The sequence below is a fragment of the Sphingobacterium tenebrionis genome, from assembly GCF_037126265.1.
Taxonomy (GTDB): domain Bacteria; phylum Bacteroidota; class Bacteroidia; order Sphingobacteriales; family Sphingobacteriaceae; genus Sphingobacterium; species Sphingobacterium tenebrionis.
The window spans coordinates 1-57671 of sequence record NZ_JAYLLN010000024.1 but is presented as its reverse complement, the minus strand read 5'-3'; the positions used below and the strand labels follow the sequence as shown (position 1 = coordinate 57671).

Sequence of the window (57671 nt, the reverse complement as noted above, 5' to 3'; positions counted from 1 at the left end):
ATCCGATATGTAAAGGAAATCCGTGGAGAAAATGAATTGAGTCCTGATAACGAAATCCTTATGCAGCAGATCCTGTGGGTCGCATCTTCTCATTATGAGATATCCTATTCCTTGGATACTTCCATTTCTGAAAGAGTCATCTTTCCCATCAGTGATACCGAAAAGAATGGGATTGAAGATGCCCGTTTTGTTCGATTTGTGAATGATCAAGGAAAAGTGACCTACTATGCGACCTATACGGCATATGATGGACATTCCATTTTACCGAAATTACTTTCCACCAAGGATTTTGTGAATTTTAAAATTCAACCGGTCAATGGAAAAATAGCTAATAAAGGTGCGGCATTGTTCCCCAGGAAAATAAAGGGTAAGTATGCGATGTTGTGTAGGGTCGATGGCGAAAACAGTTATATCGCCTATTCTGATTCGATCAATAATTGGCATGAAGATGTCATCCTTATTGCAGAACCCGAATATCCATGGGAATTTATCCAAGTGGGTAATTGCGGGTCTCCATTAGAAACGGATAAAGGATGGCTGGTTATTACACATGCCGTAGGTCCTATGCGAGAGTATGTGTTGAGTGCTTTATTGCTGGATCTGGAAAACCCAACAAAGGTTATCGGAAAGTTGAAAGAACCTTTACTTTTTGCTACAGAAGAGGAACGAAATGGTTATGTGCCAAATGTATTATATTCTTGCGGACAGATCATCCATAATAATCAATTGATTTTACCTTATGCTTACTCCGATCATGAATCGACTTATGCAACAATTTGTTTAGATGAATTGTTGAATGCACTTTTAGCTTCACCGGATTAATACTTGCAGGCGGGATAAGTACTTGTTTATGATTTAAGGACAACCATCTGGGCTGTGAGGTTTTCCATTTAAAGAAAGGGGCGAGATTCACTCGCCCTTAGAAATAAAAATCTACAGCGATGGAAAATCCAATGAACAATCCAAATTTAAACGAAGGCGAGACAACCAAAGCCATTGAAAATGTTACGGCACAATTGCCTTCCAAATTTTATTTATGCCTGGCAGTTGGAGCTATGGTCGGATCTGCTGTATTGAAATGTACAGGTCATAAACATGGGGCATTGTTTGTAGGGCAATGGGTAGCTCCATTCTTGCTATTTGGGATCTATAATAAGATCGTTAAAACAGAAGGACATGATTAATTAACACAGACATGGCAACAAAGAACGAAAACAAGAAAGTAGGGATTGTCCAAGAAGACAGACCGAAACGTAAAAAGAGTTTAACATCCGTATTGGAAAAGCAGAAGAAAAACCAGGATGCAGACGGCGAGGCAGGTGTTGATCCCCAGATGGAACAACTGAACGATATGCCAGATGCACATGAACATCCTAAAGAACCCAAAAAGATTAAGCCATAACTATCCACAAATTTCCTTGTAACTTACTGATGGAGTTCCGAAAAATCCCTTTTCCTGGTAATTTAAATAAACTGTCGTAATGCTTTTATTTTAATCTCTGGGAAAGTGATTCTTCGATCTTGCTCTAATATGAAATGGATCAGTTTAGCTAGGTCTTCCGCTTTGAGCATTTCTCGATTTTCTTCTTTTTCTGCTTGCTCCTCCGCACTGATTTTTTGCATATCCGTACCAACTGCTGCAGGTTCGATTAAACTGACCCTGATGTTATCAGGATTAACTTCCTTTCTTAGTGATTCGGTAAACCCTTGTATGCCTGCTTTTGTAGCGACATATCCTGTGCTACTGCCACCTCTATCATCTGCACTCATCGACCCTATATTTATGATGTCGCCTTCGATATCTTCTTCCTTCATTTTTTTGGCAAAAAATCCAGCCAATAGGAGGTAGGCATCCAAATTTGTTTTGGTCATGTAGACCAAGCTTTCGGCATCTGCATCAGAGATGCCTGCAAAGCCAATACCCGCGTTATTTATCAAGATGTGAAATGGACCATGCACGTCCCACAGATTAGGCAAGATTTTTTTCCAGGCTTCATAATCCGCGAGATCCTGCAAAAGGAATTTGATTCGGTCTTCAACGCCGGCAGATCGAGCTTCCTCCATCAGCTGCTCTAATTTTTCAGAATTTCTGCCAACAATAAAAACCTTATAACCTTTTTCTGCTAAAAACAAGGTTGTAGCTTTCCCAATACCTGCGGTGCCTCCAGTAAGAAAAATATTTTTATCCCTTAAAACTTCCATGTACTAATTATTAATTGATTAACGATGTATGACTTTGAGCAATGAACACACCCTCGCAATGTTTAGTTCATTGCGGTTTATACTTATTTTTGGATCATTTGCTAACGGAATGATAATCAAAGTGTTCAAAAAGAAAAGTGAAGATGAATTTCTAAACGATATAAAGATGAAAAAGTATTTAGTAGGTATTGTTATGGTTCTGGGAATCCTAACAATCATGGCCTTTAAACAGATTGACGCGACCTTGGATTTCGTCAATAAAGCAAGTATGGCAAACAGGTTTGAGATTGCTGCAGCCAACCAGGCGTTGACATTATCAAGCAATGAAGGCATTAAAAAATTCGCACAGCAAATGATCGATGAACATCAGACCATTCTGGATGAATTGGCTGCCTATGCAAAATCCAAGGATTTGATGGTAATAGATAACTTGGATGATAAACATCAAGAAAAATTGGATTCATTGAAAAATGAAACCGACAATTACGACCAACGATTTAAACAGGCGATGGTCAAATCACATGAAAAAGCCATCAAATTATTTACGGATGCGAGCAATGATAAAGCGATTACAGATTCTACTTTTAGGGAATGGGCCGGAAGCAAAATTGGGCTATTGAATGATCATTTGGAAAAGCGAAAGCGCTTTCCAATGGTGGTTCATTGAAAGATGGTCCAAAACCGGTAATTAATGATACCCTAAAACCTAAATTGAAAAAAACAAAAGAATCAAATGATTAATCCTGATGAGTGGGCATGCATAGTTTGCTAAAAAAAGCCTCCGTTTTTAAAACGGAGGCTTTCTGTTTATATGATAGATAATGTGTGTTTATCTTTTGTCTAGGCGATTGAACCAGTCTTGGATTTCCTGTCTAGATTTTCCAAACCGTTGTTGAAACCGGCCATAAACATCTTCTTCTTTTCCTTCTTGGTAGTTGAAGTCTTCTTCAGGAATATCTGGAAATTCTTCCCTGATTCTTTCCTTAACAACATCCCATTTGCCTTTAAAATTAAAATCTTGTGATTCCATATTGATTTCCTTTCCTTGTTTTTTATAGAACAGGAGAGTTAAAAAATCGTTCATAAAATTTTTAAATATTTTTGTGTTTTTTTTCGGTAAAGCTATTGGATGTAATGCGATTTCTTTGTAAATTGTTGATAGTTAATTTCTTGTGATCAGATTCAGAATCACCGACCATAGCTTCATGGTCCCATTTTCAACAATATTGAGCTATCTATTTACTTATACACAACATAGGAGGAAAATATTATGGACAATTTAAAATTTGAAATCAGTACCATTAGCCAGAACCAATTAAGTAAGGTTAAAGAAGTATTGAACGATCTGGTAGATATCAAAGATTGGCAAATCGCTCCCTATATCGATGGCTATTTGGTATCTGTTCGGGGGATCAATCTGCGTTGCTATGCCATTCTTCAATCGCTTTTATCCATTGGGGTGAATGCCGAAAAACTCTATGAAGAATAAGGTTTATGTATAACATGTTAAAAACCTTTACTACTTAGGTAAAATCGTGTAATCTTTTTTAGATGTAATGGCTTAGTTTTACGTTAGTTTACCATCTGGGAACTAATTTAGGACAATAAAAGATTGAGCATAGCAACCTAAACCTGTTTTATTCGCTATGCTTTTTCTTTTTATGCTTTCCCTTTGGTTGATCATCAATAACCTATACATCTATGAAGAAACATTTTGCTGTAATTGCCTTATTAGGCTTATGGAGCCAAGCCTCTTATGCACAGAACCTATTAAAAGGAAACTCTTTACCTATTAAAAACACCTACCAAATTTTAGCTTCCGATAGCCCCGAAGAATTGATCCGTAAGGCTGCCCATGTGGTTCCCACCAAGAATCAATATGATGCTTTAAAAGATGAATTCATCTCCTTTATCCATTTTGGTCCAAATACATTCACACGAATGGAATGGGGGAATGGTAAGGAAGATCCACGGATTTTCGACCTGAAGAATTTGGATACGGATCAATGGTGTGCAAGTATGAAGGCAGCTGGAATGACCAAAGTGATATTTACTGCAAAACATCATGATGGATTTGTATTATGGCAAAGTCGTTATACCGATCATGGCATTATGTCCACAGGTTTTATGGAAGGAAAAGGGGATATTATGAAGGAACTTGCGACATCATGCAGAAAATATGGATTAAAATTAGGGGTATATTTATCCCCAGCTGATCTATACCAAATCGAAAATGAGAAAGGCTTGTATGGTAATTTAAGTAGCTATACAACGCGAACCATCCCCCGAAAAGTGGAAGGCAGACCATTTGCCAATAAAACCAGTTTTCAGTTTGAGGTGGATGATTATAACGAATATTTTTTAAATCAATTATTTGAGCTATTAACGGAATATGGTCCAATCCATGAGGTTTGGTTTGATGGCGCACATCCGAAGACAAAAGGAGGGCAGAAATATAATTATCCAGCTTGGCGAGAGTTGATCCATAAACTCGCTCCTGAAGCAATCGTATTCGGAAAAGAAGATTTGAGATGGTGCGGAAATGAAGCAGGTGCTACCCGTTCAACGGAATGGAACATTATTCCTTTTGATTCGGATCCACATCAATTGGCAAACCATAAAGATCTGACAGGAAAAGATCTGGGGAGTAGGGAGAAATTGCAAGGGGCAAAATTCTTACATTATCAACCGGCTGAAACAAATACTTCCATTCGAGAAGGATGGTTCTATCGGGACGATACCTATCAGAAAGTGCGAAGCACCGATGATGTTTTTGATATTTATGAACGATCAGTAGGAGGGAACTCGATTTTTCTTTTGAATATTCCGCCTAACAGTGAAGGTAGATTTTCACCGGAGGACGTTCGGGTATTAAAGGAAATCGGTGATAGAATTTCAAAGACCTATGGGAAAAACCTCTTGTCTTTGAGTAAGGGTCCAAAGGAGCTCTTCGATGATGATCCGAAAAGTAGTTTTGTATTCAGCAGTCAAACTGGCGAAGTGGAGTTCACAGCCAAAAAACCGATAACCATTAATCGATTCATGTTGCAAGAGGCCATTCAGACCAATGGCGAACGGATTGAAAAACATGCTATTGATGTTTGGTTAGATGGGAAATGGGAGGAGATTGCAGTATCAACGAATGTGGGGTACAAAAGGATTCTGCGTTTTCCAGAAGTTACAGCACAAAAGTTTAGATTACGGATTTTGGAAAGCAGGAGTTTGCCGGTGATCAGTAGTTTAGGCGCTTATTATGCGGTAAATCGACCACCTCAGTTGCAGATCAATCGGGGAACGGATGGGAAAATCAGTATAACAGCTAAAAAACACGAATTTGGGTGGAAACCCCATGGACAGGATGCTTCAAAAAATTTGAAGGCAGATTATCAGATTTTTTATACGGTGGATGGTACAGAACCTACCTCCAAATCATTGGTTTATGAGGGTGGTTTTTCCTCAACTCCTAAAATAGTGAAAGCTATTGCTATTGCTAAGGATGGTTTGAAAGGGGCGGTAGTGGAAAAGGAAATCGGTTTTTCAAAAGCTGATTGGAGTGTGGTGGAATTAAGTTCTTTTGAGGAGAAGCATCCAGGGAATTTGATGTTTGATGAAGATGAGAAGAGTTTTTGGCGATCGAGAGGTGGAAAAGAGGGGCATTTTGTGGTATTGGATTTAGGAAAAATGATGGATATAAAAGCATTTTCTTATATGCCACAGACACAGAATGGAAAGGGGATGATGGCGAAAGGAAATATTTTGGTTAGTGAAGATGGGAAGAATTGGGTTAAAGGTGGAAGTTTTGAATTTGGGAACTTGATCAATGATCCGAGTAGAAGGATGTATAGGTTGGAAAACGTGGTTAGGGGAAGGTTTGTGAAGCTGGAAGCCACGGAAATAGCCGGCGGGGATGATAGTTTGAGCATAGCTGAGTTGGATATTTTTTAGGCTGGCATTGCGAGGTACATAGTAATTTTCACCCCGTCATTGCGAAGGTTAGTCCCGTCATTGCGAGGTACGAAGCAATCTTTAGCCATGTCATGGTGAGCGAAGTCGAACCATCTGTTCGTGTACCAACTTACAGATCCTTCGACTTCGCTCAGGATGACAAAGAGGGCCCTCACAAATGAACAATGAGAAAACAAGGAGAAAACAAGGAGAAAGATTGCTTCGTCGAGCCTCCTCGCAATGACGGGACAGCCCCTCTCAATGAAGGGTCAAACCCTCTCAATGACAGTTCCCCTCTCTCCCCAAAAAAAAATCCTTTAAACAAAAAAGCCCCCTTGGATAAATCCAAGGAGGCCACAGCTAATATATGAAATTTATAATTTCATCAAAGGAATTAATCTTTCAAGAACTCAATTTCAAAGTTCTCCAGATATGGGTTTCCATCCATTCCGAAATCGGCAAGGATCTCAATATTCATCCAGTAAAGCGTCAATGCTGCAATATCCGTAGCATTCGTTGGGATGGATAACGAAGAAGTAACCGGCATAACAGCAGAGGCCGAAGGGTAGCTATCTCCCATATTCAACCAAACATAACTTCCGGATAAGGACATATTAGGCGTGCCTGGATACCCTCCAAAATACATACCCCCAGTTCCTTCATCCATTGGCCAATAACCAATGATATCCGCATAGTTAGGGTGCTTGGTCAAATCCTTCAGGCCATAATTATTCGTAATAGTACTTGCGCTCAATGCCGTGTTATAATAAACCAAGTTCGCTGGCGAAAAAGAACCTGCAACATCATTATCCCCAGCACGGTGTCCGACCCTTAAATCCTCACCAATATTCAAGCTCTTACGCGCAGAGATATTGATGGATTTCTGAAATTTCCCATCCATGTACATACTTAATGTCCTTGTAGATGAGTTTACATATTCCACGGTCATGATCAGGTTTCTCCATACACCGGTTCCAGGTGCTTCTTCCGAAGAAACTTCTTGCTTTCCACTTCCGCCGTTCAACGTTCCGCCGACAGTTACCACCCATTTTCCACCTGGATAATGTGCCCATTGCCAACCCGTAATATTCTGTCCACTCAAGTTTGTACTTTTTCCGAAGAAACTGGAATATCCACCTGGTACATTATTGAATTTCACATCCATCTGCACGGTGAAACTTTTATTTTCCCCGACATCAAACCTTCCAGTCTCATCATGAAAAGTTGCTCTACCTGTCTTATTATCAAATCTAACCGGATTAAATCCTGATTTTTGCAATTTGAATTCCTGGAAAGCAGGATTGTAAGCCATGGTAAATCCGAAATCGGTTTCATCTGCTCCACCACCATGGTTGGTGGTAATAATGATCAACCAGTCTTCTTTTTCATAATTCTCACGTCCTTTTATGGCGTTTACAATATTCCCAACATATTCATCTGTTTTTAGGACCGCATTCTTGAAATTTGCATTCCCCTCATTAAATCCGCCATTTTCACCCGCTTTCTCCACATCCTTAAAATTCACAATGATGGTTCCCAAAGCGCGGGATTGATTAAGAATATTCAACGTACTATCCTTTACCTGTACGTCATTGCTTACCACAGGGGCAAAATCTGCAATTTTCACAAAATTTCTCAAGTCTTCCCAAGGCGTAACGATCGCCGTTTTCACGGATCGATATTGCGTTACATAATCAAGCACATTACGATAGGAAGTGATGTTTTCATGTTGATGGTTATCATCGTTTTGGTCAGCTTCAAAATCATCATTAGAAATCTTATGCTTTGCATAACCCGTACCTGTCAACATGGATGCCCAGCCCGCTGCTCCGGTTTCTGTTTTCAGGGTGTTATAGGCAAACTTTGAGTTTTTCTGTAAGGCCATAATCTGCGGCGGAGCAATTTTCTCTAAGGAGGTTCCGCCCAAACCATCAATACTGATGACCATCACTTTCCTTTGGTTGGTAGTAAGGTCTTTTAGCTCCTCAAACACAGGAGGAGGGTTGTCGTATTTTGTACAGCTTGCAACTGTCATTGCTGACAGTATGCAAAGCATGGAAAGTATTTTGTTATATAATTTCATCGTCTAATTAAGGTTTAAGTAAATTCAATTCTCCGAATACTACATAAGGCACACCAGAACCGCCATAGCCATTCTTGATAATGATTTTGAAGTATTTCGCATTCACAGGACCATTAGGGAAGATGTATTCAAATCTACTGTTGTTGTTTGGCATTGTTCCAGTTCCTGCTAATTCATAATCTACATTGTTTCGGCTATAATAAACTTCGAAATCCTTACCATCTCCAACACGGTTTCCTCCAGGTCTAGCATAGGAATAAATTCCTTTAATCGGAATATTCGCTCCGGCGTTCAAGATAATAGTATGTGGATAGGATTCTGCTGCGGTAGGTGAGGAGTACTTCGCATGGTAAAAAGTGTTTGGATCGCCATCCACCAAATTCGCCAAGGAACCTTCCTGAGCAGGAGAACTAGCCGATACCACAGAAGTGCGGTAAACGATATCATTATCACCACCAGTCTTTGTCAATGGGTTATATTCCCAGATCGCTTTTTTCAAAAGTGGATATTTCTTGGATACCGTTACGGAAACTGCATCGCTATAAGTGATACCCCAAGCATCGAAGAAAGGAGAAAGATCTGTTTTTGTAAAATCAGATAATTTCTCATACACCCAGTTATGTTTGGTGATATCACTAGGATTTGTTCTGATGGCATGTCTTGCCTCCGTATACAAATGCGTCATGGCATCATAACCAAATTTCTCAAAGATCTGAACAAATGGGGTCATTCGTTTGAACGGATCATTCATAGCCGCATCGGTATCAAAATTCTTGGCAGCACCCGTTTGTTTCGCATACGCAATCGCCTGTGGAAATCCTGAGTTTACAGCAGGATGCATGACCGAATAATCTGCACCAATTCGGTTAGCTACTTTGAAATTGAACAGGTTATTGGTGGTTTCGCCCAAAGTACTCCAAGACCAAATACTAGGTTGCTGACAGTTATGGCCAAATTCGTGGTATGATCCCCACATACCATTACTGGTAGTAATGGAATTCAAACTGGTCATTGCTCCAAACCATTCCGAGTCATTCAATCCGACGAATGGGAATCCACTATGGCCATATCCAACGGACAATTGGATATCCAAAACGCCACGCCATTGTCCTTGTGGGCTGCGGTCTTTTTCATTTTCGGCATCATCCGATAAACCCATCCAACCATTATAATCATATTCGAATACCTCGTTCCATTTGGTCAACACGGCCGTAGGATTGGTGAATGGTTCATTCGAGGAGAATGTCTTGATCACGCGGTCTCTAGGAATCAAGAATACCACCCGTTTGGTCCTTAGTTCCAACCAAGGTACTTTGGAAGCTTTCACTTCGGCTACCCAAGCCGCATCATTGCTCACACCCAATACAAAATCTGGTGATTTTACGGCATTGGTTATCGTAAATTCTACTGGATTCTCATAGGCGCGATCCGCACGGATATAAATTGTTCCACCGTACAGGTTCCTTACATAGTTGACCCCAGCATAGATACGCTGGCGATTATAGATCAATGGATCACGTAATAGGGGATACTTCCCATTAAGATTATCCGTATGGCCACCGATCTGTACGGTTAGCCCCTCGATTCCTTCAGGAACAACAATCCTAACCAATTCCCCTGGAGCAGCATAGTAGCCTGTACTAAACTGAGGTTCTGGAGCAACATTGATACGCAGGTTTTGCGCAGTTTGTTTGGTAAAGTTGAGATCCAACGTGAATTTAGCATTCTGAACACGGGGTTCCGATTGGTCCACCAAACCAGGGAATACCCTAGCTTTGGCATACATGGATTTGTCAATCTGTTTAAGGTTGGTATCTAAATCCCCACCTGGACGATCCGTATAGTCCGGATAGCCATCAGGTACATTATATCCATATTTTTCACAAGAGCTGGCACCCAACAAACCTGCGAATAATAAAAGGCTGTAAAATAATTTTTGCTTCTTCATGTTCAATTAGTCTCTTGGTAAATTAATACTAGGTACATAATATTTGCCCATTAAACCCCATTGCTGAGGAACGGTGATATTCATCCAAGAATAGATCATAGTTGGAATATCTACTGTATTCGGTACTGCACGGAATGCGGCAGGAGAAATGGCAGGTGAAATATTCGGAGAGATATCTGCGAATGATGTCCAGTTGATCGATCCTTTTAAAGAGAATGGTGCAGATTTGCCCGTAATATCATACAGTTTATTATCTGTAGTCACTTCATTTGCTGGCCAATAACCAACTAAATTATCATGATAGGGATCATTTTCTGCTGTTAATGGCGTTACGCGGCTTTTTGCTATCACTTCAGCATCTGGAAGGGCTACATTATAGATCGCCAAATCATTGATCATACAATTCACATTTGCATCCCCTATAGAGCCTAATCTTAATGGACTGGTCGTATTGATGTTACCAACATTGGTAATGTTCAATGGTCCAGCTGGGGCAGGAATCCCATCACAGAAAACTTTCACATATCTTGTATTCCCTTCTTTATAGAATACAGCGGTGATATTATGCCATTTTCCATCCGCAATAGCTCTGGTATGTAATCGTTGTGTATTTCCTTGTCCAGTCTGACTGAAATTCAATCCAAAGGTCGGTCCTTCATTGAAAAATGTCCAACCAACCACACCAGGGTTGAATGCTGCCCTTTTAGTTAAGAAACTTGGGTAATAAGTACCACCATAATCCCAACGGATATTGAATCGTATCGTAGCATTTTGGTCAGATCCAAAATTTCCAACATTTGGATCATCCATGGTGGCATTGTTGTTTGCTCCTACGTATTTTGGCGTTGTACCAACATATGGAAGAGCAGATACATCCGGTTTACTGAATTCTTGAGGGTTGAATTTTGGGTTATAGAAAGCGATGTAGGCATTTCTGGATGGATCGTCAAAAATGTTTGATCCTGAAGCACCGCCGGAAACACCGCCACCTTTACTGGAAGAAACCACCACTAACCAGTTTTCTTTGGCAAAAGTTGAGCGGTTTACCAATGCATTCATGATTTCTTTGATCTGTTGATCAATGGTGTGAATAGCACTTACATACGCTTCGTTTTCTACCGTGTAATCATTATTCGCCGCTAATTCGGCAGCATGCAGGTGGGCAACCACTAAGGATGAAGTTCCCGAAGAAAGTTCCTGAATAGTCGCATTCTTTACCTCCACATCATTTGCAAAAGTTTGTTTCTTTGTTGCATCAATTGCTAAATGATCAGTAAAAGCTGCCGAAGTACTAAATGAGGCAGTTTGTACATTTTTCTTCTCTGATTTTACCCGCGTAAAAATGGAAGGTGATGTTTCGTTGTTAAATCCTGAAAAGTCACTACCAGTAACGCCACTTACCGTATAATCCAAACCGGTCATCATATTGGTCCACGCGGTAGGAAGCGAGATTTGGTTCCTATGGTCATCAGCTAATCCATCATATGTAAAGATGGATCTATCGGTCAATAGGGTTAGGGTCTCAGGTGCAATGGATTCCACCACATTTCCTTTTACACCATCCAAAATGATGTAAAGTACACGTTTGGAACCATCGTTTATATTCAAGGTATCATTCTCATAAGGCTCCGGAAGCTTATTCGCAAATTCTTTATTACAACTGGATATACCTACCGAACCGAGCAGGATGGTTAATGCACTAAACACTTTAACCCTTCTCCAGATATTTCTATTCTTTTTCATGTCTAAATAATTAAATGTGGTTAGTTTGCAATAGTAATTCTAACTAAGCCTTTTGGAATGGTTGCATTGAAGCGAAGGATATTACCCACCAAAATCACTTTTGTTCCACCGGCAAAAGGAGTTTCAATCATATCATATACCCGGCCTTGGAAACCCCCAGAGTTATTGTATTCCGGTTTAAGGGTACCATCGGCTTCCAGAATCATAAATCCTTGACGAACATATTCGCCATATTTCGTGAAATTTCCGGTAACTAGAATCTTTCCATTGTTCAGTTGACCGGAATAAGTAACCGACCCACCTGTTATTTGTTGAGGGTTGAACGAATCCACCAACGATCCATCTGCGTTTAATAAGGCTACACCCGGTAAAGCTTTTCCATTGTAGTGTGTAAATGTTCCACTAACCACATATTGTTGTGTGGTGGCGTTGTACCTGATCGCATAAATATCACCATCTGCGCCAGAACCCGTATGGAAACTGTTATCTACGGATCCATCAAGGTTTAAGCGGGCAATGCGTTTAGCAGGGGTGCCGTTAAAGGTCTGAAAACCACCAACGATTACCAGTTTGCCATCGGCCTGCATCGTCGCATCCATAATGGCTCCATCACCGCCTAAGCCACTCTGATTGGTCGCTTTGATATAATGGAAGGTGGAATCTAATGAACCATCTGCATTTACTCTAACCATTTGGCGCATACGCGTAGCATCATAGACCTTCTCGTCCCAAGTAGAATTAGGATAGTAAGCACGGCGAAAGATTTGGAAATTTCCAATAATGTACACCTTCTCTCCAAAGGCAAATGTTTTTCTAACCGCACCATCTACACTCGCATTAAAGGAAGGAACGGTGTCCTGGTCTTTCCATTTTACCTCCGGTTTTGGATTTACGATAGGAACCAACGAGTTACCTGCGGCATCGCGTTGAGATGACATCATGGTATCCAATGTACCATTCGCATTTAAGCGGGTTACATTTCCAATGGTCTGTCTATTATTACGCTTGGAATTATAGGCATTGAAACTACCACCAATAATGAATTTTCCACTCTGCGGTCCTGCACTGATACGACTGATGGAATATATAGTTCCACCACTTCCCCAAGCCCCAAATCCAAAGTTGATATCGTTGGTGATATACCCACCATCTGGGTCCAATTGCGCGATACCTCCATTTGGAACGGCTTCCGTTCCTTTTAATTCGAAGGTATTGAAGGAACCACCAACCCAGAAGCGTCCGGAAGATAACTGTTCGATATCAAAAATAGTTCCTACACCACCAGAAAGATAACCTGCACCATTGACCACCTTAAAGGTGTTATCCACAGAGACCTTGCCACCCACTCGGATCACTGGACCAAAGAATGTCTGTTCATTGGCTGTGATCCAAACGCTACCTGTACTCGCGGTAACAGGGATTTCGAAACGAATGGATGTATCTGTGAAGTCTATAACATTGGCTTCTATCTCATTGACGTATAATTTAAAATTATCCTTGTACTTCATCAAGCCATTTACCTGCAGCTCCATGACCGATCCTGCGGCAACTATACCTAATTCTGATGATTTGGATACGAAATTGATATCTAGTACTTGTTTACCTCCTGCATAGGGATCTTCTGCAAGTTCCGTCTTCTTGGTGCATGCTTGGAAACTCCCCAACATGAAAACCATGGAGACCGCAAAGAGGCCAGTTTTTAAGTTTTTTCTAGTTAACATTGATTTTTTCATTTATGTTAATACTCGATTAGGGTGTTAAGGGATCAATCCCTGCCGAAATGGCTTGATCAATAAACGTGTTGGAAAAGAAACCAAATGTATGTTTTGTTCTATTCAACACATGGATCACACCGTTATTGGTTTGAATATCTGAGGTAGCTATGGGAATATTTCGCAAGGATACCATTGGGTTTGATAGATCCGGTATATAAGCCAGGAATAATTGACGATATCCGGCATACTGTACACCACCCGCATCGTTATAGATGACACCGATATTCATGATGCGACCACCATAACTGGTATAGTTTTGTCCAGGATAAGCTAAGTAGGATACCGTATCGCGCTGAGGATAATCCTTCAACAAATTCTTGCCTTTGAAGATGTAGTTTGATAACATATTCTTCCACACCTGAGGTTTGATTTGGCTCAATTCCTTAACCGTATCTTTTCCATTGAACTGTAATTGTCTATTCAATCCCAATACGGCTCTGGTAATACAACCACTCGGAGGAGCAAAGAAAGTTACCTCTTCATTTTCGATGACATTTTTCATCCCAGCCAGGTCGATCACCATTAAGGTGGAATCGAAGAAATCCAACTTGGATTCTAAATACTTAATGGATGAACCATTGAATTTAGGATCATGGATTCCGGAATCAAAGTAATATTTTTTACAGCCGGTAAAACATATGAGCATCACCACTGCTAATTTCCAAACGATATGTTTCTGATTTTTCATAAGATTAGTTCCAAAAGATATTACCGATTAAACTTGGGTTTGCCACTTTTTCTGCATCCGAGATGATCAATGGCCATGTCCAAGCACCTGCATTAAAGTTTCCAACACTCATTACCGCATTGGAATATTCTGTATTTACCACTCGTTTCGTACGAACTAGATCAAAATAGAAATGACCTTCACCGATCAGCTCCCGCTTTCTCTCCTTGTAAATATCATCTTTCAGCGCGTTTCCAGTGGTGGTAAATGCCTGAGCACCAGCCGCTGCTCTAACTTGATTAACATAGCCTTGAGCTATTGCATCATTTCCCAATTCCGCCGCGGCTTCTGCTGCTAATAATAGCGCATCAGGAAGTCTGAAAATAATGGCGCTATCGTCATTCTTAACGGTTAGGTTAGAACCACTTCCTGTGGAATATACGTTAATGAATTTCTTCAACTGGAAATTTCCATTATCACTGCTCATGTTCTCAAACCAAACTGTTCTACGCTCATCCGACTCCGTAGCCGGAAAGAGTTTCTCTATGTATTCCTTTTCGTAGGTCATGTGACTGGTTGTTTTGGTTGTCGATCCTCTAAAAGGATAATGAGAGAAGAAGAAGGAAGGGTTTGCAAAATCAACAAAGCTCTCGCCGTAATTGTATTCCTGCAATATCCCAAACAGATTCTCTGCCGTCTTCCCTTTGAAAATACTTTTCGTATTATCGATGGTAATAGGCAAAAGGTGATACTGGGTATGGGAAGAAATTTCTTCTCCTAATGTTACAATTGCCTCATAATAAGGAACCTTATTGTTCTCTTCCCAAGCCGCTGCCCACATATTCAGATGCATGAGAAGTGCAATTGCAGCTCCACGGTTAGGTCTAAATCCTGCTTTGGAGTTGTCTGCATAAGTTACAGGCAAGTCATTTTTTACCGACTCCATGTCTGCAATAGCCAGTTTTAACACTTCTAATTGCGGTCTTCTAGGTAAGGATAAACTATGATAAGCTTCGGTGTAATAGATCGCATCGCCAAAAAGCTTACAAATAAATAAATAACTTAGGTTTCTCGTAAAAGTAGCTTCTGCGATATATTGCTTGCGATCGGTCTCCGACAGCTGATTGGCAGGAACTTTATCAATCTCGTAAATCAAGATATTACTTGCAGCGATCACATCATACCATCCTTTCCAGTTCATGATGTCCTTCAAACGGTTATCATAAGTGGTTGTACCAGACATAACTGGTTTTAAATTGTTGGATATGAGGTTATTTATTGGTCCATTTCCATTATTATCCAAATTGTTGACAATCTTTACAAAATTACCACGAAGATCCAAGGCTGGAATCAGCATGCTATTACCAAGCTTTGATTTTAAACGTGTGTAAATTCCTCCCATATAACCTTCTACATCTGCTTTGGTTTTCCAGAAGTTATTTCCGGAAAGAGCATCGATAGGTGTCACATTTAAGAAGTTATCACAACTTTGAAAACCTGTCATCAATGCGCCCAATACGAGGATATATTTTAATTTTTTCATTTTCATCTTCATTCAAATTAGAATTCAACATTTAATCCAAGGGTAAACTGTTTTGGAAGTGGGTAACCTCCAGACATATCTCTACCCAAAGCCGATACACTTTCCGGGTTAGGACCAGAGTACCGCGTGATGTACCCTAGGTTCGCAGCCGTGAAATTGATACTTAATCTGTTCATACCGTAGCGTTGTGACAACGTCTGTGGAACGTTATAATAAACTTTTACGGAGTTCAATTTGAAGTAAGATCCATCTTCCTGGAATAAGGTCTGGTTCGTACGGAAAGGGTTCAAAATTGCCGAACGTACGAAATCAAAAGGATTTGGATAAACAGCATCATCACCCACGTTTTGCCAGAAATTATATTGCGATATCGGAACTAAACCGCCCATTTCGGTAGGTTTTCCAAACAACCCAAATTGAGCAGCTAAACTGTTGTTTAGGATATCACGTTTTAAAGTAAAGGATGTATTTACTTCTAAACTCCATTGCTTATACTGCAATAGGGACATCAAACCACCAGTAATCTGTGGTTGCGAGTTACCTGCAATAACCTGATCATAATTATCAATGATATAGTTACCATCCAAATCCGTATAAATCGGATCCCCAGGTTTGAAGTAATTCAAAAGACCATTTCCGCCTACGCGAACTGGCAAACCAGTTACTGGATCAACAGGGATCTGATCCAAGGAAGTATAAACTCCTTTGGTATTGAATAAATAGTTGGATAGGGAGTTCGTTCCTAAACGGTAATATAGAGACTGCCCCAAGGAATTATCAATTTGAATAAATTCCCTCAAACCATCAGGAAGTTTTGCCAAGATCTCTCTATTGATGGCAAAGTTTCCAGAAAGGTTCCATTTGAAAGGACTGGATGGTGATAATGGTCTTGCTGTGGCTTGGAATTCCCAACCGTAGTTGACATTACTGATTTCCGTAGAACCGATGACATTGAAGGAGTTCGACGATGATAATTGCTTCTCCTTAAAGATATGGTCGTTTTGTTTGTAGTAACTATCAAACATCACGGATAATCTGTTCTGGAAAATGGAGAAGTCCATACCAAAGTTGTATGTTGTTGCCTTTGTTGGTTCTAAGGAAAGGTTTGGAAGTGTTCCTAAATCTGAAATAACCGTGTTTTGGTTATTGTAACGACCTCCAGCATATAACTTACCGTAAGCTTGGTAGATATTTCCATTTGGAGAAATGTTCGAACCATAAGATACACGGAAGTCACCATAGTCTAACCAGGTCCAAGCGTCAAGGAATGATTCCCGGTCAAAGTTCCATTTTAAGGAGATGGATGGGTTTTTCTTGTAACCAGCATTTGGTCCGTTAGTGGAAAGTCCATCTACACGGTAATTGAAATCCAATACATATTTTGATTTGTAGTTATAAGAGAAGTTTCCCGCGAAAGCTACAGTTCTCAGATCGGTATAGCCAATGGTACCACCTTTCGAGCTCAGGTAACTGGTCATTAGCGTTAATGGACCTCTCAATTGGTCATTCACCACCTTGTCATTCAACATCGCGTCGGATTTGAAAAAGGATGCCCTTAATTCAGAGAAGGCAAATAAATTGAAGTTATGTGCTAATTCCTCATCACCAGGTTTTTCCCGGAAACCGAACACGTAGGATAATTGCGCACGGTTGTACAAGGTAGTTGCCCTGTCATTATAGGTATAATATTTCGCTTGGTTTGAATTCAAAGCAGCAGGAGAGAAGTTGTCCTTGGTGCTTGAAACGGTCGTATAACTATTGTAAACACCTGCTTTAAAATTCCTGAACAGGTCATAGAAAATGTTCACTGTTGCGTTGGTGTTCAATACCTTATTATCATCATCTGTGGTTAAAGCACCTAATACCGAGTTTACCGATGAATATAAGGATGGTGCTGGTAATAGGGAAGAAGATGCTCCTCCTGTGGCTACCCCATTATTCAGCAGACCATTACCACTTCCCATCCGTTGCTTCTGAATGGAATTATTGAGCAAGGCTTCGATCTTGAATTTTTGAACCGGATTATAGATCATGTTCATATTCAGATTGTAACGAGAGTAGCCCGTGTTTTCCTGAATACCTTTTTCATCATAAGCTCCTAAAACCACTTTGTAGTTGAACTGTACATCACCACCCGATACATTCAGGTTATGGTTGTGGTTGTACGTTGGTTTATAGAAGTAAGATTGCCAGTCGGTAGAGTTGTTATAATACGCATTCAAACTATCCGAAAGGAAAGGGGTGTTATTCACTAAATCTAAGGCGTGGATAGCTGAAGTATCGTTCATCAATATTTGACGGATACGCATTAAACGTTCTTCTTTACCTCCGATTACTGATCTTAATTGGGGAACAGCAGACATAAAAGCAGAACCATTATAGCGGACTACTGGGACTTTAGAATTACCACGTTTGGTCGTTATCAAGATAACACCGTAAGCACCTCTGGAACCATAAAGGGAAGTTGCTGCCGCATCTTTCAATACGGTGATATCTTCGATATCCTCGGGTGGAATTTGGGATGCAGGAGAAACACCTGGCCCAGCTTGTTGGAAACCATAGGAATAATCGGCATTATCATCTACAGGAACCCCATCGATCACATATAAAGGCGAAGTAGGTGTTAAGAAGGCATTATTACCATTACCTGTCACATTGATGTTAGAGATACCACGGATGGTCACACTACCACGGAAACCTGGGGCTCCTGTATTGTTTTGGATATTAAGACCCGCCACTTTACCTTGTAATAAGCTCATCACGTCGCCAGCTGGCTGGCCTTGGATGTCTTTTCCGGAGATGGTAACTGCAGAACCAGTATTTAAGGTTCTCGATTTGGTTTGGTAACCCGATGTTACGGTTACTTCGGCAATTTTTTCACTACTAGAGGTCAGACCAACCGTTAAGGAAGTTTTATTGTCCACCTTTACCGATTTACTGTCATAACCAATGGTTCTGAAAACCAAGGTCGCATTGTTCGGTACATTGATACTGAATTTACCATTATTATCTGTTGATCCGATCGACAGGCCATTACTTAGAATGGTTACACTGGAAAGCGGATCTCTTTTTCCGGAGGATGCGTCATATACTGTTCCAGTCACCGTGATGCGCTGTTGAGCCCAGGCTACATCCTGCATGGTGAAAAGCAGTAATACGATGATGTATTTTATATATTTCATTGAAATAATCATTTAAAATGAATGTAAAGGACCACTAATCATTATCGAATTTTGGCTTGTCCCGTTTAAACCAGAAAGTCAATTCCCAATCGGCTTTTTCGAAGATTTTAAAGTTGAAGGTCAGGTAGTTCTTTTGAAGGACATTCCCAAAAGCCATTCTACTATATCTAAAAACCATATGTGCCTGATCTCCTGATACCGTTGTGTATCTGGTCGGGTAGGAGCTCAAAGGAATTGGATAAGCCACATCGTATTTCACTTGTTTATCATCTTTTTTCATGTTGAACCCATGCACGAGGTTTTCCCAATCTGTTTCGTCGAAATTGTTCGGATCGATAGGATTGGAAAGGGAATCGATGAACTTAATGGTTAAGCTGTTTCCATTTCCAGTTTTCTTGAACAATACTTGTACATCATCACGGGTATTGAAATATTGACCTCGTTGACCGGCCATAAATACCGAAGTGGGATTTACCGAAACGCTTGTTCCTTGACCGGTGATTGGGTCTAAATTGGAAGGTTCATACGGACGTTCTCGCAGTGGCATTAAGCGCATATTCTGAAAATATTTTCGGCCACCTGAGTTCGACATTTCCACATCAAACACGTATCCAGAATCTGGTTGAGCTTTAATCATGTTTGAATTGGCGGATGCCCACATGATAAAATCGCCAGAATGTGGTCTGATATCAAATAAGGGATGGTTCTCTATGGTCCTTTTCGCTTCAATTTCTTCAATGGACTTTTCAGTACCATTGTAGATCCCTTTCCAAACCAGGACAGGATAATGTTCGGTTAGTTCGGGAGCTGGTTCACCATCGAAAGTTCGCATGTTGACAATCTTGAAATCAAGCGGTCTACTGGAATTTCCGTATTGGAAAATATTGTTGAAAAGGGTACTTCTTCCGAGCACCGGTTGAAATACAGTTACATTGTATTTGGAGTCATTTGCAATCGACAAACGCTCTTCTGGAAGGTTCTTTTTACATGATGAAAAAGTAAGCACTCCCAAGCATAGCGCGATGCCAATCTTGAATATTGATTTACTAGTTTTCATCTTCATCATCTTCTATAGGGTTCATACGGTCTGTAAATTCACCAAATCCAAAACTGTGGATAGCAGATAGGATATTGATGGTTCCATTGGTTGTTTTAATGTTCACCGTTGTAGCACGAGTAGTGATCCAATCTTTGTTGATGTTCGATCCGAAAGGATTGCTGAAATCAACGGCACTAGCGCCTCCACTCTCGAATCCTGAAGCACTTAGTTTGACGTAACGGACATGCATTGGATAATCGTAAGCAATCGAGGTCAATAAAAGCCCATCCAACTCAGGGATATAATCGTCTGTGGTTTTTACACCACGGATAATATATCGGGCAACTAAGGTGTCCAACTGTAGCGGATCAACCGTGCTTAAAGAAAGTTCAGGTTCACCTAATTGGCGACGTTCAAGGTTTAAATATTTCATCGCAGCAGCAAAGTTCAGATTCACTGGGGCGAATAAGGTTACTTGGTTATTGTTCAAAGAATCCTTCAGGCCAGGAAGACGGTCAAGCACCAATAACAGGGAATCAAATGTTCCTGCCGGTTGGGCTTGCAGGTATTCCAAGGTCGTACCATTGAAAGATTGTACGTCATTTTTATAATCGTAATATGGTGAGTCACTCTTTGAACAAGAGCTGAACCATAAGCATAATATTCCTAGGAATACCGCTATTGGAGTTTTTACTAATAATGTTTTCATACTCATCAATCTAGATTTATAACCAATAAGGGTTTTGTGTAATCGAAGAATTGGCATTGATAACAGCTTGTGAAACCGGCCAATAGATACCTCCGGCATCTTCAAATTCTTTGAATGTTAATTGCTTGCCATCTTTTTCTGCAAAAGGGGCGTTCGATCTTTTCAATCGTTGGTACCGGATGATATCATACCATCTCCAGCCTTCACCCATTAGCTCTTTTCTTCTTTCATCAAAAATCGCTTTGATGACATCTGGTGAGTTTTGGGTTGAATAAACGATTCCGCGCAGGTTACATGCTTTATTCAAAGCAGTATAGGCGCCGTCGATATCACCCAAAGCAGCTAATGCTTCTGCACGTAAAAGGGTAATCTCTTCCATGCGGCTGAACACCATGGATGAACTGAACAGGGTAACATTTCCTGAAGTCTGCGATGGGTATAATACTTTGATCTTATTGAAGATTGGAAGTTCTGAATCGAAACCATAGAAATAGTTTGTTCGGTAGTAGCCGGATACCAAATCCTTACTAAATCTTAAATCCTTATGGTCGGTAAAAATATTGATAATGCTATCCTTGCTGACGAACATTTCCGGTTTTGATTTCGGAATGAAAGGGGATGCCAAGGTCAATTGCTCGATATGCCCATTCGCAGTAGATAAACCATTTCCTGCTTCAAATGGGAAACCAACCATTACCGTAGCACGTTTGTAGGCAAATGGGCTATAGTTGTTCTGGTTTTCTGTTAAAGCATCCATATTGATGTAATCCAATGGGTTGGCACCATCAACATAATATTGTGTGGATTGGTTGTCCAAAACGAATTTTGAATAAGTAGCTGCATCGATATAGTTTCCTTGCCAAGCAGCAATATGAGCTAAGATGATGTAGGCTGATAAACGCGTCCAAATGTTTCCATTCCAAGAAGACCATCCGCCACCGTAATACAAGCCAGGATAGATCGGGTCAGTTCCGCCATAACGGAAAGGAACCACCTGCGCTGCGTCCAATAGTTCTGAAGTCGCAAAACCTAAAACACGATCTTGGGAGGTGCGCTCTGTTTTGATAAAATCACCATCGTGGGAGGAAGTGATCAATGGCACATCTCCCCATATTCTACTCATATAGAAGTAAGCATATGCTCGTAGCATTCTTGCTTGGGCGATATCCACCTTATTGTTCAATTCCGTATAACGGGGATCAAGCTCTAAAATTTCACTAGAACGTTCAATGAATAAACTTGCAGCATTGATACCTGCATAGAAACGTCTCCAGTTACTTACTCGTTCAATAACAGGGTAGGAGGCATTTAGTTGATTGTTGACGACTGCCTTTAGGTCAGATCGATTGGTGATGGTGAAATCACCCTCCCGAAGATCGCCCATTAACCAGTGACCATTATCTGCTACCGTTGCCGAACGCATTAATCCATAGATGGACATTAAGTTGGCTTTTGCATCTTCCAAGGTTTTCCAGTTGGTTTCCTCGGATGCTAAGCGGGTAGAAGGAACATCGTCGATCTTGCTGCACGATGCACCAGTTCCCAGTAGGGCGGCCGTCATGGTAAGACCAAAAAATGCTCTTTTAATTTTTATATTTCTTATCGATAAATTCATGATATACACGTTTTAATCCTATAAATCCAATTTAAGGCCCAATACAAATGTTCTTGGGATGGTTAAGTTTGCTCCATCGTATAAACCGTTGTAATTGCTCAATTCAGGATCAACACCAGTGAATTTGGTGAAAGTCAATACGTTCAATGCCGTAGCATAGAGGTATACTCTTCTGAATTTGCCGGATGAGCTGTTCAAGAAAGAAGCGTTTTTGAAATCATAACCTAGTGTAACAGATCTTAATTTCAAGTAGGAAGCATCTTCCAGGAATAGATCCTGATCAACACGGTAAGCATTTACATCCGACCAAGGATTGTAGATTGGGTATGTTTTTTCTTTTTCAAAAGATTGCCATGAGGATACTTCTTTTACAGAAGTGATATCGTTACTGGCTTCACGTTTGATGAAATCATACTTGGTTGCCTGGTATTGGTTAAGGATTTTATGGCCTGTCGCGAAGAAGAAATGGAAATTCAAGTCGAAGTTCTTGTAGGCAAAGGTATTGCTCCAGCCTCCGATCAACGAAGGTAATCGATTACCTTCCATTACTTTATCGCGTGTATCGATGCGGTTATCGTTATTCAGGTCAGCCCATTGTGGATCACCCGCAAATAATGGGATTCCATTGAAGGTATGGCCTGCAGGTACATCTGCATCGGTATTGTAGATCCCTTGGTTTTTATAGATCCAATAAGAGGTAACAGGTTTTCCAACTTCTAATCTGTTGTCACCATTGATGATTTCCTTATAACCATCCGGAAGTGCCGTGACTTCGTTCTTGTTATAATTCAAATTGATGGATGAACGCCAGTTGAAGCTTTCAGGATTTTGAATGATCTGTCCGTTCAATAGGAATTCAATTCCTTTGTTGTTAACTTCCAGACCTGATTTATAATTTACGGAATAACCGGATTCCAACGGCACTGGTACACCAACCAATTGGTTTTTATCATTTCTGTTATAAACGGAAATAGCGGCATTCATGCGGTTGTTCAAGAAAGTTCCATCTAAGGAAATATTGGTCCTATCGGCATAAGGAAGTTTGATTCCATAGCCAATAAATCCACTCTCATAAGGACGGTTGATCCCTAATACACCTCCATATCCTGGAATGGTAGGTTCTTCATACCATCCACTCTCAGAACGATATTGAGGTCCTGCTGCATAGCGATCATCTAAGAAGATACGTACATTTCTTCCCCAACCTGCTGATAGCTCCAATTGATTGAAGAAACTGCTTCCAGCGAACAATTGATCTTTGAGGTTATAGGTCATGCTGACAGCTGGCGTAGTCATCCAACGGCTATCTGGTTGCCCATTCGATGAACCATCACGACGTACCATAGCGTTTAACTTAAAGATGTCCTTATAGCTGTATTTTGCCGAACCATAGAAGGAAAGCAAATTGTTAAGCTCCTTGTCGATGTAACGGAAAACGTAAAAATTTCCTGCATTCAAGGCATTCAAATAACTATCTCCTTGAGCTCCCGGATCTACAAAAACCAATTTTACGTAATCGTTAGGTCCATTATAGGCTCTAGCATAGTTATACTTATAGGTGTCACCTTGGTAAACATGGCCAACTTCTAGATCTAAGGAATGGTCATCACCCAGGTCAAAATCATAACCGATCGTATTGTTCCAGATCATCCGTTGGTTATAACCAAAATAGGTGGAAATATAACTTACCCCGTCCATTAGGGTAGACGGCGTAAAGTAATCGCGGATACCTTCGTTATAATCGAAGAATAAACTCGATTGAAGCGAGAATCTGTTCAATTTGGAACTAAGGGTCAAATTACCATTGATGGAAGTAGTTCTGTTATTATCCACATTTTTCTTGTTCTCGTCTAAATAAAGACCAAAGTTGTCTTTGTTTGGAGAAAGGGGAGTTGATAGATCGGGAATATAGCGGGTCTCTGCAAAACGGTCGCGAAGACTTTTATTGCGGTTTCTATCCAAACGAACAGCATTCACGTTACTGGATACGGTTAACCATTTGAATGGTGCCATATTAATTCCGAAGAACACGTTGTAACGATTGATGTTTGTCTCATCGGCATTTCCGGCATTTTTGGTTCCAGAACCGAAGAAACGGAAATTCGCTCTTTCATTTCCTCCGGTAATACCTAGATCGGCTGAATAGGTTGGGGTGTTTTTATAATATAGGTCGTTCCAATTGGAAGGGCCAAAGTAGGCGGTGTTCGTCGAATCCCTTAAATACAAGGCGTAATCATCATAACGTTGCTGATTACCATATTTCTCGTAGAAAGGTCTTCTGAAGTTATTTTCATAAACCCCATTGACGGTATTTACTTTCGGTGCGGTTGCATAGCCAAAATAAGTGTTCAAGCTGATATCACGGATTCCGGCTTTGGCATTTTTTGTAGTGATGTATAAAGCCCCATTCGCAGCATTTGGTCCTAATTTGGCCAATTCGAAGGGATCTTTCACCAATACCACTGATTCGATGTTACTGATGTTGATCTGTGCTAAGAGGTTATTCGCCGGTCCCACCCGATTGTAATCGTATTTCTGAACATCAAATGCGAAAGGGTTGTCGGCCACTAAAGGAACGCCATTTAGATAAACGGCAGGTTGAAGGGCATACACATCTTTTTTGGAGAACAAGATTCCTGAAGGACCTTGAACGATCATGCTCTGTTCTGTTCCTGGTTCACCATTAGGTTCTTGTACATAAAGACCAGCAAGATGCCCTTTAGCAATTTGTTGAAGGGATAGGTTTGGAACAGCAGATGCTTCGCGGATGTTGATTGTATCCTTAGCATTTTTGAACTTTTGTAAGGCCTTTACCATTTGGCCTATGGTGTCTGTTTTTGCATTATACTCCGAAGTGTCAACTTGGGATTTGACAAATGGAATACGATATCCTTTTAAGGAAGATTCTCCAAATGTTTTCGCGTGCGCAGAATTCAATTGGAGGCCACCAAAGGATAAACATAAAGCAATAGAAAGACTTATGGAAGTTTTTACCATTATTTCCAGTTTAAATTTTGTTAATAAAAATGAATGTTATTGACCAGGTTATTTTAGGCCAATGCTAGGATGTGTTTCGTTTATTCGACGAAGTTTTGATGTAGATGTTTGTTCATAATTTTAATATAAAAAGTGTTTCGGTTAAATTATTTCTTATTGATTTTTTTGGTTCTTTTATTAATGGTATTTGGTTATAAATTCCTAATAATCTGGTTTAAAATAAATCAAGGAATAAACCAAAATTGGTCACCTTGACTTAAGGCTACTAACAATAATAATATTCTTTTTTATAATAACATAAAGGTTAAACAACGCAAACGTTTGTCCAAATTCACGCAAACGTTTGACTAAAATATGTATTACATAATCTGTAACAATTTCCTAAAATATTAAATTATATAAATGCATTTTATCACTAAAGTTGCTTAGTATTAAGTTTAGAGCAATATATTTGATTATTTAATTTGGGTAATTTAGTTTTTTACAAAATTAAAAACGGATAGAATAGTTGAGATTGTTTTAATGATTAATCAATTATGAATGGCATGTATTCGATTCGGGGTGTAAGGGATTTGTAAGTGACATGTAAGTGAGGTGTAAGTACCTTTTAGCACTTACACCTCACTTACATGTCAATTAAACTATACTTTTACCTTGAAGCAAACTATCTGTTATTTGTAGGTACGAAGCAATCATCCCGTCATTGCGAGGAACGAAGCAATCTTTCGATTAGTGTAAAGATTGCTTCGTCGTACCTCCTCGCAATGACGGGAAAACCGTCGTAATGACGGGAAAACTTTCGCAATAACGTATAATATGAGAGATTTAAGTCTACTTACATCTTCGCATCCATCAATTTATCAGATTTTATTTTAGGTTGTCCGAGTTTAATTTTTATAACAAAGGCGCGATCTGTTTGGAAATCCTTCGGTAGCACAATATCAAAGTAGGTGTTCTTATCCAAATCCAAACCGATATCAGCATGTTTGATTGTTAATTCTTTATTATTCAATAATAACTTAGCACTAATCGGTAATGCAGTAGATTTTTTAGGGAATGCTAACCTAGCCAAATTATTTACCGGCCTATTAAATACTGTTAGATAAAGGGTTGAATCCTTCTGGGTCAAATATCCCATCTTAGTTTTTGGAAGATCCGCGTGCCTTACGCCTTGAACTGCCTCGCCATTCACTTTCATCCAATCGCCAAGTTCCTTTGCGATTTTATCTTCTCCAGGGTGCATCAATCCTTTTCCATCGGGACCAAAATTGAGCACAAAATTTCCATTCAACGAAACGGTATGCATTAGCATATCCAAAATATCATCCGTTGTTTTGGTATAGATTCCAGACCAATCTTTCATGTATCCCCATCCATTAGGTGGTATGGTCATTACGGCATCCCAATCATTACCATCCAACCATTCGTATTCTTGAGGTAATTTTCTTTCCCAACCTTGTTCGTAATCTCCGAGGATATCTCCATTGCTATCAAAATGGCGCTTTCCGTGTTCATCATTTCTGAACCTTGATCCAATGATCAGACCTGGATGTTTTTCACGCAATTCTTTTTCCAGGTTGTACGTGAATTCATAGGCCTGAACCCATGATTTATCCCAAGTACCATCAAACCAAAATCCTTTGATGGTCGGATAATTCTGGAGAAGTTCCAATAATTGGTTCTTAGTATATTGAAGAAACCTATTATATCTTTTTTTCTCCTCTTCTGTTTCAGGAGCCTTGGATAGGTAATCCGGATTGTTCCATTCCAAAATAGAGAAATATAGGTATACATCAATGCCTTCAGCGTTATAGGAATCCACCACTTCTTTTACGATATCTTTTTTATAAGGAGAGTTGCTGATGTTGTAGGATGAATATTTCGTTGGCCATAGGGCATAACCATCATGATGTTTTGTCGTAAAAATCATGTATTTGGCACCCATATCCTTGGCCTGTTTAGCCCATTTCTTCGCACTGAAAGCGGTAGGATTAAACTGTTTGTAAAGATTGTCGTAGATTTCCTTCCAGTTTTTTGGCGCATTGGGTCCCGACCAGGTACGGATCCATTCCGAAGCGGCTGCACCGCCTCTTGCGGATACACCTTCCCATTCATTGCCTGGGATGGCATAAAGTCCCCAATGGATAAATTGTCCCAAACCATAATTACGGAAAGCTTCCATGGCTTCATCTGTCCGATGCTTAGGCGTGATGGGTCCATATTTAACTTCGATACGTTCTTTTGGTTTTGTCTTTGGACCGGTCCATTGCGCATTTGCGGTCGAGTTCATCAATAGTCCTGTTAATCCTAAAAGGATTAATTTTGATGTTCTTCTCATTGGTATCTTGATTTTTAGAAATATAATCGTGTTTTTCAAAATGATAAAGATACGATTCAGCAGGCTGATTTTGGAAAAAGAGGTGGCTTTTATCATGGAATTCTACGGAAACGATTGCGGATTAGGCGAAACTCTTGGGATTTGGTAAAATGTATTAACTTCGTTATGCTTAAGGAGGAACAAACAGTGGAACAAGAAAACAAATCAAAGCCTGACCTTTATTATAAGGTGGACATCGTGGTTATCGGTGCGGGCCAAGCTGGCCTTTCTGCGGCCTATCATTTGCAGCGTGAAGGATTGGAGCCAGGAAAGGGATTCGTCGTGCTCGACGATGAGTTTGGTGCTGGAGGTGCCTGGCAACATCGATGGGATTCCTTGACATTGAGCAATGTGAATGGGATCAATGACCTTCCTGGTTTAGGATTTGACGAGGTGATCGATAAGGACGATAAGGCAATGCAGGCCAATGTTGCCCTTCCAAAGTATTATGAACAGTATGAAAAGACCTTTAAATTGCCGGTAATACGGCCTGTAAGGGTTACTGAGGTTATAGAACGCAATGGTCGTTTTTTGATCAAGACGAATGCTGTGCAATTCAATGCACGGGGTATTATCAATGCGACAGGCACCTGGAAAACACCACATTGCCCCAAATATCCGGGCTGGGATAAATTCAAAGGTATACAATTGCATACCGGGCAATATAAAAGTGCAGAGGAATTTAAAGGAAAACATGTGATCGTGGTGGGGGGAGGTATTTCCGCCGTCCAACTGCTGGGAGAGATCTCCAAAGTGACGAGCACAACTTGGGTCACCCGTAGACCGCCTGATTTTCGGAATTATGAATTTACACAGCTGGAGGGTAGGGATGCGGTAGCTTTGGTAGAAGCCCGCGTGCGGGAAGGTCTTCCCGTGGAATCTGTGGTTTCTGTTACGGGATTACCTTATACACCTGCTATAGCAGACCTTTTGGAAAGTGGCGTTTTGGATCGGAAAGAGATGTTTCAGGAAATTACAGAAACTGGGGTGAAATGGGCGGATGGAACAAGCATGGAAGCCGATGTCATTTTTTGGAATACCGGGTTCCGTCATTCCATTGATCATTTAGCGGGATTAAATTTGGTAAATAAGTTAGGGGGCATAGAAATGACCGGAAAATTAACAACGCAGGTAGCCAAAGATCCTAGAATCCACCTGACGGGTTATGGGCCATCAGCTTCTACCATCGGCGCAAACCGCGCAGGTCGTGCCGCAGCAAAAGAATTGATAGATTTTCTCCATCTAAAACAGCAATAACTTGTTGTAAGGATAATGCACTAATTATTTTAGACATGAATTTTTCAAAATATGAAGCGCTTTTGGTGGCTTTATTGGCCGTAGTGCAATTTACCGTAGTTTTGGATTTTGCCGTTATGGCTCCATTGGGTGCGGAACTGATCAAGGCATTAGGAATCTCTACCCATCAATTTGGTATCTTGGTCTCGGCCTATGCCTTGAGTGCGGGCGCTTCGGGATTTCTCTTGGCAGGTTTTATTGATCGTTTTGATAGGAAACAGATTTTGCTATTCATGTATGTGGGTTTCCTTTTGGGTACTTTGTTCTTCGCCTTGGCACCCAATTATTACCTTTTGATGGGGGCTAGAATTGTTGCTGGGATATTTGGTGGAGTGATGTCGGGAATTACCTTCGCAATCGTTACGGATTATTTTAGGTATGAAATCCGAGGACGCGTCATGGGGTTTATCCAGATGGCATTTTCGGTTAGCCAGATCTTAGGAATTCCTTTGGGACTATACTTGGCCCATATTTGGAGTTGGCATATCCCTTTCTATTTTATTGTATTTATAGGGCTGATCAATTTTTTGTTATTGATCCGGTATATGAAACCGATTCCCTCGAAACGAATCCCTGGGGTTGATAGTAGGTATTTTCAGGTAATAAAACGAGTCTTCAGTAATAAAAATTACCTGGTCGCTTTTTCCACCACATTTTTCTTGGCGACCGGCGGATTTATCCTTCAACCTTATATTACGCCACATTTGGTTTTTGACCTCCATTATGCTGAGGATCAATTGCCATTGGTGTTCTTTAGTGCGGGGATTGCCACCTTGATCGGTTCACCAATTTTTGGTCGTATCAGTGATTCTTGGGGAAAGTATAAGCTATTTGTGTTGGGAAGTCTGTTGGCAGGTGTTGCCATTCTTTGGTTTGTAAATATTCCAGCGGGAAATATTTTCATGTTGGCATTAAGTTTCAGTTTGATGATGCTCTTTGTTTCTTCTAGGATCATTAGTGCAACGGCGATGATGACTGCCATTCCAGAGGCTGCTGAAAGAGGCGCTTTCATGAACATCAATTCTGCCATCCAGCAATCCAGTGGGGGTATTGCTTCAATCTTAGGTGGTGTTATTTTGATTGAGGATGCAGATGGAAAGGGTTTTGAGAATTTTAATGTGTTGGTGATAATAACATTTGTAAGTATTATAATCTGTGTTTTGCTGATGTATAGGGTAAATAGGATCGTGGAAAAGAAACGAATTACTTAAAATCGATACTGATTTTAAAGGAATTGGTCGTGTTTTTTTTGTAGTTTTAAGGACTAACTATTTAATTATTAATGGTATGACGCATTCAAGATTGTTGTTTTTGACCTTCCTTTCTATCGCACTTTTAACGGCTTGTGAAGTTGGGAAAAAAGTTGATCGTACAAATTATGATCATTTAACTATTAAAGAATTGGCAAAGGGTGATCAATTGATCGATTTTTCTGATAGTATGTTGATGGGTCCGATCGATATTAATAAGCTTTCTAATGATGATGCAAAGATAGCGAAAGCAGCTATTTATAGGGTTTATTCTAATCTGGAACTGAAGGATAATCAATATCTATTTAGAGTTAAAGATGCTGAAGAACTGCATTTGTCAGAAAGGGTTTTTGATAGGTATGTGAAAGATATTGAAGAAATGAATGCACATGTTCGTAAAGAGGATGAAATGAAGAAGCTGGAACCTATAAGCAGTGAATATTTGAACTCTTTGTTGAAATAAAAATTTTAGTTATAATGTCATATTAGTTCTATTGATTCCTCATTAGGGCTTGTTTATTTAATTATTCTTATAAGCTAATAACCCATTTATTAGCCTAGGATTTTCTTTTAACTTTCTTTTTCCTTTTGGTTTTTGATTGAAAAACCAAATCCTTTTAAAATTATTTTTTATCGGAATAGTACTCGGTTTTCGATTTGGTGTTATTACTACTATAAACCAAATTATAAACCAATTCTATAAGCATGAGTCAGCGAATTGATAATGCATTTATCGGAAGATTTTTTTCAAGGAACTGTTCTAAAGCGGAGGTGATCTTGCTGAATGAATATTTTCAAACCGAAAAGGGAAGAGCACATTTAGAGAAGTTTTTAAAGAATGCTTGGAAAAGTAAAAATTCAGGATTGAGCGAGGAAGAGCTTAATCGTCATAAGGAAGAATTTTTGGAGAGATGGAATTTAGTGAACAATAAAAAAATCATGCCATTTTCCCCTTGGAAAAAGATCCTAATTACGGTATCGGCGCTATAAAAACCAATTAAAAAGAAATCTCCGTAAAGATCTTTACCAGTTCCATAGATGATAATCCAAGTATTCATGGCTTATGTGATGACTCACTGACAGACGCTGCGATGGACCTCAAAGAATTGGAAGCAAAAATATCTTATGTTGTAAACAAGCGTAGGTGGTTCAGCACTGCGTTTTTTGTTGCTCGGAAAAGATAAGGTTTCAGGTTCTGCCCTTCTTCTAAGGAGATGCTATTGTTCTTTTCGAAAAGTTTAAGCATCACGTCCATGCTTATTTCTTTTGCGATTTCTGAGTTTTTAAGGAGGTAATTTGAAAAGGAGAAGATTTTATTATAATACCGGTTAAATAGAGTTTTAGAGACGGCCTGGTCATCCATGATGTTCAATGATAATAGTTCTCGGTCAGAGAGGTGTTGCATGGTTTGAAGTGCTAATTTGTCCAAAAATATTATGTTATTTAAAAATAATAAATTTTAGGCTAATATTTTAATTTAAATTTACTTATTACTTCAAAAATAGATAATTATTATAATATTTGGGTATAATAATTATCTATTTAAATTGTTTTATTTTATATTATTTCTCAATAGGAAATTGAATTTTACACGTCAAAATTCTTCACTTTATGCATTTTTACTAAATAAAGTATGATAATCAATCTTTATTTAGTAAAAAAATAAGCCCTGAGTTACACTCAAGGCTTATAGAAAATAAGATTTTCTTACTATGAAGACCATAGTTTTTGTTAACTAGGTAGGAATTTTAAGTAATAGAAATGCGGAAATCAATGAAATTGCTCATTTCGCTTTGCATAGTAAAAAATCTCATATAGGCAGAAGAATTTATTCCCGAACTGAAACATTCACCGCCCCTACACATCACAAATTTTAATTGCCTTTATTCACCGGATCAAATTCTGGAGTCTGCTCTGTATTGGCTGAATACATTGATTTGACTTGTAATTGTTCTAGCACTTTTTTTAAAATAAATTCGGTTTTCCAAGATCTATTAGGAATGCTCCATTCCAAAACCTTTAAGAAGAAATATGTTAATATTTCCACTTTATTTCAACTTTTAGAATCTGAAGATTTTCAAAGTTTTTTAATCTCTTGATTTGAATTTTAGATACCAAAGTGTTTCATGGTAAAAAATCAGATTACATTACATATTCTCTTTTTGTTTTTTCTCGGAAAAAGTAAAAGGTAAAAAAAATGAAAATTTCATGTGTTTGCCTCTTTTATATATTACGGGCATTTTTTTAAATAACCGAGCAACCCGTATCGCTTCTTGAATAAAAATCTCGTTGTTTCCGCGAATTGATAATATAGAATCCACGTGTCCCAATTCATTGACCTCAACTGAAAGTTGCACTTTAATTGTTTCTGTGATTGGAGGGAGGGCCTGCCAGTTAATAAGGGAGTCGATGGTTGAATTAGGGTTCCGAATTTGTCCATAAAAAGGTGTATTTTTCGACAAGGAATTATCAAAGTAAGAAGCATTTTTTAATAAGCCTTTTTCAAAGCTGTATTCGAATTCATGTTCGAAAATGGAGGAAAAGCCCATATGCATATAATATAGAAGTTTCCCTTGGTATGCAGTCACTGTATCCGAAAACCATTCTGGGTACACTCGCCCATCTTTAACTTTTTCAGCAAATAAAGACTTTAGATTTACTTTAGCCGTTCTCTCTCCATTGAAGATATTTGTTAGGTACAATCGGTTATCTATTATTTCCCAATAAGCGATATAGCCTCGCCAACATCCAGAAGAAACACCGCTTAATGAATCGGGAAATAGCGGTTTATTCCACTTGTTTTGTTTTTTCCAATGCTCTAAAGGTAAAGCATGCAGCAGCATGGTATCACCCTTAATAATCAAACGATCTGGTTCTTGTTCTGTTGCATATGTCCTAAAAAATAGGCTCATAGCGAATATTAGGCAAATAATGGTAATGTGTTTCATATGGAATGATCTTTACTCTATGATAAAATATATGGCATAATTCCATAAATTAATTCTTCCAATGGCCAGACCAGACGAATATTACCGGTTTCAAAAAGTATGGATTACCTGGATAAATTTAAAAGATATTCAAGAATAGCTAAAGCAAACAGGAGCTTTCATGTTTATGAAATGCTCCTGTTGTTTTTATAAAATAAGGTTAATAACCTTCATTCTGTTCCAGATTTGGGTTCTTGATAATCTGTTCCTGTGCAATAGGATAAAACTGATGGTAATGTTCTCGATCAGGGAAAAATTGAATTCCTGTTTTGAGCCAGCTGCTACCGATATTTTCCTTTCTTGTGTCGTAAAGGAAATAAAACTCACTTTTACAGATGTTCACCAGTTGGAAGATCCAGGCTATATTTTCCATCCTTATCGGTAGAAGTAGATAAGCCCAATTTCGGGATACTTATTGTGGCTCCAGGAATTGGTTTTCCTGCGGTATTTGTCACTATTCCAGTTATGGTACTGGTCTGTTGAACACTAGTATTGGTTATTTTTAGATTTTTTGAATGGAATTCTGAAGTGATTATGTGGAGATTAGCACCACTAGAATCCTTAATGCAGCATAACTGCAGGATAAAACAGAGACCAAATACGAAGTAAAAACTCGCATAGTCTTTATTTAAGAATGTTAGCATGTAGAATTTTTTTTAATCAATCCGATTGCTTGAATTCAAAGGATTGAATTTTAAGGTAGATTTTTATTAGCCGTTAGTTAGATGTGTTGGGCAGGTTGATTTTCCTCTTCATCCTTTCTTTTTGTTTTTCGGAGGGTAAATTTATGTAAGGTTTGTTATCAGAAAATTAGGGAATTGTTTAATGTTAATTAACTGTTTGAAAGAGAAAAATATGTTTACATGTTAAAGTTGGATACTGATTTATTCTATCCTATATTCTTATAATTTAATTAATATAACACATAAACTCTCAATAATTTTAAATCAATATTCAATGAGCTACCATTTAATCCCAAATAGGATTCGGGCACAAAAATGTTGGCTCCTTCTGATTCTACTTCTATTGAACCATATAATCCTTTCTTCAATTTAATTTGATATTTTCCGGATTTATCAACTGTCATTTTTTTTACCAAGATTTTATCTTGATTGTAGATATATAGCGTACTGTACTCAGGTATCTTTCCTGTTGAACATACTGTTACTTTTCCGTAAACTGTTACACTATCTTTTTCTTCAGGAAATTTATTCGTATAATTAAATGTGTAAGCTGAGCAATTATTCTTATATAATTCTTCTTGGTTTTTATTCTTTGGAGTTGGGAAATAAGATGATTCCTTCTTCATTTTATTAAGTTCATGCTGCTGTTTTGAAGCACATGATCCAAAAATGAATAATGATGAAATTACAACTATCTTTAATTTATTAATTACAACCTTCATTTCTTAAAATCTTAAAAATTTTTTTCTCGATAAACTAAAGATAAGCTATTAATAAATTATAATTTATGTTTTTTTTATAGGCATCGTTTAAACCTTCTAAATTACTAATGCGAAATACTTTGTCGATTCCTGTTTTTTAAATCTAAGGATTGGCTATTAAATAATGGGGATAGCTATGGATTATGCTAATATTTTATACCCGAAATAGTATAATCAATTATTATTTACCTATTTTTATATCAGAAAAGGTATAATTATGAATTCACTAAGGCAATTTGTAAAACAAAAGCGAAAGGAACTCAAGTTAACGCAGGAGGATTTGGCATTAAATGCAGGGGTAGGATTACGTTTCGTACGAGATTTAGAGCAAGGTAAAAAGACGCTTCGTTTAGATAAAGTGAATGATGTGTTATCCTTGTTTGGGAAAGAAGTTGGGGTAATTGAAAAAAGTAGAGACTGATGGCACGTCGAGCTAAAATATATTATCAAGATAAATTAGCAGGATATTTGGCTGAAGCAGATGGTGGATTTACGTTCTATTATGATGAAGAATACTTGAATTCATCTGATCCGAAATCGATTAGTTTGACAATGCCATTGTCCCCACAAATTTATCAAAGTAAAGTTTTATTTCCTTTCTTTGACGGTCTCATTCCTGAAGGATGGCTATTAGAAATAGGAGAAAAATATTGGAAATTGAATCCAAGGGACCGATTCGAGTTACTCATTAATTTATGTAGAGATACTATTGGTGCAGTATCTGTATATCCGATGGAGGGGGAGCAAAATGGCTAATTGTTTGTACTGCTATAATCCCGTAGAAGAAGGTGATTATCATCCTAATTGTTCTAAAAGGTTTTTTGGAACTACTAATTTTCCTGTTCTCGATTTAGATAAAGAGAAATTGAATAAACTTGCTCAAATTGCGGTCAGTGAAAGGCTGGCTTTAACTGGAGTTCAGCCAAAAATTTCCCTTAGTTTACATGGAGAAAAAGGAAATAAAAGATTAACCGTTGTTGGTCTTTGGGGGGATTATATATTGAAACCACAGTCGACAGATTTTCCTTTTATGCCTGAGGTAGAGGATCTGACTATGCATTTAGCTAAATTATTTAAAATTGAAACCGCAGAGCATACACTAATCAAGACCACTTCTGGAGAATTTGCTTATTTAACAAAGCGTTTTGATCGTCAAAAACAGAAGAAAATTCACGTAGAAGACTTATGTCAACTTTCAGAATTACTGACAGAACAAAAATACAATGGCTCATATGAACGGGTAGGAAAAGTTATAAAGCAATTTGCTACTAACTCAGGATTGGATGCGATAAAATATTTTAGATTGGTGTTATTCAGTTTTCTGACAGGAAATAACGATAAGCATTTAAAGAATTTTTCTTTGATGCATACAGAGAAAGGTATATTATTAAGTCCAGCTTATGATTTGTTAAATGTAAATCTTATCTATCCAGCAGATAAGGATGATTTAGCTTTGACATTAGGTGGAAGAAAGCGTAAAATTAAGAAAACGGATTTTGATCAATTTGCTTTAAGCTTAGGCTTATCGGAATTGGTTCGTGATAACATTTATAAAGACTTTTCAACGCAAACAGATAAGGTACATGATTTTATTGCTAAAAGCTTTTTAACTGAAGAATTCAAAGTTGGGTTTCTTGAAATTTTTAAACAGAAACTGGAACAAATTGGTTTATAGCATGAAACTTATTTCCTGAGGAAATTTTTGGACATCTATTCGAATCAATTATTCCTTGGTAAAAGAAACTCCATAAAATTTAATCGTGACCAAATTCGTGACCATGTAAAATAAAAAAGAGGTAATTAATGGATAATTACCTCTTTAGTTAATACTCTTGTGGAGCCGGAGGGATTCGAACCCTCGTCCAAACATAGTATGATTTACGCTTTCTACATGCTTAGCTTCTCTTTAATTGTCGGGAGAGGGAAGGTGAGTCGCTTACCTATACCGTTCTCCGTATCTGCTGTATCTCGTCACTGTTTAGCAGCGTCCCAATGACCAGTTCTATCGTTCGATGCCCCTGTTGTTAGACCAAAGAACAGGATCTAACGGGACAAATAGCTATGTTAAGTCTAACTTAAGCAGCTAAGGCGTAGTTTTCTTCGCCAGTTATAAAGTTGAAAGTTCAGATTTAAGTGCTAGACTAACAATGCACTGCATGCTTACATAACCATCGCTATCCTGTCAATTCCGGTCGACCCCATGTTATGTAGGACTACAAATTTACGCATAATCTTTGATTGGAAAAATTATAAATAGTTTAATTATACCCGTTTTTGAAAACAAAATCGTTATATTAATAGTTTTAAGCTAGGCCTCAGCTACATAGCTAGCATCAAAAGCCTTTTTAATTAAAAATTTTAGAAAACAATTTACTACATTAATAATCCGAAAAATGGCAGAACCAAATAATCCAACAACTGAAACAAAACCAACTTCAGCGGAAAATAACGAAAAAACGACAGCTGCAAAACCAGCTGCCAAAGCAACGGCTAAGCCTGCTGCGAAAACAACAGCAAATCAGCCAGGCACAAGAAAGCCTGCAACTGCAAAAACATCTCCTGCAAAACCTGCTAATTCAAGTAGCAACACAACAACTCCAGTTCCAGCTCCTGTAGAAGAGCATGGTGGTGACGGAGAAGCAGAAAACCAAAGAGCACGCAAGTCTGATGAGGGAGGAATAAAACCAACAAGACCTACTGCACCTGCAGGAACAGCTACCAAAACAGCTGCTTCAACAAGGACTTCAGCCAGAAAGCCTGCGGCTTCCAGTTCAACAGCTGCAAAACCAGCTGCAACAAAACCAGCTGCTGCAAAAACAACCACAACAAAACCAACTGCTGCAAAAACAACCACAACAAAAACAACCACAACAAAATCAACAACAGCTAAGCCAACAACAGCTAAACCAGCCGCTTCAAAGGCTGCATCAGCTAAGCCAGCCGCTTCAAAACCAGCCGCTAAACCAGCTTCAACATCTCCTTCAACATCAACTTCCAAACAACCTGTAAAACCAACTCCTACAGAGTCGACCAAGATCGAAAAAGAAGCATCTTACAAAGAAGAAGTGCCAAACAACAAATCGGTACAGGAAAAACCAAGCAAGGAAGATAAATCTAAGAAAAACGCGAAGAAAGTAGATAGACTCTACAAAGAAATGGAGTTAGGTAAGAAAAAGGATAAGAAAGGCAAAGACGATAAAACCGGAAAGGCAAAGAAAGACGATTCCAAAAAGCAAGATTCGAAAAAGCAAGATGCTAAGGTCAAAGATTCTAAAAAAGTAGAATCGAACAAATCAGACGCCAAAAAACTAGACTCGAAAAAAGCATCAAATAAAAAGGCAAAAGTTAAAAAATCGGAAGTTAAAAAAGTGTCTAAAAAATCTAAGCAAGATGGCAAGACCATGAAAAAACTGAAAGAAGCTTTTGCAGACATCTACCAAAAGATTGTCGGAAAAGGCAGTAAGAAATCTGCTAAAAAGAAATAACAATTCTAAACAAAAATAATAGAATTAATAAAGCATACACCTCGATGCCAGATAGGATTCGAGGTGTATGCAATTTGTAAGCAACATGCAAGTATGGTGTAAGTATGTAAAGGCACTTACACCTCACTTACATGTCACTTACACCTCACTTGCACCCCGTACCCAATAGGTAATTTGAAGGCCAGGATTTCAAACAAAATCGCTTACCAAAAAATAAAAAACCGCTTGCCAAAAAATAAAATATCTCTTGTAAAAGATAAAATATACCTTGCCAAAAAATATAAAATAGTTTAGCAAATAATAAAAAACAGTTTAGCAAATAATAAAAATTCCCTTACCAAAAAATAAAAACCCCCTTACCAAAAAATAAAAAATGGCCAGGTCTTTTAAAACACCTGGCCATTTTTATATCCGGTCTAAAACCTTTACAAATCAAAAAAATCCAACCTACTTCATCCGTATACTCACTGCATTCTTATGCGCCTGCAAACCTTCCAACTCCGCCAAGATCTCCACTGTAGATCCAATATGCTGCAATCCTTCCTCCGAAATATGCTGAAAAGTAATCTTCTTCACAAAACTATCCACCGAAACCCCCGAATAAGACCTTGCATAACCCGATGTCGGTAGGGTATGATTCGTTCCGGAAGCATAATCTCCCGCACTTTCCGGCGTCAGATTACCCAAAAATACAGATCCCGCATTCAGCACCTTATTGACCAAAGGTTTCCATTCCTCCGTTTCCAAGATCAAATGCTCAGGCGCATACAAGTTCGAAAACTTCATCGCTTCCTCCAAATTCTCCGCTACAATAATATACGAATTGTTCATGGCCTCTTCTGCCATTGCTCGCCTAGGCAGCACCTGCAATTGCACATCCACTTCCTTCTCCACCGCTTTCGCAAATTCCTCCGACAAACACACCAAAATCGATTGGCTATCACTGCCATGTTCCGCCTGCGCCAACAGATCAGCCGCCACAAAAGCCGGGTTTGCCAATTCATCCGCAATCACCAATACCTCAGATGGTCCTGCCGGCATATCAATACTCACATCCGTCATGCCCTGAATCATGCTCTTCGCCTTCGTCACAAACTGATTCCCAGGTCCGAAAATCTTATTCACCTTCGGGATACTTTCCGTCCCATAAGCCATCGCAGCTACCGCTTGCGCACCACCAACCAGATAAATCCGGTCAATACGCAACAACTTCAGGCAATAGGCCACAAAGCCATTGATCTTTCCGTTGTTCTGCGGAGGTGAACAGACCACGATCTCCTTACAGCCAGCAATCCTTGCTGGAATACCCAACATCAATAAGGTGCTCGGTAAAACCGCAGAGCCTCCAGGGATATAAAGACCAACCTTCTCAATTGGCCTTACCTCACGCCAACATTTCACTCCAGGCATGGTCTCCACCACACGCTCCCGTTTCATTTGCGATTGGTGGAACTTATGGATATTCTGGAAAGCAATCTCCAAGGCACGCATCTGATCGCGGGAAATGGTCATCGCCAGTTCCTCGATATCCGAAGCATCCAAGTACAATTTCTCCAAGTCCACCTTATCGAACTGCTTCGCATAGGATTTCAAAGCCTCATCACCACTTGTTTTCACTTCCTCGATGATCTGCAGAACTGTATCCTGGATCGCATGGTTTGGATCCGTGTTGCGGTCGATAAGCTTTTGAAGCTGCTCAGCTTCTATATCTTTATAAAAATAGGTCTTTATCATCCTAGCTGTTTTATTAAATCATATTACATGATAATTTTTTCGATTGGCATCACCACAATCCCTTGTGCGCCTAAGGCCTTCAATTTATTGATTTTATCCCAAAAATCATCCTCCGAAATAACAGTGTGTACCGCTACCCAACCTTCTTCGGCCAAAGGAACCACCGTAGGGCTCTTAACACCTGGCAAAAGCGCCGTGATCTGCTCCAGATTTTTCTTCTCGACATTCAATACCACATACTTCGTCTCCTTCGCGCGTAATACCGACTGTACCCGTTGTAACAATTCACAGATGATCGGGTTTTCCTCCAATCCTTCACGACCGATCAAGATCGCTTCCGAGCTGCGAACATCCGCAAAGGGTTTCAGCCCATTGCTCTTCAAGGTCCCACCGGTCGATACAATATCACAGATCGCATCGCTCAAGCCTAATCCAGGAGCAATTTCAACCGATCCGGAGATCTCTTGGATGTCGGCATTGATCTTATATTCGTTCAGGAAGTTTCTTAGGATATTGGGGTAGGAGGTAGCAATGGATTTGCCGTTCAGGTCTTCTAATCTTTCGATGCTGGAATCTTTGGCAATCGCGAGCTTCAAACTGCATCGGCCAAAACCCAATCGTTGCAGGTACTGCACCTTTGCCTGGGTTTCATCGATCACATTTTCGCCTACAATACCGAGGTCGGCAATGCCCTGTTCCACATATCCAGGAATATCGTCATCCCTCAAGAAAAGGATTTCCAGGTTGAAATTAGAGACGGTAGTGATCAGGGAACTTTTATAATTTTCGAAGTCAAGTCCACAGTTTTTTAGGAGTTGAACGGATTTTTCATTTAATCTACCCGATTTTTGGATAGCAATTTTAAGATTTTTCACAATGATGGTTTTTGTTGTGTGTAAATTATTAATACCAATAAAGATCCAGGGGAATTACTCGCTCCACGTAGAAGCCATACTATTATCTATCGCCACAATGGCGATGATGGAAACAGTGATGGTATGTGCGAGTGATCTTCATATCAATAACGGCACAAATGTAAAGCATAGGAATTTCTATTCCAAGAAATTATTTCACTTTATATGTTCAAAATCGAGAATCCTCCAAAAAAAAGGAGGATTTCTTGCGAAAACCTCCTTAAAATGGTATCAACTATGAAAAACTAATAAAATGAAATTAAAAATCAAATTTGATCCTTGCACGGATTCCCCATTCCGGAGCTTCCGGATTATCCAGGTAGTTCAGTCTTTTGACCACGTCTACGCGCAAGATCTTGAAGATGTTGGAAACCCCAGCTGAGACTTCCATATAAGGTTTGTCGTTAAACGTAAAGGAAGATTGCTCGCCTTTGCTGTTCGTTTGCCAAGCATAGATAGTGTTGTTCAGGCTTGGGTTATTGCTATCTCGCAATCCACCATAGACCCCTTTGAAACTGAATACCTCACGGATCTTCAATTTCTTGATCAATGGTAGCTTGTTGAAGATAAAGCCGTTCATATAATATTGTACATTCCAGGAAGCATGATGATCGGAAATAAATTCCATAAAGTTCATCAGGTTATAGGAGTTCAATTGATAGGCATAAGTCTGGTTTGCCCGATGTATGTTCAATACCGGGAACGGCAGGTTGTCGCCAAAGGTGTATGAACCATCCACATTCACATCCGCATAACCTAATTGCGACAGGTAGAACCGTTTGAACACGCCTGCGTTGATCGTATGGTAGTTGTATTCCCCTCCAAAAAGATCCTTTATTCCTGCGGTATAGTTCAGGTTAAAAATAGGATACTTATTGAACAAAGGGGTGCGGTATAATTTTCCTTGGTAATATTCTTCTTTAGGGGCATAACGTAATCCCACATTGAATTCTGTGCTTTTCAAGGAGTTGATGCGTTGGAAAGTCCCATCAGCCTGCGGCATCCGATAAGCCAATACCCCAGCAGGATTCTGGTTCCAGGTACCCAATCCAGCCGTAACCGAAAAGTTATTGCTAAATTCTGCTTTATAATCTACCCGATAGACTTCATTGTATAAATAGCTCTGGTTCTCGCCACGTTTGAAGGATAGCAATACATTATCCTCCTGGATGAATTCCAGGTTCTGACCAGGGATTTTGGTATCATATGATGCCGATACCCGGATATAATGTTGTGGGAAGGTGTAAACCGATTTATTGTTCAGCGAATAGGTTCCACTCAGGAAATATTTCCATTTCTTATCCTCAAATCCGTATGCACCATATCCTTCCATGAAAAAGCGTTTGCTCAGTTGTTCCGTAGTTCTACCCCCAACCCTTAATCGGAAACCTTCCACCGGGTTATAGGAATAGAAGGTATTGACAGGGCCGATTTCTACCGGGCCAGCCTGTTTATAGCCGGAAAATACCAAGGCTGCCACATCCATAAAGGTGCGGAAAGAAGGCATACGTTGTAAGCTATCAATGTTCTGATAGATGATGCTTTCCGAATTCTGCAGCGGTTCCGGACGTAAGGTAGCCCAATAGCTTTCTTCTTTTTCCTGTTCCACTACCGCTTCTTGTTTGGCAATATACACGTCCGGAACCGCATAGATGCTGTCTGGCCTTTCGATGCCATTCTCATACTTATCGATCAGCACTACCCGTTTCCCTTTAATCCCTTTCCCTTTTTCGGTCAGGGCGAAATCAATACCCAAACTGGATTTAGTCAGGTAAAATTTATTGTCTGCATTTTTCTTGAATCCCAATTCGATATGCAGGTCTCTGACAAAGTTCACATTTGCATCCTTATTGATGGTCATCTGCGCACTTTGCACGGCATAATTCCCGTCCAAGGTTACATATAGTTTTCCCTTGAACAGCAGATCGGCCTTATTTCTTGGATAGAAACTCAATTCTACCAACATCGGCGATACCGTTTTAATGGTGTCTGTAATATAAAAACGATAGAATGTAGGAGCAGAGTTGGCAATAGGGCTCAAAAACTGATTGGTCAAAATCGAGATGTTATTGTCATAGATCTCCACTTCATCATAAAGCCGATTGAAGTATTTGCTCAAGCCATCATTGTCCACAAATTTAGGGTCGAATTCTGCCTTACGTTCTGCCAATACATATTGTTTTTTTGCATTTGGATCTTTACGATAATATACCTTAGAAAATTTTTCCTCCATATAGGCCGGTAATACGTAATTGTTATCCAACGAATCATCTTCCTGAAATAAGAACTGGTAGTTCTTGAAGATCTTTTTATCCTTGAATTTATTGTCCAGATTGCTCAAACCAAGACTGATCTTTTCATACTGGTCAAATTCAGCTAATTTCTGTCCGGTCAATCTGTTCTGATCACGGTGTTCCACCACTTTGCGTATCAATTCTACGGCAGGATTGTTCTTGTTGGAATATTTAACCCTTTTGGGAGCAGTAACCACCACTTCCTCAATACTATTGGAAGGAAATAACATCACCCGGATCTGTTGTTCGGCCTCTTTGCTCAGGGGGGATTCTTCGGTATTGAAACCCACATAGGAAATTTTAATGGAGGTATAGTTGGCTGGCACCTTTAAGGTGTACTCGCCCTTTTCATTGGTCGTGGTGCCCAGGTTTTTGGGTCCACCTACTACTGTGATCGATGCATAAGGAATGGCGGTATAGGTATCTGCATTGGAAACCTTTCCCTTGATAAGTAACATTTCCTGTGACCATCCCAGCTGGAAGGAGAGGAGCATGCCGATGAGTAAGCCGAACTGCGTAAAGTAAGTTTTCATAATATTTACTTTTTGACTTTTGACCATATTTGTTCAAAAAGTTATGCAAATAACATACTTATTTCGGAAATAAAAAAGTATCCAAGTTACATAATGACAATTTTTTGATAATCAGACCCACGAGATAGATGTTCTGACATGTATTAGACAAATTGAGGGGGAAAAACTACGCAAAGTTTGCGCTGCATATATTGAGAAAAAATCGCATGATATAAACATATTTTGTCAATATGTTAGGTTATTTTGTCAAAAATTTTTAGCATTGGCAATTTAGCTACAAATTGAGCGAAATGAAAATCAGAAAAAGTACCATAAATCCTTTAATAAGACCCATAATCGGTAAAAAGTGCCTCTATTGCATTTAAACGCAGGTGCCTGTTTTTGATAATTATTTTCTCCAAATGTTGCTAAATTTATGTTACTTAAATTATGAAAAATAATGCGCTGTAATACAGTTAGTTAAATATGTGTATTTCTTACAATATGCTAAATTTGCTTTTTTTAAAGCTAAAAATATCCCTAGCTTTGTTCGCAAAATAATGCCTATATATGACAAACTTAATCAGTACACAACTGGAAGCAATGGGAATTCGGCCCGTTGGTCCGGTTTATTTTCAATTACCGGTTGCGGAATTGGTCGAACACGCCATTCGAAAACAGGAAGCTTCTCTTACTGATAGTGGAGCATTAAGCTTTGAGACAGGGAAATTTACGGGACGATCACCAGAGTCTCGTTTTTTGGTTAAGGACAGTTTAACTGCCGAAACCGTAAATTGGGGTAAGGTAAATAAGCCTGTTACCACAGAATTATTCGACATGTTGTATCAAAGGGTTACTTTGTACCTATCGGATATTCCTTTATATGTCCGTTCTGTACAGGCATGTAACCATAAGGCTTATGCTCAACAAGTATTGACAGTGACCGAGAAGCCTTGTCAGGACATCTTTGTGAACAATATGTTTATCAATGTAGATGTGAATGAGCAGAGACAGATTGATTGGACCGTTCTGGTAGCCTCAAAATTGCAGGTAGAAGATTATGAAGCTTTGGGATTACCTACTTCCCACTGCGTGATCTTAGACCTTTCCAGACAGATCATCCTGATCATCGGTACAGCCTATACAGGAGAGATCAAGAAAAGTATATTTAGTGCACTAAATTATTACCTGCCTTTAAAACACAATGTATTGACCATGCACTGTGCGGCCAACGTGGGTAAAGATAAAGACACAGCGTTGTTCTTTGGTTTATCAGGAACCGGAAAAACTACCTTATCCTCTGATGAGGGTCGTTTGTTGATCGGTGATGATGAGCATGGATGGACAAAATCGGAAGTGTTCAACTTTGAAGGTGGATGTTATGCCAAAACGATTGGACTAACTTACCAACATGAGCCTCAGATCTATAAAGCGATCCGTTTTGGCGCTTTATTGGAGAATGTGAATTTTAAACCTGGTACGCGCGATGCCGATTATAACGATCGCAGTATCACCGAAAATATGCGTGCTTCTTATCCAATCGAATTCTTGGATAATGTGAATCCTACAGGATTCGGTGCAGCACCTAAAAACATCTTCTTTCTAAGTGCGGATGCATTTGGTGTATTGCCTCCGATCTCTAAATTGACGACGGAGCAGGCGATGTTCTACTTCATCAATGGTTATACCGCGAAAGTTGCGGGAACTGAGATGGGGGTTCAGACACCTACAGCTACATTCTCTGCTTGTTTTGGTGCGGCATTCCTGCCGTTGCACCCGATGCAGTATGCAGAGATGTTGAAGCAGAAATTGGAAGAAGATCCAACTATCCAAGTATGGTTGGTGAATACCGGTTGGGTTGCTGGTCCTTACGGTGTCGGCAGACGTATACAATTGGCTTATACCCGTCAATTGATCCGTTCAGCGATAGAAAGCCATCTTTGTGATGCAGGTTATGAAGAACATCCGGTATTTGGTCTACAGATGCCAAGGGAATGTCCTGGAATTCCGGAAAACCTGTTGAATCCGAAAAAGATGTGGGCTAATCCGGAAGGTTATGATGAAATGGCCAATAAATTAAAAGGCATGTTCGATGAAAATTATGCCCAATATGTTCCAGTGGAAGCAGTGAAATAGGGGTAAAAGACAAAGAACATGGGAATACAAACCTTAGAACAATTCATCAGTAAACAACAATCCAAGTTTCCAACAGCAAAAGGTGAATTTACCCATCTTTTGCAGGCGATATCCTTAGCAGCAAAAATGGTTAACCGTGAGGTTAACAAGGCTGGTTTGGCGGATATCCTTGGAAAACAGGGTAAACAGAATGTGCAAGGTGAAGAACAGCAGAAACTGGATGTCTTTGCCGATCAACATTTCATGGATGCCCTGGAAAAAGTGGGTGATTGTTGCTATTTAGCTTCTGAAGAACACGAAGAAGGTATAGACCTGACCCATCAGACATTTTATCCGGTAGGGAAATATATGGTTTATTTTGATCCCCTGGATGGTTCATCAAATATTGATGCCAATGTTTCCATCGGTACGATCTTTTCGATTTTCAAAAGGGTGAGTCCGGAAGGTCCTTTGACCATGGCAGACTTCGAGCAGACTGGAAGGCAGCAGGTGGCCGCGGGATATATCATCTATGGTTCTTCGACCATGCTGGTGTATACAACAGGTAAAGGGGTGAATGGATTTACCTTGGATCCTTCGATCGGTGAATTTTGTCTTTCACATCCGAATCTGCTTATCCCATCTACGGGTAGGACCTATTCGGTGAACGAAAGTAATTATAACCAGTTCTCTACGGCAATCAAACAATACTTGCAATACTGTAAGGATATGGATAAGGAAACCCAAAGACCTTATACCTCCAGGTATATCGGTTCTTTAGTGGCGGATTTCCATAGAAACATGATTCAGGGCGGGATTTACCTGTATCCAGATACCATGGCTTATCCTAACGGCAAGTTAAGGTTGATGTATGAATGTAATCCTTTGGCATTTATTGCTGAACAGGCAGGTGGTCGTGCATCGACCGGATTGATGCCTATTCTGGATATCATGCCGGAAGAATTGCACCAACGGGTGCCGTTGATCATCGGAAGTGATAAGATGGTGAAAATGGTGGAATGGTTCATTCATGAATATTCTACCGCAGAACCTACTTTTGCATAATTAGGAATTTTTAGGATTAAGCTTGGCTGATTTTAATTAGGTTTGTATGTTAATCTAATTTTTATGAAACAGCTGAGCTTAATCTTTTTTTTGATCCTTTTAGGAGGATCTATACAGGCGCAAATGCCCACTTTCCTTTTAGGAACCTGGAAACAGGAAGGCAAGCCGCTCTTTGAACATTGGGATCGGAATCAGGATGGTAATCTGAAGGGTTTTAGTTATCAGGTATTGGATGGGGGAGAGATGTTGGTGAGTGAGTACCTGGATCTATCTGTTGAAGGGAAAGGTTTGATTTATAAAGCGACCGTGCTTAATCAGAATCAAGGCAAAGGGATTTCCTTTGAAGGGAGCCTGGTAGGTGATACATATACTTTTGTGAATGCGAAGCATTCTTTTCCAAAGGTGATCAGTTATCAGAAGTTGGGTTCGGATAGTATGAAGGTGACGGTATCGGGTGGTGAAAAACAGTTTTCCTATAAGATGGGAAAGGTGAAGAATGCTAAGCTTGGGAAGGAAATTGTTGAGCATGGTGCGAATAATGCTTCGATGGGGGAGAGTTATGATGAAAACTTGGCGAAATCATTGGGTGCTGATGATTATGGGATGAAGAATTACTTTTTGGTGGTTCTGAAGACCGGAGAGAATAAGACTACTGACAAGGAATTTATTAATACGGGATTCCGAGGCCATATGGATAATATGGGAAAGTTGGTGAAGGATGGTAAATTGGTTGTTGCTGGTCCTTTTGGAAAAAATACGGACCAGTTTAGGGGGATATTTATCCTTCAGAATCTGAAGGATATAGAAGAGGCAAAAGCTGTGGTGGATACTGATCCGGCTGTGAAGGCAGGTTTATTGGGGTATAGTATTTATCCTTGGTATGGCTCGGCTGCTTTGCCGATGTATTTGCCTTACTCAGAAAAGATTTCGAAGGCGAAGCCTTAAGGTAGAATTTAAAAAAGTTAGAATCCAAATAAAATAAGTTAGAATCCAAATCCAAATTATATATTTTTAACTGAAAAAGCCGATGCATGCATCGGCTTTTTTTTACGTCATTGCGAGGAGGTACGACGAAGCAATCTTTCGATTAGTGTAAAGATTGCTTCGTTCCTCGCAATGACGATGGATTGCTTCGTTCCTCGCAATGACGTAGAGTTTCGCAATGTTAAAAATTAATTCCTAACCCCTAATTCCTTAATAATAAACTGCGCGTTATCCACTTTATCCGCGATCCACAACACATACCTGATATCAACCCCAATAGATCTACTATAAGCTTCATTCCAGGCAAAGTCATTGATTGTCGCATCATAAGCTCTATCAAAATTCACCCCGATCAATTCTCCATACGCATTCATAATAGGCGAGCCAGAGTTTCCACCAGTGGTATCCATATTATAAAGAATATTCACCGGAACATCATTGATCTCCTTTTTGAAATAATTTCCAAAATTCTTGCTCAACCAATTCTCCTTAATAGCAGCTGGATACCTAAACTCCGGATCACCAGAATTACCTTTTTCGATCAATCCACGGACAGTCGTAAATGGTTCCATATAAGTCGCATCAACAGGACTATACCCCTTAATATTCCCAAACGTCAAACGCAATGTCGAATTTGCATCCGGAATAAAATTCTTGGATTGGAACTTCTCTTTTACCGCCACATAATCCGCCATCAACTTATTCAAATTTCCTTCGCGACGTTTTTGTTCCTCCGCAAATGGTTTCATCTCCTTGTTCAATTCCTCTTGGAACTTCATCAATTCATCAGAATATGCTAAGAAGGTTTTGGCATCTTTCAACACCTGGCTATAAAACTGCTCCTTATTTTTCAATGCCGTCTCATCAAGCGCCTTATTGATAAACCCACTTGCCGCATCAGCTGATTCAAACCTATGGTTAGCCACAAATGGCAAAGCATTTCCATCCTTTAATTGCGTAGCCTGAGCAAACATATAAGAAGCGATGGATTTATCCACATTCAGGTTATAGGCCTCATAAAAAGGATCCATTTGCTTCTTGAAGTTTTCTACATTCTTTGCAAACATCTCCTGACGATTATTAGCCGTTCCTTGTTGCATCAAGGCCTCCTTAAAGGAATTAGCCATTCTCGCCGCTTGCAATAAACGGATACCTCCATAGATCTGGTTGTACCACATCTCTTTTTCCGCATCTTGGAAAACCAATTGGTAATGCTTGTCAATATCCTGCATCAACGTTCCATATTGCGCTTTCAGTTCCGCATTCTTATTGATGAATTCCGTTAGTTCGGCATCTTCCTTTTTCTTGGTATTCACCAAGTCGATATTCCTTAAGCCTTTCAATTTACCACGGTAATTTTTCATGGTATTGGCATTTCTTTTAATGCGTGTTGCCAATTCCAATTCAGTGGCTTTATCATCCTTTCCGGCCAACATCATCTGTTGGTTCTGGAAATCATACAAGTTAGAGGTATATGGCAATAGAAATTGCTGTTGGTATTCCAAGTATTGGGAAGGACGATGACGGAAAGTACGTCCTGGATAACCCAAAATGAAAACAAAATCGTTTTCTGACACCCCTTTAGGATTGATTTTCAAGTGTTTTTTAGGTTGATAAGGCACATTGTCTTTCGAATATTTAGCTGATTTTCCATCCTTGCCTACGTAAGCACGTAAGAAAGAGAAATCTCCGGTATGTCTAGGCCAAACCCAGTTATCGGTTTCCCCACCAAACTCTCCAATATCCTGACGTGGAATATACACTAAGCGAACATCCTCAATGGTCTTATAACGGAACAGCACATAGCTTTTTCCGATGAACATTTCCGATACTTCAGCTTTGATGCTAGGATCCTTACTTTCTGCTTGTTTGGCAAGTTCCACCCGTTTCTTGTTGATGATATCGATTCGCTGTACCGGGTCGGTAATATTGGAAACCGCATCCAGGATTTCTTTGGATACATCCTCGTAAGAGTCGGTGATCCGGATGGTCAATCCTTTAGCCTCAATTTCCTGCTCATGGGAGTTGGCGACAAAACCATTCTCCAGGTAATTGTGTTCAGGGCTGGAAGCCAATTGCACCGCGCTGAAAGCACAGTGGTGGTTGGTGATGATCAACCCGTTTGCTGATACAAAGGAACCGGAACAACCGCTAACCTGCACCAAGGCGTCAACCAAGCCGATACTTCCAGGATTATAAATGTCTTTTTCGCTGATTTTTAAACCGGCTTTTTTAAGGCCAGCCTTGCTCAATTCGCTCAAGGGGAACATCCCTTCATCAGGAATGGCTGAGTAATTAAAAACACCAGCAGCTAAAATGGCCGATAGAACACCGACTTTTAGGATTTTAAACATAGTATAAGATTTTAATTCATCCCAAAAATACGATTTTTTTCCCTTTGCAGGCTCCTTCATTTTAGCTAGTTCATGCGGTCCTGATCATTTTCAATCGCTTTGCTTTTTGCAGTTGAACCTTTCACAGTCGTTTTCCCCAATTTATAGGTTAGGCTGAGGAAGTACATCGCTCCACGACCGCGATTTTTGTTTTCATAGAATATCCCGTTTTGGATAGTCTTAGCATGCCATCTATAAAGACTGAACAAATCTACCCCTTGAATTTTTGCAGCTAACTGGTTATTCAGAAAGCTCTTGGAAAATGATACGTTGAAAGAATAGATTGGCGCGACCTCATAGATACCCATGGTGGAGGTATAGGAGAATTGATGACTCAATTCTGCCATGTATTTTTTCGGAAGCTTAAAAGAAGAAGAACTGTTGAACGAGAAGGCTGGACCACTTTTTTGGAAATCATCCTTCCTGATATTCAATTGAGCAACTTGGACCTGTAAAGTACTATTCCACCATTTTGTAAAGGCAACAGGGATATAAGCGGAGGCCATCCACGCAGATGTTAACCCATAATTCTCATATTTACTGACAATCACATCCTCATCTCGATCGTAGTATACATTGTGGTCACCTCTATTTTCCATATAAGCCAAGGTGAACATGTATTTGCTTTTAAAAAAATGCTGTAGCGCGATAGATTGTGTGTAGGAAGGTTTTAAATAAGGATTTCCTTCGGATGCACTGTAAATATCACTATAGTACCGAAAGGGGTTGAGGGTTCTAAAACTAGGTCGATCAATGCTCCTGGAATAACCCAAGGAGAGATTATGGTTTTTATTTAGCGCATAGTTTAGATTGACTTTTGGTAATAGATCAAAATAAGATTGTTTATGAATCAGATTGGTGCTGATGGATTTTCCTGTTGTTTGGGTATGTTCAGCCCTCAACCCCAATTGAGCAGAGAACTTTTCTGAGAATGCCGTACTTAAGTCCAGGTATGCGGCAGCTACATTTTCAGAATATTGAAACCTGTCTTCTTGGAGCGTTGGGATTTGGTTTTGGCTATCGGTTAAGGTTTCAAATCGATTGAAATTATCGGTTTGAATATCTGTTAATTTAGCGCCGACCTCCAATGCGTATTTTTTCCACAAAAGATCTTCATAATCCAAGGTCATGGAAAGGACTTTGTTATCCAGGTCAAGGTTATTTATACGATCTCTATAGACCTGTTGGTTTAGGCTTGTCTGGTATCTATTGTCTCCCAAATTGTTGCTCCAGGCATAGTCTGAATTAAACATCAACTTGCTGCTTTCTGAAAAGGTATTGGTATAATTGAAACTTAATAAATCTCGATTATGATGAACATCTCCTGTATTATGATCATTGAAAATCTTTAGCCCGTTTGCTAGTTCATTTCGCTGGCTCTCACTAAGCTGATCCGAAAGTTTATTGCCCGTATTTTTACTATATACCAATCCAAATGTGTTTTTCTTGTTCAGGAAATAGTCTAATGAAAATTTTCCGTAGGAAGAATTGTTTTTGGAAAGGGAATGAAATTCTTGGAATAGGGAATAATTATCTGCACGTTGTTCCGTAGTTCCCTGAACAGGAGATTTATCAAAATTGGCGCCCAAGGAAGTAGAGAAGGCTATTTTTTGGTTTCTATAATTAAAAGTCCCACTGCCTTTTACATCGGGTTGTTGTCCATAGCCTGCAGTGGTGGAAAGTACGGTATTCCAACCGTGGCTCTTATCTTTTTTGGTGATAATATTGATTACGGCAGCCGCTTCATATTTTGCAGAAGGAGAATGGATAAGTTCTATTTTTTCGATGGTTCCTCCCTGAAAATTGTTGAGGTATTGATAAACTTGGTTGCCCTCGAGATAGGTTCTTTTGCCATCTACCAAGAAAAGGACTTTTTTTCCTTGAAGTTTCACACTTTCCTGTTGCATATCTACAAAAACTCCAGGAGCTTTGCCCAATAGGTCAATAGCGGAACTTGTCTGCACCAATGGCGTATTTTCCACATTAAAAATTGTCTTACCCAACTTAGCCTCAACGGTAGGTTTTCGGCCAGTAACGGTGATTGTTTGTATGCTCGTTTGGGAAGCAGCATTCAACATGAGAACTAACGGATTGCTACTCTCCAATGTAGCGATTTCCTGTATGAGCTTTTCATACCCAACCGCCGTAATCTGTAATTGTTTCGCGTTAGGTCGTTCCAGTTGAATCTGAAATTCGCCCCGCTCATCACTTATAGCATAATCTATTATTTTCTGGGCAGAATCTACCAACTGTATCGTGACGTAGGGAATGACTTCGTTTGATTTGTTTATAAGTTTTCCTTTTCTCAGGTTTTGCGCATTTGCTACTGACGATAAGCCTAGTAACAAAGCCAGAACAATTATTATCAATAGTTTTGATTTCGGATAATTCATATGGTTTTAATTTTCAATTAATGTTAGAGTTTAATTATCTTGCAAGGCGTTTATAACCGAACGCAATCGTATTGATCTCAAATTTTAACAGAAAAGATTTCATATTATAAATTAATACACCAATGGGACTATTTGACTGATGAACGTAGGAAATGGGATGACGAATAAATTGGGTAAAATTGGTTTACACCTCGGTTTATGGTTCTTAATTTGGGGGCTGGAAATTGGGAATGTCGCTCTTGCTGGCGTAACGATTACCAGCCAACATGTGATCAATTTATGGAGCAATACCTTATTTGCCTATCTTTTTATTGGCTTCGTTTTTCCAAGTTATTTGAAGGAAAAATCTATCGGGAATATGGTTATTCGGGGAATGATGATTTTCCTGCTCTTTCTCGCCTGGAAATATGGGGTTACCACTTATTTTTCCAATAAGATGGCTAATGTGGCGGTTCGCCCAGAGATTTCCTTTAATTTCGTTATCATTCATCTTTATAGGTTTATTGTATATGTTTTATATGCTGCAGGATTATGGTATTTTACCACTTACCGACATAACCGATATAAAAGAGATTTGAAGAAATTGGAACTTCAACAATTAAGGACCTTGATGCTTCAAGCGGAAATAAATAGTCTGCAGGCACAAATAAATCCACATTTTCTGTTCAATACCCTGAACTTTATGTTCTCCAGAACGATTGCATCGGACAATCCGAATATTAGTCAGACCATTTTATCTGTTTCTGATTCCCTACGTTATATGCTTAAAACAGGTGGTACCAAACAACTTGTTACTTTGAGCGAGGAAATTCATCAACTTGAAAAAGTATTGGCTATTTATCGTTTACAAACAGGAAATGATTTACAGTTAAGCATAGAAAACAACAGTGAAATTAAAGAGGTAATCATTCCTCCCTATCTACTTATATCCATGCTGGAGGAAGTCCTTCATCCCTATCATCCAAGCATACCAAGCTTTTTGTTCTCTTTTCAAATCAATGATCTGGATAAGGAACATGTGGAAATAGTATGTCAGGTAAGTGGGGAAAAGGAGCTTACTCTTAACTATACCAATATGATCAAATGAATTGTATAATTATTGATGATGAACAACATGCTATCGATGTCATAGAGGCATATTGTAAAAAAATATCCTATATAAACGTGTTAGGGACTTTCCATGATCCATTGGAAGCTGTCATGTTGTTGAAAACAGAAAAGATTGATGTTGTTTTTTTGGATATAAACATGCGTAGCATTTCAGGGATCGATTTTATGAAAGCCTATCCGATCAAACATGTCATTCTTACTACAGCATTTTCCACTTATGCCATTGAGTCTTATGAATTAGGGGTAATAGACTATCTGTTAAAGCCGATTGCATTTGATCGTTTTTTGAAGGCCTTGGAGAAAATTCCCCACGAAAAACAACCGGTAGAAGAGGACTTTTTCTATGTGAAAACGGACCGGGATAAATTGGTCAAATTAACTTTTTCGGAGATCAAATTTATAGAAGGTCTGAAAAACTATGTAAGCATGCAGACCAAGAAAGATAAATTGATCACCTTACTGACGATGAAGGAATTGTTGAAAAATCTTCCTGCTTCCAAATTTATTCAAGTTCATAAATCATTTATCATTAACCTCGATTTTTTCGAATCCTTATCTGGGAATCGGATAAAGCTGATCGATGATGATGTAGAAATTCCTATTGGAAATGCGTTCAAGAATGATTTCCTGGTCCACTTAAAAAAGTTTACGATTGGTTAGGGAATGGAAAGAAAGTACATCCTATTTCATGTATTGTTTTGGCTCGTTTATGGCCTCTTAGAACTCTATATAGCTAAGATTTCAATGGGGTTAACCGGGTTTAGGATGGATTATGCATTGTCCCTAATAGTCGATTATTCGATGTTGTACTTAGGGGTATTCTACCTATTTCCGCAAAATCACAAAAACCCCAAAATAGGTTGGGTAATCCTCTATTTTCTAAGTTTTTTCTTCCTTTTTTGCCTGCTAAGATTGGTTACCGTATGGTTTCTTCAAACCTTTAATTTTGAAACGGTATTAACTTTCGATAACTATTGGAGCTTTTTATTTTTCGGATCCCAAAGGTACCTCCAAATCGCATTTATTGCCAGCTTTTTTTGGTATTACCGAATGAACCGGAAAACAGAGAAGAGCATGCTGGAAGACCAATTGCTTCAGCAACAATTGGAGAATAATATCCTAGAGGAAAAGATGAGGTCGATGCGATTACAGGTTTCCCATAGTTTTTTCCCAAAAACTCTCCAATATTTGATTAAAGAATCGGAAAAGGAAGAGGACCAATCTATTCATCAATCTTTTCAATTATTAGATGAGGTATGGAATTATGGCATCCGGACCACTGGCACTGATCATTTTGTCCGTTTAGCTGATGAATGGAAATACATCCATAATTTACATGCCTTGAATACATTAAGATTCAATCAGGAATGTTTTGTGGATTTCCATGCTGATCCTGCCGTAATGGAGGTAAAGATTCCTAAGAATATGTTATTAACGCTATACGAGAATATCATGAAGTATGCCGATTATCAGAACAACAGCATCCCGTTCAATTCTGGGTGGAACAGAAAAATGGGGAGATTGTATTGGAGGTAGAAAATCTGAAAAATGGGAAAATTCCATTTCAAGAGGGCGGAAGTTTTCGTATTGGACATCAATATATTAAATCAGTGCTCGCCTATAATTTTCCTGATTCGCATCGTTTTGAGGTAAAAGAGGATGGACATCGATTTAAAGTTTCCATTCAGTTTCCATTTCGATAATTCCAATAGGGATTTATAAGGCTTTCCGATACATAGTTTCTATATTTGCAGTTAAATGCTGATAACATGCGAGAAAAGCTGCTGAGAAAACTGGAATACATCAATAAATGGCGAATGCAAAAAATTTCCAATCGGAATTTTATTATTGTATTGGCTTTTTTGGTGGGTATTGTTGGGGGATTGGCAGCGGCATTGTTAAAAGGACTTACCCATTTTATTGCATCGACCCTTCAGGACGATATTGAATGGCACTATAAGTATGGATTATACTTGATCTTTCCATTGATCGGTATTTTCCTTTCGGTTCTTTATGTTCGGAAATTTATAAAGGATAAAAAGCTGGAGCATGGTATCACACCGATTATCTATTCCATTTCACGAAAGTCCAGCCGAATCTCCATTCATAATATCTATTCCCAAATTATTACCAGTGCGGTTACTGTTGGTTTTGGGGGTTCTTCCGGTTTGGAGGCGCCGATTGCCTATAGCGGATCAGCAATTGGATCCAATATCGGTCGTTTCTTCGGATTGAGCTATAAAGAGGTTACCATGTTGCTAGCATGTGGTGCTACAGCAGGGATTTCGGGCGCTTTTAATTCTCCTGTAGCAGGGATGATCTTTGCCATTGAGATTCTATTATCTGAATTTTCCATTCCTGTATTTATCCCGCTTTTAATCTCATCGGCGTTGGCTGCGGTTGTTTCGAGGATCTTATACAGTGAGCCGTTGTTTCATACGACGACTACAGGTTGGGAGGTAGAGTCAATTTTCTTTTACCTGATTTTGGCCGTGTTGATCGGACTTTTTACGATCTACTTTTCGAAAACCAGTCAGATGGTCAAGAATTGGTTTGGGAGGATCAAGAATCCGTATAATAAGGTTTGGATTTCGGGGATCAGTTTGGGCTTGATGATCTTTATGTTTCCGGCCTTATATGGGGAGGGATATATCAGTATTCAGCAGATCTTGGATGGTCGTTTTGATTCCATTGTCAAGAATTCGCTCTTTGCAGAATTTAAGGATATCTGGTGGGTGGTATTGTGTTATACGGTATTGACGCTGTTTGCAAAATCCTTTGCAGCGTTATTTACGATCAATGGGGGAGGAAATGGTGGTGTGTTTGGACCGAGTTTGGTGATGGGCGGATTATTGGGTTTTGCTTTCGCATTTGGGGTGAACCAAACGGGAATTGTGCAGTTGAATGTGCCGAACTTTGTGATGGCAGGGATGGCAGGAGCTTTGGCGGGTGTTATGCATGCGCCTCTGACGGGGATATTTTTGATTGCAGAAATTACAGGGGGATATACCTTGATGGTACCTTTGATGTTGGTGGCTTCGATTTCCTATTTTATCAATAGGGCAGCGATGAAGCATTCGATCTATACGAAGGTGTTGGCGGAGTCGGGGGATTTGATATCTTATGAGGATAAGGATCGGACGGTGATCAGTATGATGAAACTGCGGTATATCCTGGAGACTAATTTTGTGGTGTTGAGGCCGGAAGAAACGCCGGTACAACGGAAATCGGATATCATACATTCGAAGAGGAATATTTTTCCGATTGTGGATGATAAGGGGAAGTTGTTGGGGATAATTTATAGTGAACGGTTGTTTTCCATTTTGTTGGATGAGGCGGAAGGGAAGGATAAGACCTTCGCGGTTTTGGCACAGAAACCAGCGGATATTATTGATGAATCGGAGAATATGGAAAGGGTAATGGGGAAGATGAATAAGGATGATGTGTGGATATTGCCGGTAGTTAATAAGGATAATCAATATTTGGGCTTTGTATCGAAGTCTTCGGTTTTTAATAAGTATAGAAGCTTGCTGATTAGGCAAGGGCAGTATTTGGAGTGATAAATTTTTAAGTCGGCCGGTCAGGCCGGGCTGGCTTATTGCGAGGAGGTACGGACGCGTCATTGCGAGGAGGCCTTGTTCGTCATTGCGAGGAGGTACGACGAAACAATCTTTGAACTGTGGCATCCTGAGCGTAGTCGAAGGATCTGTACGGGTACCAAATGTAGATGCTTCGACTTCGCTCAGCATGACATGCGGGAAGATTGCTTCGTTCCTCGCAATGAACTGTGTATATATCCAAATAATAAATTAAATTTTCTCCAAATAATATTCTGATTAGGCCGCTTTTGCGATGTAGCCCTTTCCAGAT

General features: G+C 39.4%; 45 protein-coding genes and 1 other RNA gene (1 of these 46 running past the window's edge). 21 read left to right on the top strand and 25 right to left on the bottom strand.

Going from position 1 to position 57671, the window contains the following annotated elements:
* The 3 genes from VJ786_RS10640 to VJ786_RS10630 all read left to right on the top strand — a co-directional run.
* Nucleotides 1-822 carry the 3' portion of a glycoside hydrolase family 130 protein gene (locus tag VJ786_RS10640; RefSeq protein ID WP_099365995.1) on the top strand. It extends 651 nt beyond the left edge of the window, so 822 of the gene's 1473 nt are visible here — the last part of the coding sequence; its start codon lies beyond the left edge, outside the window; it ends in the stop codon at nucleotides 820-822.
* A gap of 131 nt (nucleotides 823-953) precedes the next feature.
* Nucleotides 954-1184 (top strand): hypothetical protein, encoded by a 231-nt coding sequence (locus VJ786_RS10635; RefSeq protein WP_209023139.1) that lies wholly within the window; start codon nucleotides 954-956, stop codon nucleotides 1182-1184.
* Nucleotides 1185-1195: 11 nt separating this feature from the next.
* Nucleotides 1196-1402: a hypothetical protein gene (locus VJ786_RS10630; protein WP_099365997.1), complete on the top strand. Its 207-nt coding sequence runs from the start codon at nucleotides 1196-1198 to the stop codon at nucleotides 1400-1402.
* Between the two features lie 62 nt (nucleotides 1403-1464).
* On the opposite strand, the gene VJ786_RS10625 is transcribed toward VJ786_RS10630, so the two are convergent.
* On the bottom strand, nucleotides 1465-2202 hold the full coding sequence (locus VJ786_RS10625; protein ID WP_336557693.1) for an SDR family NAD(P)-dependent oxidoreductase: 738 nt from the start codon (nucleotides 2200-2202) through the stop codon (nucleotides 1465-1467).
* A 166-nt stretch (nucleotides 2203-2368) separates the two neighbouring features.
* Here VJ786_RS10625 and VJ786_RS10620 point away from each other — a divergent pair, with 166 nt between their 5' ends.
* On the top strand, nucleotides 2369-2869 hold the full coding sequence (locus VJ786_RS10620) for a DUF4142 domain-containing protein (protein ID WP_180268426.1): 501 nt from the start codon (nucleotides 2369-2371) through the stop codon (nucleotides 2867-2869).
* 162 nt (nucleotides 2870-3031) lie between these two features.
* Here VJ786_RS10620 and VJ786_RS10615 read toward each other — a convergent pair whose 3' ends face one another.
* Entirely contained in the window at nucleotides 3032-3286 is a 255-nt protein-coding gene (locus VJ786_RS10615) for a CsbD family protein (protein ID WP_099366000.1), read from the bottom strand.
* Between the two features lie 186 nt (nucleotides 3287-3472).
* Here VJ786_RS10615 and VJ786_RS10610 point away from each other — a divergent pair, with 186 nt between their 5' ends.
* Entirely contained in the window at nucleotides 3473-3691 is a 219-nt protein-coding gene (locus VJ786_RS10610) for a hypothetical protein (RefSeq protein ID WP_099366001.1), read from the top strand.
* Nucleotides 3692-3903: 212 nt separating this feature from the next.
* On the top strand, nucleotides 3904-6147 hold the full coding sequence (locus VJ786_RS10605) for an alpha-L-fucosidase (protein WP_336557692.1): 2244 nt from the start codon (nucleotides 3904-3906) through the stop codon (nucleotides 6145-6147).
* A gap of 394 nt (nucleotides 6148-6541) precedes the next feature.
* Here the strand turns inward: VJ786_RS10605 and VJ786_RS10600 are convergent, their stop codons facing one another.
* The 12 genes from VJ786_RS10600 to VJ786_RS10545 all read right to left on the bottom strand — a co-directional run bounded on the left by VJ786_RS10600 (nucleotide 6542) and on the right by VJ786_RS10545 (nucleotide 27786).
* Nucleotides 6542-8182: an alkaline phosphatase family protein gene (locus VJ786_RS10600; RefSeq protein ID WP_336557691.1), complete on the bottom strand. Its 1641-nt coding sequence runs from the start codon at nucleotides 8180-8182 to the stop codon at nucleotides 6542-6544.
* A gap of 55 nt (nucleotides 8183-8237) precedes the next feature.
* On the bottom strand, nucleotides 8238-10178 hold the full coding sequence (locus tag VJ786_RS10595) for a M60 family metallopeptidase (RefSeq protein WP_099366005.1): 1941 nt from the start codon (nucleotides 10176-10178) through the stop codon (nucleotides 8238-8240).
* Nucleotides 10179-10184: 6 nt separating this feature from the next.
* The gene (locus tag VJ786_RS10590) at nucleotides 10185-11921 is read right to left on the bottom strand and encodes a LamG-like jellyroll fold domain-containing protein (protein ID WP_099366006.1); all 1737 of its coding nucleotides are present in this window, start codon (nucleotides 11919-11921) and stop codon (nucleotides 10185-10187) included.
* Between the two features lie 20 nt (nucleotides 11922-11941).
* On the bottom strand, nucleotides 11942-13642 hold the full coding sequence (locus VJ786_RS10585; protein ID WP_336557690.1) for a DUF5008 domain-containing protein: 1701 nt from the start codon (nucleotides 13640-13642) through the stop codon (nucleotides 11942-11944).
* A gap of 28 nt (nucleotides 13643-13670) precedes the next feature.
* A complete protein-coding gene (locus VJ786_RS10580; RefSeq protein ID WP_336557689.1) occupies nucleotides 13671-14384 on the bottom strand; it encodes a hypothetical protein in 714 nt (237 codons plus the stop codon).
* Between the two features lie 4 nt (nucleotides 14385-14388).
* Nucleotides 14389-15906 (bottom strand): RagB/SusD family nutrient uptake outer membrane protein, encoded by a 1518-nt coding sequence (locus VJ786_RS10575; RefSeq protein ID WP_180268428.1) that lies wholly within the window; start codon nucleotides 15904-15906, stop codon nucleotides 14389-14391.
* Nucleotides 15907-15923: 17 nt separating this feature from the next.
* Nucleotides 15924-19088 carry a SusC/RagA family TonB-linked outer membrane protein gene (locus VJ786_RS10570; protein WP_099366010.1) on the bottom strand — a complete coding sequence of 1055 codons (3165 nt, stop codon included), beginning with the start codon at nucleotides 19086-19088 and terminating at the stop codon, nucleotides 15924-15926.
* Between the two features lie 34 nt (nucleotides 19089-19122).
* Nucleotides 19123-20145, bottom strand: a complete 1023-nt coding sequence (locus tag VJ786_RS10565; protein ID WP_180268429.1) for a DUF5007 domain-containing protein — start codon at nucleotides 20143-20145, stop codon at nucleotides 19123-19125.
* Nucleotides 20135-20836: a fasciclin domain-containing protein gene (locus tag VJ786_RS10560; RefSeq protein ID WP_099366012.1), complete on the bottom strand. Its 702-nt coding sequence runs from the start codon at nucleotides 20834-20836 to the stop codon at nucleotides 20135-20137. Before VJ786_RS10560 ends, VJ786_RS10565 begins: the two co-directional genes overlap by 11 nt.
* A gap of 16 nt (nucleotides 20837-20852) precedes the next feature.
* Nucleotides 20853-22451: a RagB/SusD family nutrient uptake outer membrane protein gene (locus VJ786_RS10555; protein ID WP_336557688.1), complete on the bottom strand. Its 1599-nt coding sequence runs from the start codon at nucleotides 22449-22451 to the stop codon at nucleotides 20853-20855.
* Nucleotides 22452-22469: 18 nt separating this feature from the next.
* The gene (locus VJ786_RS10550; RefSeq protein ID WP_336557687.1) at nucleotides 22470-25448 is read right to left on the bottom strand and encodes a SusC/RagA family TonB-linked outer membrane protein; all 2979 of its coding nucleotides are present in this window, start codon (nucleotides 25446-25448) and stop codon (nucleotides 22470-22472) included.
* Nucleotides 25449-26283: 835 nt separating this feature from the next.
* Nucleotides 26284-27786: an alpha-L-fucosidase gene (locus tag VJ786_RS10545; protein WP_099366030.1), complete on the bottom strand. Its 1503-nt coding sequence runs from the start codon at nucleotides 27784-27786 to the stop codon at nucleotides 26284-26286.
* Between the two features lie 165 nt (nucleotides 27787-27951).
* Here VJ786_RS10545 and VJ786_RS10540 point away from each other — a divergent pair, with 165 nt between their 5' ends.
* The 4 genes from VJ786_RS10540 (at nucleotide 27952) to VJ786_RS10525 (ending at nucleotide 31361) form a co-directional block, all read left to right on the top strand.
* Complete coding sequence (locus VJ786_RS10540) at nucleotides 27952-29082, top strand: NAD(P)-binding domain-containing protein (protein ID WP_099366015.1); 1131 nt, start codon at nucleotides 27952-27954, stop codon at nucleotides 29080-29082.
* Between the two features lie 35 nt (nucleotides 29083-29117).
* Nucleotides 29118-30332 carry an MFS transporter gene (locus tag VJ786_RS10535; protein WP_336557686.1) on the top strand — a complete coding sequence of 405 codons (1215 nt, stop codon included), beginning with the start codon at nucleotides 29118-29120 and terminating at the stop codon, nucleotides 30330-30332.
* Between the two features lie 76 nt (nucleotides 30333-30408).
* Complete coding sequence (locus VJ786_RS10530) at nucleotides 30409-30834, top strand: hypothetical protein (protein ID WP_099366017.1); 426 nt, start codon at nucleotides 30409-30411, stop codon at nucleotides 30832-30834.
* A 242-nt stretch (nucleotides 30835-31076) separates the two neighbouring features.
* Nucleotides 31077-31361, top strand: coding sequence for a hypothetical protein (locus VJ786_RS10525; protein WP_099366018.1), 285 nt, complete (start codon nucleotides 31077-31079; stop codon nucleotides 31359-31361).
* A 133-nt stretch (nucleotides 31362-31494) separates the two neighbouring features.
* Here the strand turns inward: VJ786_RS10525 and VJ786_RS10520 are convergent, their stop codons facing one another.
* The 5 genes from VJ786_RS10520 to VJ786_RS10500 all read right to left on the bottom strand — a co-directional run bounded on the left by VJ786_RS10520 (nucleotide 31495) and on the right by VJ786_RS10500 (nucleotide 34763).
* Nucleotides 31495-31800 carry a sigma factor gene (locus tag VJ786_RS10520; RefSeq protein WP_336557685.1) on the bottom strand — a complete coding sequence of 102 codons (306 nt, stop codon included), beginning with the start codon at nucleotides 31798-31800 and terminating at the stop codon, nucleotides 31495-31497.
* Between the two features lie 718 nt (nucleotides 31801-32518).
* On the bottom strand, nucleotides 32519-33319 hold the full coding sequence (locus VJ786_RS10515) for a hypothetical protein (protein ID WP_336557684.1): 801 nt from the start codon (nucleotides 33317-33319) through the stop codon (nucleotides 32519-32521).
* Nucleotides 33320-33518: 199 nt separating this feature from the next.
* The gene (locus tag VJ786_RS10510; RefSeq protein ID WP_099366027.1) at nucleotides 33519-33731 is read right to left on the bottom strand and encodes a RagB/SusD family nutrient uptake outer membrane protein; all 213 of its coding nucleotides are present in this window, start codon (nucleotides 33729-33731) and stop codon (nucleotides 33519-33521) included.
* Nucleotides 33688-34002: a carboxypeptidase-like regulatory domain-containing protein gene (locus VJ786_RS10505; protein ID WP_099366028.1), complete on the bottom strand. Its 315-nt coding sequence runs from the start codon at nucleotides 34000-34002 to the stop codon at nucleotides 33688-33690. Before VJ786_RS10505 ends, VJ786_RS10510 begins: the two co-directional genes overlap by 44 nt.
* 269 nt (nucleotides 34003-34271) lie before the next feature.
* Nucleotides 34272-34763 (bottom strand): hypothetical protein, encoded by a 492-nt coding sequence (locus VJ786_RS10500; protein ID WP_336557683.1) that lies wholly within the window; start codon nucleotides 34761-34763, stop codon nucleotides 34272-34274.
* 256 nt (nucleotides 34764-35019) lie between these two features.
* Here VJ786_RS10500 and VJ786_RS10495 point away from each other — a divergent pair, with 256 nt between their 5' ends.
* The 3 genes from VJ786_RS10495 to VJ786_RS10485 are packed head-to-tail and all read left to right on the top strand — an operon-like array spanning nucleotide 35020 to nucleotide 36477.
* On the top strand, nucleotides 35020-35223 hold the full coding sequence (locus VJ786_RS10495; protein WP_099367307.1) for a helix-turn-helix transcriptional regulator: 204 nt from the start codon (nucleotides 35020-35022) through the stop codon (nucleotides 35221-35223).
* Entirely contained in the window at nucleotides 35223-35558 is a 336-nt protein-coding gene (locus VJ786_RS10490; protein ID WP_099367308.1) for a HipA N-terminal domain-containing protein, read from the top strand. Before VJ786_RS10495 ends, VJ786_RS10490 begins: the two co-directional genes overlap by 1 nt.
* The gene (locus VJ786_RS10485; RefSeq protein ID WP_336557682.1) at nucleotides 35551-36477 is read left to right on the top strand and encodes a HipA domain-containing protein; all 927 of its coding nucleotides are present in this window, start codon (nucleotides 35551-35553) and stop codon (nucleotides 36475-36477) included. The genes VJ786_RS10490 and VJ786_RS10485 overlap by 8 nt, the downstream gene beginning before the upstream one ends.
* A gap of 157 nt (nucleotides 36478-36634) precedes the next feature.
* On the opposite strand, the gene ssrA is transcribed toward VJ786_RS10485, so the two are convergent.
* Nucleotides 36635-37002: a transfer-messenger RNA gene (gene ssrA / locus VJ786_RS10480) on the bottom strand.
* 193 nt (nucleotides 37003-37195) lie between these two features.
* Between ssrA and VJ786_RS10475 the strand changes: the two genes are divergently transcribed.
* Nucleotides 37196-38287, top strand: coding sequence for a hypothetical protein (locus VJ786_RS10475; RefSeq protein WP_336557681.1), 1092 nt, complete (start codon nucleotides 37196-37198; stop codon nucleotides 38285-38287).
* Nucleotides 38288-38734: 447 nt separating this feature from the next.
* Here the strand turns inward: VJ786_RS10475 and hisD are convergent, their stop codons facing one another.
* From hisD to VJ786_RS10460, 3 genes are all read right to left on the bottom strand, one after another.
* Nucleotides 38735-40021 (bottom strand): histidinol dehydrogenase, encoded by a 1287-nt coding sequence (gene hisD, locus VJ786_RS10470; RefSeq protein WP_099367311.1) that lies wholly within the window; start codon nucleotides 40019-40021, stop codon nucleotides 38735-38737.
* 23 nt (nucleotides 40022-40044) lie between these two features.
* Nucleotides 40045-40896 (bottom strand): ATP phosphoribosyltransferase, encoded by an 852-nt coding sequence (gene hisG, locus VJ786_RS10465; RefSeq protein ID WP_099367312.1) that lies wholly within the window; start codon nucleotides 40894-40896, stop codon nucleotides 40045-40047.
* A 298-nt stretch (nucleotides 40897-41194) separates the two neighbouring features.
* Nucleotides 41195-43762, bottom strand: coding sequence for a DUF5686 and carboxypeptidase-like regulatory domain-containing protein (locus VJ786_RS10460; RefSeq protein ID WP_336557680.1), 2568 nt, complete (start codon nucleotides 43760-43762; stop codon nucleotides 41195-41197).
* 549 nt (nucleotides 43763-44311) lie between these two features.
* Here VJ786_RS10460 and pckA point away from each other — a divergent pair.
* The 3 genes from pckA to VJ786_RS10445 all read left to right on the top strand — a co-directional run bounded on the left by pckA (nucleotide 44312) and on the right by VJ786_RS10445 (nucleotide 47866).
* Nucleotides 44312-45877: a phosphoenolpyruvate carboxykinase (ATP) gene (pckA, locus tag VJ786_RS10455; RefSeq protein WP_336557679.1), complete on the top strand. Its 1566-nt coding sequence runs from the start codon at nucleotides 44312-44314 to the stop codon at nucleotides 45875-45877.
* Between the two features lie 18 nt (nucleotides 45878-45895).
* Nucleotides 45896-46921, top strand: coding sequence for a class 1 fructose-bisphosphatase (gene fbp, locus VJ786_RS10450; protein WP_099367315.1), 1026 nt, complete (start codon nucleotides 45896-45898; stop codon nucleotides 46919-46921).
* 63 nt (nucleotides 46922-46984) lie between these two features.
* On the top strand, nucleotides 46985-47866 hold the full coding sequence (locus tag VJ786_RS10445) for a DUF6265 family protein (protein WP_218962221.1): 882 nt from the start codon (nucleotides 46985-46987) through the stop codon (nucleotides 47864-47866).
* A gap of 227 nt (nucleotides 47867-48093) precedes the next feature.
* Here the strand turns inward: VJ786_RS10445 and VJ786_RS10440 are convergent, their stop codons facing one another.
* Nucleotides 48094-50259 (bottom strand): S46 family peptidase, encoded by a 2166-nt coding sequence (locus VJ786_RS10440; protein WP_099367324.1) that lies wholly within the window; start codon nucleotides 50257-50259, stop codon nucleotides 48094-48096.
* A gap of 65 nt (nucleotides 50260-50324) precedes the next feature.
* Complete coding sequence (locus tag VJ786_RS10435; RefSeq protein WP_099367316.1) at nucleotides 50325-52691, bottom strand: TonB-dependent receptor domain-containing protein; 2367 nt, start codon at nucleotides 52689-52691, stop codon at nucleotides 50325-50327.
* Nucleotides 52692-52830: 139 nt separating this feature from the next.
* Between VJ786_RS10435 and VJ786_RS10430 the strand changes: the two genes are divergently transcribed.
* From VJ786_RS10430 to VJ786_RS10415, 4 genes are all read left to right on the top strand, one after another.
* The gene (locus tag VJ786_RS10430) at nucleotides 52831-53778 is read left to right on the top strand and encodes a sensor histidine kinase (protein ID WP_099367317.1); all 948 of its coding nucleotides are present in this window, start codon (nucleotides 52831-52833) and stop codon (nucleotides 53776-53778) included.
* A complete protein-coding gene (locus tag VJ786_RS10425) occupies nucleotides 53775-54461 on the top strand; it encodes a LytR/AlgR family response regulator transcription factor (RefSeq protein WP_099367318.1) in 687 nt (228 codons plus the stop codon). The genes VJ786_RS10430 and VJ786_RS10425 overlap by 4 nt, the downstream gene beginning before the upstream one ends.
* A gap of 390 nt (nucleotides 54462-54851) precedes the next feature.
* The gene (locus VJ786_RS10420) at nucleotides 54852-55337 is read left to right on the top strand and encodes a hypothetical protein (RefSeq protein WP_144038160.1); all 486 of its coding nucleotides are present in this window, start codon (nucleotides 54852-54854) and stop codon (nucleotides 55335-55337) included.
* A 233-nt stretch (nucleotides 55338-55570) separates the two neighbouring features.
* Nucleotides 55571-57361, top strand: a complete 1791-nt coding sequence (locus VJ786_RS10415) for a chloride channel protein (RefSeq protein ID WP_336557678.1) — start codon at nucleotides 55571-55573, stop codon at nucleotides 57359-57361.
* The last annotated feature ends 310 nt before the right edge of the window (nucleotides 57362-57671 follow it).

Excerpts from the sequence above, each read along its gene's own strand:
- VJ786_RS10635 (WP_209023139.1), top strand. The coding sequence starts at position 954 with ATGAACAATCCAAATTTAAACGAAGGCGAGACAACCAAAGCCATTGAA.
- VJ786_RS10630 (WP_099365997.1), top strand. The coding sequence starts at position 1,196 with ATGGCAACAAAGAACGAAAACAAGAAAGTAGGGATTGTCCAAGAAGAC.
- VJ786_RS10625 (WP_336557693.1), bottom strand. The coding sequence starts at position 2,202 with ATGGAAGTTTTAAGGGATAAAAATATTTTTCTTACTGGAGGCACCGCA.
- VJ786_RS10620 (WP_180268426.1), top strand. The coding sequence starts at position 2,369 with ATGAAAAAGTATTTAGTAGGTATTGTTATGGTTCTGGGAATCCTAACA.
- VJ786_RS10615 (WP_099366000.1), bottom strand. The coding sequence starts at position 3,286 with ATGAACGATTTTTTAACTCTCCTGTTCTATAAAAAACAAGGAAAGGAA.
- VJ786_RS10610 (WP_099366001.1), top strand. The coding sequence starts at position 3,473 with ATGGACAATTTAAAATTTGAAATCAGTACCATTAGCCAGAACCAATTA.
- VJ786_RS10605 (WP_336557692.1), top strand. The coding sequence starts at position 3,904 with ATGAAGAAACATTTTGCTGTAATTGCCTTATTAGGCTTATGGAGCCAA.
- VJ786_RS10600 (WP_336557691.1), bottom strand. The coding sequence starts at position 8,182 with ATGACAGTTGCAAGCTGTACAAAATACGACAACCCTCCTCCTGTGTTT.
- VJ786_RS10595 (WP_099366005.1), bottom strand. The coding sequence starts at position 10,178 with ATGAAGAAGCAAAAATTATTTTACAGCCTTTTATTATTCGCAGGTTTG.
- VJ786_RS10590 (WP_099366006.1), bottom strand. The coding sequence starts at position 11,921 with ATGAAAAAGAATAGAAATATCTGGAGAAGGGTTAAAGTGTTTAGTGCA.
- VJ786_RS10585 (WP_336557690.1), bottom strand. The coding sequence starts at position 13,642 with ATGTTAACTAGAAAAAACTTAAAAACTGGCCTCTTTGCGGTCTCCATG.
- VJ786_RS10580 (WP_336557689.1), bottom strand. The coding sequence starts at position 14,384 with ATGAAAAATCAGAAACATATCGTTTGGAAATTAGCAGTGGTGATGCTC.
- VJ786_RS10575 (WP_180268428.1), bottom strand. The coding sequence starts at position 15,906 with ATGAAAAAATTAAAATATATCCTCGTATTGGGCGCATTGATGACAGGT.
- VJ786_RS10570 (WP_099366010.1), bottom strand. The coding sequence starts at position 19,088 with ATGAAATATATAAAATACATCATCGTATTACTGCTTTTCACCATGCAG.
- VJ786_RS10565 (WP_180268429.1), bottom strand. The coding sequence starts at position 20,145 with ATGAAAACTAGTAAATCAATATTCAAGATTGGCATCGCGCTATGCTTG.
- VJ786_RS10560 (WP_099366012.1), bottom strand. The coding sequence starts at position 20,836 with ATGAAAACATTATTAGTAAAAACTCCAATAGCGGTATTCCTAGGAATA.
- VJ786_RS10555 (WP_336557688.1), bottom strand. The coding sequence starts at position 22,451 with ATGAATTTATCGATAAGAAATATAAAAATTAAAAGAGCATTTTTTGGT.
- VJ786_RS10550 (WP_336557687.1), bottom strand. The coding sequence starts at position 25,448 with ATGGTAAAAACTTCCATAAGTCTTTCTATTGCTTTATGTTTATCCTTT.
- VJ786_RS10545 (WP_099366030.1), bottom strand. The coding sequence starts at position 27,786 with ATGAGAAGAACATCAAAATTAATCCTTTTAGGATTAACAGGACTATTG.
- VJ786_RS10540 (WP_099366015.1), top strand. The coding sequence starts at position 27,952 with ATGCTTAAGGAGGAACAAACAGTGGAACAAGAAAACAAATCAAAGCCT.
- VJ786_RS10535 (WP_336557686.1), top strand. The coding sequence starts at position 29,118 with ATGAATTTTTCAAAATATGAAGCGCTTTTGGTGGCTTTATTGGCCGTA.
- VJ786_RS10530 (WP_099366017.1), top strand. The coding sequence starts at position 30,409 with ATGACGCATTCAAGATTGTTGTTTTTGACCTTCCTTTCTATCGCACTT.
- VJ786_RS10525 (WP_099366018.1), top strand. The coding sequence starts at position 31,077 with ATGAGTCAGCGAATTGATAATGCATTTATCGGAAGATTTTTTTCAAGG.
- VJ786_RS10515 (WP_336557684.1), bottom strand. The coding sequence starts at position 33,319 with ATGAAACACATTACCATTATTTGCCTAATATTCGCTATGAGCCTATTT.
- VJ786_RS10510 (WP_099366027.1), bottom strand. The coding sequence starts at position 33,731 with ATGGAAAATATAGCCTGGATCTTCCAACTGGTGAACATCTGTAAAAGT.
- VJ786_RS10505 (WP_099366028.1), bottom strand. The coding sequence starts at position 34,002 with ATGCTAACATTCTTAAATAAAGACTATGCGAGTTTTTACTTCGTATTT.
- VJ786_RS10500 (WP_336557683.1), bottom strand. The coding sequence starts at position 34,763 with ATGAAGGTTGTAATTAATAAATTAAAGATAGTTGTAATTTCATCATTA.
- VJ786_RS10495 (WP_099367307.1), top strand. The coding sequence starts at position 35,020 with ATGAATTCACTAAGGCAATTTGTAAAACAAAAGCGAAAGGAACTCAAG.
- VJ786_RS10490 (WP_099367308.1), top strand. The coding sequence starts at position 35,223 with ATGGCACGTCGAGCTAAAATATATTATCAAGATAAATTAGCAGGATAT.
- VJ786_RS10485 (WP_336557682.1), top strand. The coding sequence starts at position 35,551 with ATGGCTAATTGTTTGTACTGCTATAATCCCGTAGAAGAAGGTGATTAT.
- VJ786_RS10475 (WP_336557681.1), top strand. The coding sequence starts at position 37,196 with ATGGCAGAACCAAATAATCCAACAACTGAAACAAAACCAACTTCAGCG.
- hisD (WP_099367311.1), bottom strand. The coding sequence starts at position 40,021 with ATGATAAAGACCTATTTTTATAAAGATATAGAAGCTGAGCAGCTTCAA.
- VJ786_RS10460 (WP_336557680.1), bottom strand. The coding sequence starts at position 43,762 with ATGAAAACTTACTTTACGCAGTTCGGCTTACTCATCGGCATGCTCCTC.
- pckA (WP_336557679.1), top strand. The coding sequence starts at position 44,312 with ATGACAAACTTAATCAGTACACAACTGGAAGCAATGGGAATTCGGCCC.
- fbp (WP_099367315.1), top strand. The coding sequence starts at position 45,896 with ATGGGAATACAAACCTTAGAACAATTCATCAGTAAACAACAATCCAAG.
- VJ786_RS10445 (WP_218962221.1), top strand. The coding sequence starts at position 46,985 with ATGAAACAGCTGAGCTTAATCTTTTTTTTGATCCTTTTAGGAGGATCT.
- VJ786_RS10440 (WP_099367324.1), bottom strand. The coding sequence starts at position 50,259 with ATGTTTAAAATCCTAAAAGTCGGTGTTCTATCGGCCATTTTAGCTGCT.
- VJ786_RS10435 (WP_099367316.1), bottom strand. The coding sequence starts at position 52,691 with ATGAATTATCCGAAATCAAAACTATTGATAATAATTGTTCTGGCTTTG.
- VJ786_RS10430 (WP_099367317.1), top strand. The coding sequence starts at position 52,831 with ATGAACGTAGGAAATGGGATGACGAATAAATTGGGTAAAATTGGTTTA.
- VJ786_RS10425 (WP_099367318.1), top strand. The coding sequence starts at position 53,775 with ATGAATTGTATAATTATTGATGATGAACAACATGCTATCGATGTCATA.
- VJ786_RS10420 (WP_144038160.1), top strand. The coding sequence starts at position 54,852 with ATGAACCGGAAAACAGAGAAGAGCATGCTGGAAGACCAATTGCTTCAG.
- VJ786_RS10415 (WP_336557678.1), top strand. The coding sequence starts at position 55,571 with ATGCGAGAAAAGCTGCTGAGAAAACTGGAATACATCAATAAATGGCGA.